General features: G+C 55.5%; 42 protein-coding genes (1 of these 42 running past the window's edge). 20 read left to right on the top strand and 22 right to left on the bottom strand.

Going from position 1 to position 57,671, the window contains the following annotated elements; all coding sequences use genetic code 11:
- Window positions 1-189 carry the 3' end of a TetR/AcrR family transcriptional regulator gene (locus tag AC1RKG_RS07885; protein WP_122079883.1) on the top strand. It extends 390 nt beyond the left edge of the window, so the window shows 189 of its 579 coding nt (coding positions 391-579); its start codon lies off the left edge, out of view; its stop codon occupies window positions 187-189.
- Here AC1RKG_RS07885 and AC1RKG_RS07880 read toward each other — a convergent pair.
- Together AC1RKG_RS07880 and ompC are read right to left on the bottom strand one after the other, a co-directional pair.
- On the bottom strand, window positions 183-599 hold the full coding sequence (locus tag AC1RKG_RS07880) for a VOC family protein (RefSeq protein ID WP_392455621.1): 417 nt from the start codon (window positions 597-599) through the stop codon (window positions 183-185). The two genes, AC1RKG_RS07885 and AC1RKG_RS07880, sit on opposite strands and share 7 nt — an antisense overlap.
- A gap of 153 nt (window positions 600-752) precedes the next feature.
- Window positions 753-1,883, bottom strand: a complete 1,131-nt coding sequence (ompC, locus tag AC1RKG_RS07875; RefSeq protein WP_201896192.1) for a porin OmpC — start codon at window positions 1,881-1,883, stop codon at window positions 753-755.
- 720 nt (window positions 1,884-2,603) lie between these two features.
- Here ompC and AC1RKG_RS07870 point away from each other — a divergent pair.
- From AC1RKG_RS07870 to rcsB, 4 genes are read left to right on the top strand one after another with little or no spacing between them, the layout of a single operon-like run.
- Window positions 2,604-3,008 (top strand): DUF4186 domain-containing protein, encoded by a 405-nt coding sequence (locus AC1RKG_RS07870; RefSeq protein WP_122079885.1) that lies wholly within the window; start codon window positions 2,604-2,606, stop codon window positions 3,006-3,008.
- Window positions 3,009-3,062: 54 nt separating this feature from the next.
- Window positions 3,063-4,217, top strand: coding sequence for an MFS transporter (locus AC1RKG_RS07865; RefSeq protein WP_493182601.1), 1,155 nt, complete (start codon window positions 3,063-3,065; stop codon window positions 4,215-4,217).
- A gap of 21 nt (window positions 4,218-4,238) precedes the next feature.
- On the top strand, window positions 4,239-6,941 hold the full coding sequence (gene rcsD, locus AC1RKG_RS07860) for a phosphotransferase RcsD (RefSeq protein WP_493182599.1): 2,703 nt from the start codon (window positions 4,239-4,241) through the stop codon (window positions 6,939-6,941).
- On the top strand, window positions 6,934-7,584 hold the full coding sequence (gene rcsB, locus AC1RKG_RS07855; RefSeq protein WP_004947156.1) for a response regulator transcription factor RcsB: 651 nt from the start codon (window positions 6,934-6,936) through the stop codon (window positions 7,582-7,584). The genes rcsD and rcsB overlap by 8 nt, the downstream gene beginning before the upstream one ends.
- Window positions 7,585-7,634: 50 nt before the next feature.
- Here the strand turns inward: rcsB and rcsC are convergent, their stop codons facing one another.
- Window positions 7,635-10,505 (bottom strand): two-component system sensor histidine kinase RcsC, encoded by a 2,871-nt coding sequence (gene rcsC, locus AC1RKG_RS07850; protein WP_142814770.1) that lies wholly within the window; start codon window positions 10,503-10,505, stop codon window positions 7,635-7,637.
- 164 nt (window positions 10,506-10,669) lie between these two features.
- Entirely contained in the window at window positions 10,670-13,321 is a 2,652-nt protein-coding gene (gyrA, locus tag AC1RKG_RS07845; RefSeq protein ID WP_122079889.1) for a DNA topoisomerase (ATP-hydrolyzing) subunit A, read from the bottom strand.
- 212 nt (window positions 13,322-13,533) lie between these two features.
- Here gyrA and ubiG point away from each other — a divergent pair, with 212 nt between their 5' ends.
- Window positions 13,534-14,259 carry a bifunctional 2-polyprenyl-6-hydroxyphenol methylase/3-demethylubiquinol 3-O-methyltransferase UbiG gene (ubiG, locus tag AC1RKG_RS07840; RefSeq protein ID WP_115058429.1) on the top strand — a complete coding sequence of 242 codons (726 nt, stop codon included), beginning with the start codon at window positions 13,534-13,536 and terminating at the stop codon, window positions 14,257-14,259.
- 60 nt (window positions 14,260-14,319) lie between these two features.
- Here the strand turns inward: ubiG and AC1RKG_RS07835 are convergent, their stop codons facing one another.
- Window positions 14,320-15,048 (bottom strand): FadR/GntR family transcriptional regulator, encoded by a 729-nt coding sequence (locus AC1RKG_RS07835; protein ID WP_122079890.1) that lies wholly within the window; start codon window positions 15,046-15,048, stop codon window positions 14,320-14,322.
- 287 nt (window positions 15,049-15,335) lie between these two features.
- On the opposite strand from AC1RKG_RS07835, the gene AC1RKG_RS07830 reads away from it, so the two are divergent.
- The 9 genes from AC1RKG_RS07830 to yfaE all read left to right on the top strand — a co-directional run bounded on the left by AC1RKG_RS07830 (window position 15,336) and on the right by yfaE (window position 25,182).
- On the top strand, window positions 15,336-16,022 hold the full coding sequence (locus tag AC1RKG_RS07830) for an RraA family protein (protein ID WP_046373070.1): 687 nt from the start codon (window positions 15,336-15,338) through the stop codon (window positions 16,020-16,022).
- A gap of 70 nt (window positions 16,023-16,092) precedes the next feature.
- Complete coding sequence (locus tag AC1RKG_RS07825; protein ID WP_493182597.1) at window positions 16,093-17,397, top strand: MFS transporter; 1,305 nt, start codon at window positions 16,093-16,095, stop codon at window positions 17,395-17,397.
- 2 nt (window positions 17,398-17,399) lie between these two features.
- Entirely contained in the window at window positions 17,400-18,413 is a 1,014-nt protein-coding gene (locus AC1RKG_RS07820) for a zinc-binding alcohol dehydrogenase family protein (protein ID WP_187961699.1), read from the top strand.
- 25 nt (window positions 18,414-18,438) lie between these two features.
- The gene (locus AC1RKG_RS07815; protein ID WP_048759279.1) at window positions 18,439-19,200 is read left to right on the top strand and encodes an SDR family NAD(P)-dependent oxidoreductase; all 762 of its coding nucleotides are present in this window, start codon (window positions 18,439-18,441) and stop codon (window positions 19,198-19,200) included.
- A 73-nt stretch (window positions 19,201-19,273) separates the two neighbouring features.
- Window positions 19,274-19,600 carry a UxaA family hydrolase gene (locus AC1RKG_RS07810; RefSeq protein ID WP_020827811.1) on the top strand — a complete coding sequence of 109 codons (327 nt, stop codon included), beginning with the start codon at window positions 19,274-19,276 and terminating at the stop codon, window positions 19,598-19,600.
- Entirely contained in the window at window positions 19,593-20,822 is a 1,230-nt protein-coding gene (locus AC1RKG_RS07805) for a UxaA family hydrolase (protein WP_128864604.1), read from the top strand. The genes AC1RKG_RS07810 and AC1RKG_RS07805 overlap by 8 nt, the downstream gene beginning before the upstream one ends.
- Window positions 20,823-21,430: 608 nt before the next feature.
- Window positions 21,431-23,719 carry a class 1a ribonucleoside-diphosphate reductase subunit alpha gene (gene nrdA, locus AC1RKG_RS07800; RefSeq protein ID WP_020827813.1) on the top strand — a complete coding sequence of 763 codons (2,289 nt, stop codon included), beginning with the start codon at window positions 21,431-21,433 and terminating at the stop codon, window positions 23,717-23,719.
- 68 nt (window positions 23,720-23,787) lie between these two features.
- Window positions 23,788-24,918 carry a class Ia ribonucleoside-diphosphate reductase subunit beta gene (gene nrdB, locus AC1RKG_RS07795; RefSeq protein WP_020827814.1) on the top strand — a complete coding sequence of 377 codons (1,131 nt, stop codon included), beginning with the start codon at window positions 23,788-23,790 and terminating at the stop codon, window positions 24,916-24,918.
- Between the two features lie 3 nt (window positions 24,919-24,921).
- Complete coding sequence (gene yfaE, locus AC1RKG_RS07790; protein ID WP_048759285.1) at window positions 24,922-25,182, top strand: class I ribonucleotide reductase maintenance protein YfaE; 261 nt, start codon at window positions 24,922-24,924, stop codon at window positions 25,180-25,182.
- Between the two features lie 294 nt (window positions 25,183-25,476).
- On the opposite strand, the gene AC1RKG_RS07785 is transcribed toward yfaE, so the two are convergent.
- Window positions 25,477-26,673: a nicotinamide mononucleotide deamidase-related protein YfaY gene (locus AC1RKG_RS07785; protein ID WP_130016467.1), complete on the bottom strand. Its 1,197-nt coding sequence runs from the start codon at window positions 26,671-26,673 to the stop codon at window positions 25,477-25,479.
- Between the two features lie 244 nt (window positions 26,674-26,917).
- Here AC1RKG_RS07785 and tyrP point away from each other — a divergent pair, with 244 nt between their 5' ends.
- Window positions 26,918-28,126 (top strand): tyrosine transporter TyrP, encoded by a 1,209-nt coding sequence (gene tyrP, locus AC1RKG_RS07780; protein WP_041414776.1) that lies wholly within the window; start codon window positions 26,918-26,920, stop codon window positions 28,124-28,126.
- Between the two features lie 50 nt (window positions 28,127-28,176).
- Here the strand turns inward: tyrP and AC1RKG_RS07775 are convergent, their stop codons facing one another.
- Window positions 28,177-28,719, bottom strand: a complete 543-nt coding sequence (locus AC1RKG_RS07775) for a YfaZ family outer membrane protein (protein WP_020827818.1) — start codon at window positions 28,717-28,719, stop codon at window positions 28,177-28,179.
- A 334-nt stretch (window positions 28,720-29,053) separates the two neighbouring features.
- Here AC1RKG_RS07775 and katA point away from each other — a divergent pair, with 334 nt between their 5' ends.
- On the top strand, window positions 29,054-30,490 hold the full coding sequence (gene katA, locus AC1RKG_RS07770) for a catalase KatA (RefSeq protein ID WP_020827819.1): 1,437 nt from the start codon (window positions 29,054-29,056) through the stop codon (window positions 30,488-30,490).
- Between the two features lie 179 nt (window positions 30,491-30,669).
- Here the strand turns inward: katA and menE are convergent, their stop codons facing one another.
- The 6 genes from menE to menF all read right to left on the bottom strand — a co-directional run bounded on the left by menE (window position 30,670) and on the right by menF (window position 37,879).
- Window positions 30,670-32,055, bottom strand: a complete 1,386-nt coding sequence (gene menE / locus AC1RKG_RS07765; RefSeq protein WP_493182594.1) for an o-succinylbenzoate--CoA ligase — start codon at window positions 32,053-32,055, stop codon at window positions 30,670-30,672.
- Window positions 32,043-33,014 carry an o-succinylbenzoate synthase gene (gene menC, locus AC1RKG_RS07760; protein ID WP_493183012.1) on the bottom strand — a complete coding sequence of 324 codons (972 nt, stop codon included), beginning with the start codon at window positions 33,012-33,014 and terminating at the stop codon, window positions 32,043-32,045. Before menC ends, menE begins: the two co-directional genes overlap by 13 nt.
- A gap of 11 nt (window positions 33,015-33,025) precedes the next feature.
- Window positions 33,026-33,883, bottom strand: coding sequence for a 1,4-dihydroxy-2-naphthoyl-CoA synthase (gene menB / locus AC1RKG_RS07755; protein ID WP_020827822.1), 858 nt, complete (start codon window positions 33,881-33,883; stop codon window positions 33,026-33,028).
- A gap of 11 nt (window positions 33,884-33,894) precedes the next feature.
- Complete coding sequence (gene menH / locus AC1RKG_RS07750; protein ID WP_128864607.1) at window positions 33,895-34,662, bottom strand: 2-succinyl-6-hydroxy-2,4-cyclohexadiene-1-carboxylate synthase; 768 nt, start codon at window positions 34,660-34,662, stop codon at window positions 33,895-33,897.
- Entirely contained in the window at window positions 34,662-36,335 is a 1,674-nt protein-coding gene (gene menD, locus AC1RKG_RS07745; RefSeq protein ID WP_493182592.1) for a 2-succinyl-5-enolpyruvyl-6-hydroxy-3-cyclohexene-1-carboxylic-acid synthase, read from the bottom strand. The genes menH and menD overlap by 1 nt, the downstream gene beginning before the upstream one ends.
- Window positions 36,336-36,586: 251 nt before the next feature.
- Complete coding sequence (gene menF / locus AC1RKG_RS07740) at window positions 36,587-37,879, bottom strand: isochorismate synthase MenF (protein ID WP_493182590.1); 1,293 nt, start codon at window positions 37,877-37,879, stop codon at window positions 36,587-36,589.
- 287 nt (window positions 37,880-38,166) lie between these two features.
- Between menF and AC1RKG_RS07735 the strand changes: the two genes are divergently transcribed.
- Window positions 38,167-46,809, top strand: coding sequence for a glycoside hydrolase family 94 protein (locus AC1RKG_RS07735; protein ID WP_493182588.1), 8,643 nt, complete (start codon window positions 38,167-38,169; stop codon window positions 46,807-46,809).
- Between the two features lie 43 nt (window positions 46,810-46,852).
- Here the strand turns inward: AC1RKG_RS07735 and elaB are convergent, their stop codons facing one another.
- From elaB to idnO, 3 genes are all read right to left on the bottom strand, one after another.
- Window positions 46,853-47,164 carry a stress response protein ElaB gene (elaB, locus tag AC1RKG_RS07730; protein WP_020827827.1) on the bottom strand — a complete coding sequence of 104 codons (312 nt, stop codon included), beginning with the start codon at window positions 47,162-47,164 and terminating at the stop codon, window positions 46,853-46,855.
- A gap of 86 nt (window positions 47,165-47,250) precedes the next feature.
- Window positions 47,251-48,282, bottom strand: a complete 1,032-nt coding sequence (gene idnD, locus AC1RKG_RS07725; protein ID WP_493183011.1) for an L-idonate 5-dehydrogenase — start codon at window positions 48,280-48,282, stop codon at window positions 47,251-47,253.
- Window positions 48,283-48,306: 24 nt separating this feature from the next.
- Window positions 48,307-49,071 carry a gluconate 5-dehydrogenase gene (gene idnO / locus AC1RKG_RS07720; protein ID WP_020827829.1) on the bottom strand — a complete coding sequence of 255 codons (765 nt, stop codon included), beginning with the start codon at window positions 49,069-49,071 and terminating at the stop codon, window positions 48,307-48,309.
- Between the two features lie 269 nt (window positions 49,072-49,340).
- Here idnO and AC1RKG_RS07715 point away from each other — a divergent pair, with 269 nt between their 5' ends.
- A complete protein-coding gene (locus tag AC1RKG_RS07715) occupies window positions 49,341-50,324 on the top strand; it encodes a LacI family DNA-binding transcriptional regulator (protein ID WP_020827830.1) in 984 nt (327 codons plus the stop codon).
- 1 nt (window position 50,325) lies between these two features.
- Here the strand turns inward: AC1RKG_RS07715 and AC1RKG_RS07710 are convergent, their stop codons facing one another.
- The 5 genes from AC1RKG_RS07710 to AC1RKG_RS07690 all read right to left on the bottom strand — a co-directional run bounded on the left by AC1RKG_RS07710 (window position 50,326) and on the right by AC1RKG_RS07690 (window position 55,823).
- On the bottom strand, window positions 50,326-50,820 hold the full coding sequence (locus tag AC1RKG_RS07710) for a DUF1097 domain-containing protein (protein ID WP_493182586.1): 495 nt from the start codon (window positions 50,818-50,820) through the stop codon (window positions 50,326-50,328).
- A 266-nt stretch (window positions 50,821-51,086) separates the two neighbouring features.
- Window positions 51,087-52,331, bottom strand: a complete 1,245-nt coding sequence (locus AC1RKG_RS07705) for an MFS transporter (RefSeq protein WP_046373057.1) — start codon at window positions 52,329-52,331, stop codon at window positions 51,087-51,089.
- Window positions 52,332-52,501: 170 nt separating this feature from the next.
- Window positions 52,502-53,365: a DMT family transporter gene (locus tag AC1RKG_RS07700; RefSeq protein ID WP_115058415.1), complete on the bottom strand. Its 864-nt coding sequence runs from the start codon at window positions 53,363-53,365 to the stop codon at window positions 52,502-52,504.
- 112 nt (window positions 53,366-53,477) lie between these two features.
- Window positions 53,478-53,903 (bottom strand): cupin domain-containing protein, encoded by a 426-nt coding sequence (locus AC1RKG_RS07695; protein WP_046373055.1) that lies wholly within the window; start codon window positions 53,901-53,903, stop codon window positions 53,478-53,480.
- 90 nt (window positions 53,904-53,993) lie between these two features.
- Window positions 53,994-55,823: a thiamine pyrophosphate-binding protein gene (locus AC1RKG_RS07690; protein WP_122079904.1), complete on the bottom strand. Its 1,830-nt coding sequence runs from the start codon at window positions 55,821-55,823 to the stop codon at window positions 53,994-53,996.
- A 338-nt stretch (window positions 55,824-56,161) separates the two neighbouring features.
- On the opposite strand from AC1RKG_RS07690, the gene AC1RKG_RS07685 reads away from it, so the two are divergent.
- Window positions 56,162-57,037, top strand: coding sequence for a LysR family transcriptional regulator (locus tag AC1RKG_RS07685; RefSeq protein ID WP_128864613.1), 876 nt, complete (start codon window positions 56,162-56,164; stop codon window positions 57,035-57,037).
- A 111-nt stretch (window positions 57,038-57,148) separates the two neighbouring features.
- On the opposite strand, the gene AC1RKG_RS07680 is transcribed toward AC1RKG_RS07685, so the two are convergent.
- A complete protein-coding gene (locus AC1RKG_RS07680) occupies window positions 57,149-57,577 on the bottom strand; it encodes a PhoPQ-activated protein PqaA family protein (protein ID WP_493183009.1) in 429 nt (142 codons plus the stop codon).
- Window positions 57,578-57,671: the final 94 nt, after the last annotated feature.

Below are 57,671 nucleotides of genomic sequence, written 5' to 3'. Positions count from 1 at the left end.
CAGCAAATGGCCGAAGAGATCGCTCGCTATCTACCCCTTGGCCCGGAACGAGAACAACGGGCAGAGATGCTGGCGATGCTGATTGACGGGGCGATCGTCAAGGTGCAAATAGAGCAGCAACCGCAGAATGCCTTATTGCTGTTGAGGGAAACGCTGAAGGCCTTAGCCGAAGTTTGGCATCATCAGTAATTGGCCCAAATCCCCGGCGTCACCAGCTCCATCAGATGACCGTCGGGATCGCGGAAGTAGATGCTCTCACCGCCGTGATCCCAGCTCATCCGCCCTTCTATCTCGATCCCCTGAGTCGTCAGATGTTGCTCCCAATGCGGCAACTGTTCTTTCGCCACCGCTAACCCGATATGCAGTGGCCCGCTGCCGTCATGCGGGGGGATATACCCTTCTGGATAATGCGCGCCTTTCAGCGAGTCCCCTTCGATAAACAACAGCAACACGCTTTGTTCACCGACGTTGTAAGCGCGGAAACGCTCGTTCGCCACCATCACCGGCAGTTTTAAAACCTGCTGATAGAATGCAGCGGCGCGTTCGATATCTTTGACGTACAGTACGGTTTCAACCACCCGATTTATGCTGAGTTCCATGCTAACCTCCTGATTTATCTCTGTGTAGAAAGTTTAGGTAAGCCGCAGGATCTCAGAATGGCAATCCGTGCCTCATTCATGCCAATTCGTGCCAAACCGCAGGCAAAAAAAACGCGGCCCGAAGGCCGCGTGGTGACACTCACACTCTGTTGCTTAGAACTGGTAAACCAGGCCCACGGCAACCACGTTGTCGGTGTTGATCCCGGCAGACTTGGTGAAGTCGTTGTCGTCCAACAGGTTGATTTTGTAGTCAACGTAGGTGGACATGTTTTTGTTGAAGAAGTAGGTCGCACCCAGATCCACAAATTTGACCAGATCTTCGTCGCCGTAATCCTTGCCGTTAGCGGCCAGACCCAGGTTTTTACCTTTGGTTTGGTTATAACCAACGAATGGACGCAGACCGAAGTCAAACTGGTAGTGTGCGTAAGCTTCGATACTTTGCGCCTTGTTGGCATAACCGTAAGCATCACTGCTGGTAGAGCCAAAGCGTGCGGCATTGTAAGACTGGGTGAACATCACGGCCAGGTAAGCGTCGTTGGCGTCATATTTCAGACCGCCAGAATAACCTTCTGCACGGTCACCACGGCCCATGATGCCACTGTATGCGCCACCGCCGTTTTGCTCGCTGGTACGTTTGGAACTAAAGAAGGCACCTGCCGCGCTGATGCCATAGCCGATGTCGTAGTTCACCGACATGCCGTAGCCGTCGCCGTTCTGATTGAGAACTTCACGGCCGTTGTTAGACTCTTCGCCGTTGCCGTTTTTACCCTGGTACTGCAGAGCAAAGTTCAGGCCGTCAACCAGACCGAAGAAGTCGGTGTTACGGTAAGTTGCCAAACCGCTGGAACGTTGGAACATGAATTGGTCGGCACCGTAAGTGGAGCCGTCGAACTCAGGCTGCAAGTCGGTATAAGCCGCAACGTCATACAGCACGCCGGTGTTACGGCCGTAGTCAAATGAACCGTAATCGCCAAACTTCAGGCCGGCAAAGCCGTAACGGGTAAAGTTCTTGTTGTCTTGGCTTTCAGCATGGTTGAGGTTTGCCTGATATTCCCATTGACCAAAACCGGTCAACTGGTCGCTGATTTGTGTTTCGCCACGCAGGCCGAAACGCATATAAGACATGTCGCCATCGGAGCCATTGTTGTCAGAGAAATAGTGAAGACCATTGATCTTGCCGTACAGATCCAGTTTATTGCCGTCTTTGTTGTAGATTTCCGCCGCACCTGCGGTGCCTGCAACCAGCAGTGCGGGGACGATCAGAGAAAGAACTCGAAGTTTCATTGTTATTATCCTCGTTTATTATGTCGAGCTATGGCCACTGCCCTTTTGAGCATTATTAGCACGACTGTGCATTACCATTCTGGTAACAAGGGTAATATTAATCCAGAAAGAAAATGATACCAAGTATCCGATAGTGTTTCAGTGTGATTATTAAAGGTTTCCAAATGTAAAATTGAGCGAACTTCCACAAAACATTACAGACATAAAAAATAAGGCACGCAATGACAAAAAACACACTTATAGATATAAAATCATGTAGTTATACAAAAACTTAAGAAAAAAAAGATAGCCATACAAAAGTCACTATCAATAAGCACATTGTGCCAAAAGAATCCCATAACGCTGACGTTATAATAATCCCGCTATCATCATTATTTTCATTATTACCTTCATTATCTGTAAGATAATTTTTTGTACATTCTGTACACTTCAACCGGCTTATGGCCGGTTTTTTATTTCCTCATACTTAGCTCACATTTCATCTTAATTCGCACTTTATGCCAAAAAATAATCACTTGAAGATATTATCCCCCCAATTAACTTCCGCACTAATAGCTAATCTTTTCTTCTGTTTTAGACTACTTATTAAGCGCACTAATTTGGAAAGCATTTTATTGCTTAAATAACTTTCGCTTCGTGCTGCAGGGTTTTGAACCAACACATTGGTCGCACGGTTGCTATTTTGATAACCTGCACAAAATGCCCCGAAGAAGATGAACCATGCTATTTCAACCCGAAGCGCTATGGCGTCGGCTACAAAGCTCCCCTTTCCGCGCCAAATTTCGTCTGAATCCCAAAGACCAGCTTTATTTTGAAACCAAAGGCTTGCCGCTGATCCTCAGCCATGCACGAGATTTTATCGATCAACGGTTGGCTGCGCCTTTTCCGAACAATGACGGCAAGCAGACCCCCATGCGCGGCCATCCGGTGTTTGTCGCCCAGCACGCCACCGCGACCTGTTGTCGTGGTTGCCTGGCCAAGTGGCATAACATTCCGCAAGGGCAAGCACTGAGCGAACAGCAAAAGCAGTATATTGTGCAGGTCATTGGCCTGTGGCTGGAACGTCGCGCAGCACCGAAGGCCAATGACGGCGCAATTCCTTTCGACCCGGATCGCGGATTGTGATAAAAACATTCCATAACTTTCAGTCCCTCTTCCACAATAGATCCCAAAGCCCACATGACATCCACCTTATGCAATGAACAGCAAAAACCCGGGGTACCGGCTCAGATCGCCACGCGGCTGGCCTTTTTTGTCGCCGGTTTCGGCATGGCCGCCTGGGCGCCCCTGGTTCCCTTCGCCAAAGCGCGCATCGGCATTGATGATGGCTCTCTCGGTCTGTTGCTGCTGTGCATTGGTGCTGGTTCGATGCTGGCGATGCCGCTCACCGGTTTTCTGACCGGCAGATTGGGCTGTCGGCCGGTGATCTTGCTTGCTGGTTTGGCGTTGTGCATCGATTTACCGCTGCTGGTGCTGATGAATACCACCTTGGGCATGGCGTTGGCACTGCTGCTGTTTGGCGCAGCAATTGGCATGATCGATGTGGCAATGAATATACAGGCCGTGGTGGTCGAGCGTGCCAGCGGCAAGGCAATGATGTCGGGCTTTCATGGTTTCTTCAGCGTTGGCGGCATTGCCGGTGCCGGGGGCGTTAGCATCATGCTGTGGCTGGGGCTCACACCTCTGTTGGCGACCTGTGTCACCGTATTGACCATCGCGGCATTGCTAACCGTAGCCAGCCGCAATTTGCTGCGCGAAAGCGGCGGTGAAGAAGGTGGACCGATGTTCGTCGTGCCACGCGGTTGGGTCATGTTTATCGGCATTCTGTGCTTTATCATGTTCCTGGCGGAAGGGTCGATGCTCGACTGGAGCGCCCTGTTCCTCACTACCCTGCGGGGGGTTGACCACAGCCAGGCCGGATTAGGCTATGCGCTGTTTTCCATTACCATGACCCTCGGCAGGTTGAACGGTGACCGCATCGTCAACGCCCTGGGCAGGTATAAGGTCTTGCTGCTCGGCAGCCTGTGTGCCGCTATCGGTCTGAGCATGGCGATTGTGTTCGATAATGCCATGGTCTCGTTGATCGGGTTTATGCTGGTAGGGTTGGGTGCCTCTAACGTGGTGCCGATCCTGTTCAGTGCCGCAGGCAATCAACATGATATGCCGGCCAATCTGGCTATCGCCTCAGTGACTACCGTAGGCTATGCCGGTATTCTCGCCGGGCCGGCGTTAATCGGCTTTATCGCCCAGTTCTCCAGCCTGACGGTCGCCTTTGCCTGCGTTGCCGTCTTACTCCTGGCTGTTACCGCCAGCGCCCGGGCGATAACCCGTTGATTCAGGAATGCGCAGCCAACTATGCAAAACAAACAACTGACCATTAGCTCAAGCAATATTACCCGCTGCTTCCTGCTATTTGCCGTGCTGCTGACGATTGCCATTGGCCTGTACGGCTACAACTATACCAACGCCTGGCTGGCGGAGAAAAAATATGCGCTGAACAGCATCGCCAATGGGCTGCAAAAGCGCATCGACAACTATCGCTACGTCACCTATCAGATCTACGATAAATTCGGCAATGCGGCCTCCCTGAACGTCGATCCCAGCCTGCAGGAAACCCGACTGCGGCCGGACGTTTACTACCTGGAAAAACCGCATAAGAAAACCGACGCGGTCATTTTTGGCAGCCATGAAGAAGGGACATTGGCGATGATCGCCAATATTTCAGACTATCTGGATGCCCGCTGGGGTGCCAAGACCGAAAATTACGCCATGTATTACCTTAATGGTCAGGACAACAGCCTGAGTCTGATCACCACTCAGCCGTTAAAAGAGTTGGCCTCTCGCTTCAAGGAAAACTACCTGACGACGTCGGCGGAAGATCGTCGCGCCGAAATGCTGCAACAGGCGAACATGCTCGACGAGCGCGAAAGCTTTTCCGCCTTACGCAAGCAACGTTTCCAAAACGCCTATTCGTTTTCAATCCGTACGACCTTTAATCAACCGGGGCATCTGGCCACGGTGATCGCCTTCGATTTGCCGATTAACGATATCATCCCGATTAATATGGCACGTGCCAACTTTATGCTGCTGCCCGATAACAGCAATCTGGACGATGGAACTCTGCCGATTGAAGGCACCCCCAACGCCGGTATAACGATGAGCGGCAACTGGGTCGACTTCACGGCCTCCTTGCCTAACGCACCGCTGAAAGTGGTTTATCGGGTTTCCGCCATCAGCCTGGCGATCGACCTGCTGCGTAACAATATCTGGTTAATCGCCATCAATCTGTTGCTGTTGGCGCTGTCGCTGGCAGGCATTTACTTTATTCGTCGACAATACATTCGCCCTAGCGAGAACATGGCGGTTGAACTGGAGGCCGAACGCGCGCTGAATCAAGAGATTATCGCCAGCCTGCCTTCCGGCCTGCTGGTGTACAACTTTGCCAGCAATACGGTGATCGCCAGCAATAAGATTGCCCAACATCTGCTGCCTCACCTCAGCCTACAAAAAATCGCTCATATGGCCGAACAGCACCACGGGGTGATTCAAGCGACGGTCAACAATGAGGTGTATGAAATTCGCATTTTCCGCAGCCAGCTCTCAGCGGAAACTTACCTGTTCCTGTTAAACGATCAGGACAAGGAAGTCATGGTCAACAAGCGGTTGCAGCAGGCACAGCGCGAGTACGACAAAAATGTACAGGCACGCAAACTGATGCTGCACAATCTGGGGATCGAACTGAACCAACCGGTGCGCCAAATGCACGATCTGGCCGATCGCCTGCGTACGCAACCGGATGAAGAACAACAGCAAGCGCTGCTAACAGAGTTGACCACACAGTCATCCTCGGTGCTGGGCTTGATTGAAAACATCACCCTGCTCACCCGGCTGGAAACTCAGGACTGGCAACCTTCGCGCCACCCGTTCAGCCCTTTGGCCCTGATAGATGAATTACTGCGTGAAGCCCTGCCTTCCATCAATCAAAAAGGACTGTCGCTGTTCAATCATTTCCAGCTTGATGTCGAGCAGCAATATATCGGTGACGCTAACGCGCTACGCAAGGTGATCTCGCTGCTGGTGCATTACGCGATTATCACTACCGCCTGCGGCAAGATTTCGCTGGTGGTTGATCATGAACCCGAGCACCCCGATCGCCTGGTGTTCCACATCAATGATACCGGCTCGGGTATTTCCAACGAGGAAATCAGTAACCTCAACTATCCGTTCCTCAGCCAGACGCTGGTGGATCGTTTTAATCATGGTTCCGGCCTGACCTTCTTCTTGTGCAACCAGCTATGCAAAAAACTCAACGGCCAGTTGGATATTCGCAGCAAGGTCGACATCGGCACCCGCTACACCATTCGCGTACCGATGGAAATGGAGAAAAAGGAGACGGAAGCGCAGGAAAAACTGCTCGACGGCGTGACCGCGCTGTTGGACATCACTTCTGAAGAGGTGCGCGGCATTGTGACCCATCTGCTGCACGCCTATGGCGCGAGCTGCATCATTGCCGATGAACGCCAGGTTAACCGCGACTACGACGTTCTACTGACCGACAACCCGCAAAGGGCTGACGATTATACCCTGCTGCTGACCAGCGATGAGGCCGGATGGCAACAGCTTGAAAAACGGTATATTCGGGTAAACTATAACCTGAGTGGCGCAATGATAGACGCCGTGCTGATGCTGATTGAGCAGCAAATGGCCGCGTTGGAACAGCCGGAAAGTCCGCTTTCGCTGACCGCCGATGATATCCAACTCTATGAAAAACAATTGAAATCAAGTGATTACTATGGCCTGTTTGTTGATACAGTACCCGACGATATCAAAAAACTGTATACTGAGGCGGGCAGCAGTGATTTCAATGCTCTGTCACAGACAGCACACCGCCTGAAAGGCGTGTTTGCCATGTTAAATCTGCTTCCCGGCAAGCAACTGTGTGAATCGTTAGAACAGCACATCGCAGACGGTGATGCGCTCAAGATCGAGAATAACATCAGTCAGATTGATTTTTTCGTCAGCAGACTGCTGGAGCAAGGTAGCCAACAACATGAATAACCTGAACGTAATTATTGCTGATGACCATCCTATCGTACTGTTTGGCATCCGGAAGTCACTTGAGCAAATTGAATGGGTGAATGTCGTTGGGGAGTTTGAAGACTCAACAGCACTGATCAACAATCTGTCCAAGCTGGACGCCAACGTACTGATCACCGACCTTTCAATGCCGGGCGATAAATATGGCGACGGCATTACGCTGATCAAATACATCAAGCGCCATTATCCGCAGTTGTCGATCATCGTTCTGACCATGAACAACAACCCGGCCATTCTGAGCGCCGTGTTGGATCTGGATATCGAAGGTATCGTACTGAAACAGGGTGCGCCTACCGACCTGCCGAAAGCGCTGGCCGCACTGCAAAAAGGCAAGAAGTTCACGCCGGAAAGCGTCTCCAAGCTGTTGGAGAGGATCAGCGCCAGCGGCTACGGTGACAAACGCCTGTCGCCAAAAGAGAGCGAAGTACTGCGTCTGTTCGCCGAAGGTTTCCTGGTGACCGAAATCGCCAAGAAACTCAACCGCAGCATCAAAACCATCAGCAGCCAGAAGAAATCGGCGATGATGAAGCTGGGTGTCGAGAACGATATTGCGCTGCTCAACTACCTCTCTTCCGTCAGCATGGCACCGCTGGACAAAGAATAAATAACTCGGTAGTTAACAAGGGCGCGGCATTTTGCTGCGCCCTTTTGCTTTTAGGCCTCTTCAGACTCGGCGCGCACATAGCGCACCTGCTGGCTGTAAAACGCCAATGTTTGTTCCAGCGTTTCCAGCGTCACCGGTTTCGACAGGCAATTATCCATGCCGGCCTCAATACAGCGCTGCTTCTCTTCAGCCAGGGCATTCGCCGTGACGCCGATCACCGGGGAAGTAAACTGCATTTCACGCAGGCGCTGAGTCAGATGATAGCCATCCATGTTCGGCATATTGACGTCGGTCAGTACGATGTCGACGGTGTTACGACTGAGTACATCCAACGCATCGACCCCATCATTGGCCGTCACCACCTGGTAGCCCAGCGAGCTAAGCTGATCGGACAGCAACCGACGGTTGATCGGATGGTCGTCCACCACCAGTAAATGAATATCACCGTTGTCGATCAAGCTGGCCTTGGCCGGCAACGGCAATTGTGCCAGGGTATTGCCGCTTTCAGCTTGAGTGCCAAACAGCCGGTTAAGCAGCACCAGGGTTTCACGCGGCGTAGAGGTGCTGTGCATCCAGTAACCCGGGCGCGTTTCCTGCGACGGGCCGATGTGTTCAATGGAAAATTGGATCTGCGCCAGCAGCGGCGTGCTAATCATCAACGGGTGATCGCTGAGCATCACTTCGCCTTCGGCGGTGTCCTGCCCCTGATGGCGTAATACCGTCGCACCATAACCGCCCAGGATTTCCATCAGATAACTTTCCAGCCGCTGGTTGCGAATATCCAGCCACAGCGTTTTGCCCTGCCAGGTATCGCTCGGCTGCGGGATCGGGAACTGGGCGCTAAACAGAGGAATACGGATGGTGAACAGGCTGCCTAATCCCGGTTCGGATTCAACGGCAATGTCGCCATCCATCATGTTGATCAGCTTCTCGCAAATCGCCAGCCCCAGCCCGGTACCCTGGAAATGGCGCTGCACACCGCTGCCCACCTGGAAGAACGGGTCAAACAGGCGGGTAATTTCTTTCTCCGGGATACCAACGCCGGTGTCACGAACGCTGAATTCCAGATAATTGCCGCGGGTGCAGACCTGCAGGATGATGCAGCCGGTATCGGTGAACTTAATGGCGTTGTTCAACAAGTTGGACAACACCTGCTGCAACCGTACCGGATCGCCGGAAATGCGCTCAGGCACGTTTTGCTCGATAAAGCAGTACAGCCCCAACCGCTTCTTCACCACCAGCGGTAAGTAGTTGCCGGCGATGTGGGTAATCACCTCCAGACAGGAGAACTCCCGCGGCTCAATCTTCAACTGCTCGGATTCAATTTTCGAGAAGTCCAGAATATCGCTGATGATCTTCAGCAGCAGCCCGGAAGAGTTGTTCATCGCATTGACCAGTCGATCAACGCCCTGCGGTAACGCCTTGGTCTGCAGCAAATCGAGGTTGCCGATAATGCCGTACAGCGGCGTACGCAGCTCATGGCTAACGGTCGCCAGGAACATCGATTTCGATTGGCTGGCCTGTTCCGCGGCGGCGGCCATCTCTTGCAGCGATTCTTCCATTTTCACGCGGGCGCTGACATCCACCAGCACACAAATCGCCACATCCTCATTACGATAGCGAGAATGAACGAAGCTGATCTGCAGGTTATTGTTATTGCTGGTCATCACATCGACAAAATTCACCTGCTGTTCGCAGATGATGCGCGTAATGCGGTCACGGTCTTCGTGGGTCAGTAAGTTGATGTAATTGTGCGCCAGTTCGTTACTGAGGATATTGGTGCCGTCGCTGATGCGCAGAATACAGATGCCCACCGGCGCCGAGGCGACAATTTTACGGTTAAACTGCTCATGTTCTTCCAGCCGGAAGGCGTTATCCTCTGCCGGCAGGAACATTTTGCGTTCAAACAGCCAGGCCAGGGTGAACAGCACGATGGCGGACAGCAGATTCAGCAGCACCGCATTGAGGATCAGCATTTTGAAGCGCTCAACCACCGTCTTCACCGGCACCGCATACACGATGCTGAGCGAGGATGGCGGCAACGCCTTTTTCATGATCAGGTCGCGGTAATTATCGACGTAACCAAAGTAGGCTTGTTCCAGCGGATAACTGTCGGGCGCTTGCGCATTGCGCTCACCATCCGCCAGCTGCAGTATCGGTTCGTTGTTCTCATCCAGCAGAGTGACGGCGATCGGCAGGTTGCCGGTAGTCACGAAGTCTTCCAGACGTATAGTCTGCTCAATGCCCAGCAACGCTTCCAGCTTGGAGCCAATATAGATTGGCGTCAGTACATACAGATAGCCGACATCCGGCCGCTGCTGGCTTGGGCTGATCCAGTACAGGTTATTGTCTTTATCCTGGTTCTTGGCGTTGCGATATTTAAGGATGCGCTCATGCAGCGTTTTCAGCGCATCTGAGCGGTTGGCTACGCCGCTGCTGCCGCCGAACTCCGCCATGCACAGGCTATCCCCGCCGATAAAAAACACCCGGTTGAGATCGTAGGCCGCGACAAAATTCTCTTTCCAATACTGGATCAACCCGCTCAGCGAATTGAGCGAGCTGCGGTAAGTGCTATTAAGCGAACAGTTGGACTCCGGATAGAGCGGGAAAAACTCTGGCGGGCTGCTCTTGCCGGGAAAGATGCCGCTGAACATGTCCAGGCTGCTGACCGAGCCATTGAGGCGGTTTTCTGCCATATATTTGATATCACGAATGATATCGGCCGAATGGCGGATGTAGCCCTGCGCCTGATCAAAATTCAGATTGTAGTCCTGCCGAATGTCAGACTCTTTCTGATGCAGGATATTCAGGATATAGAAAGTGGTGAGCAACGCCCCCAACGACCACAGCATTATCGCCAGCACCCGGAACAGATAGCGGGAAATCTTTAACGTGGTGCGAAAAGAGGCTAAATATTTCAATCGGATACCATACAAATGTGAGTGGTGACCAGCGCGTTCATAGCAGAGCCGGGAGCTGTTGGCTTGAGTTCGCTAATTAAACCATATAACTGAAAAAGGGCCTAGCATCGCTGCCAGGCCCTGTATTTCTCAGTGCAATAGTGGCGTTAGTCGCCCATTATGGCTTAGGCGTTGTCATCTTCCGCGTCGTCTACCGCTTCAGAATCGTCGTCGCCTTCGTCCAGCGGCGTAGCGTCTTCTTCTACGGCTTCTGCGCCGGCTTCCAGACTATCCAGTTCTTCGTCTTCTACCGGTTCGGCAACGCGCTGCAGGCCGACGACATTCTCGTCTTCCGCAGTACGGATCAGCGTAACACCTTGGGTATTACGGCCAACCACGCTGACTTCCGAAACGCGAGTACGCACCAGCGTACCGGCATCGGTGATCATCATGATCTGATCGGTGGTATCCACCTGCACCGCACCCACTACCTGACCATTACGCTCGCTCACCTTGATGGAGATAACCCCTTGGGTGGCACGTGACTTGGTCGGGTATTCGGTGACCGCAGTACGCTTACCGTAGCCGTTCTGGGTAACGGTCAGAATATCGCCTTCACCGCGAGGCACAATCAGGGAGATAACGCTGTCGCCTTCACCCAGGTTGATACCGCGCACGCCGGTAGCCGTACGGCCCATTGAACGCACCTGCGTTTCCGGGAAGCGAACCACTTTACCGTTGGCGGAGAACAGCATGACTTCGTTACTGCCGTCGGTCAGGTCAACACCAATCAGCTCGTCACCCTCATTGAGGTTAACGGCGATGATGCCGGCGCTGCGTGGACGGCTAAAGTCGGTCAACGCGGTTTTCTTCACGGTGCCGCTGGCGGTTGCCATGAACACATGACGCCCTTCTTCATACTCGCGCACCGGCAGAATGGCGGTGATACGCTCATTGGCTTCCAGTGGCAGCAAGTTGACGATTGGACGACCACGTGCGCCACGGCTGGCTTCAGGCAGTTGATACACCTTCATCCAGTACAGGCGGCCACGGCTGGAGAAGCACAGGATCGTATCGTGGGTGTTAGCCACCAACAGACGATCGATAAAGTCTTCTTCTTTGATACGTGCAGCAGACTTGCCCTTACCGCCGCGGCGTTGCGCTTCATAGTCGCTCAATGGCTGATACTTCACATAGCCCTGGTGCGACAGCGTAACTACCACGTCTTCCTGGTTGATCAGGTCTTCGATATTGATATCGGACGTGTTGGCGGTGATCTCGGTACGGCGGCCGTCGTTGTACTGCTCTTTAATTGCGACCAGCTCTTCGCGGATCACTTCCATCAGGCGGTCTGGGTTTTCCAGAATAAAGATCAGCTCAGCAATGGCGGTCAGCAGCTCTTTATACTCGTCCAGCAGCTTTTCATGCTCCAGGCCGGTCAGTTTCTGCAGGCGCAGATCCAAAATTGCCTGAGCTTGCTGCTCGGTCAGGTAATATTTGCCGTCACGGATGCCGAACTCCGGCTCCAGCCACTCAGGGCGAGCCGCGTCATCACCCGCACGTTCCAGCATGGCGCCTACATTACCCAGATCCCACGCCTGAGCGACCAAACCGGCTTTCGCTTCCGCAGGGGTTGGCGCACGACGGATCAGTTCGATGATCGGATCGATGTTGGCCAGAGCGATAGCTAAGGCTTCCAGAATGTGGGCGCGATCGCGAGCTTTACGCAGTTCAAAGATGGTACGACGGGTGACCACTTCACGACGGTGACGAACAAACGCCTGCAAAATGTCTTTCAGGTTCAGCAACTTCGGCTGGCCCTGGTGCAATGCCACCATGTTGATGCCGAAGGTGACCTGCAATTGCGTCAGTGAGTACAGGTTGTTCAGTACCACTTCGCCAACCGCATCGCGTTTGATCTCAACCACGATACGCATGCCGTCTTTGTCGGACTCGTCGCGCAGTGCGCTGATGCCTTCCACGCGCTTTTCTTTCACCAGCTCGGCGATCTTCTCGATCAGACGCGCCTTGTTCACCTGATACGGGATCTCGTGAACAATAATGGTTTCGCGACCGGTCTTGGCATCGGCTTCCACTTCAGCGCGTGCGCGCAGATAGATCTTGCCGCGCCCGGTGCGGTAGGCCTCTTCGATACCGCGGCGACCGTTGATGATCGCCGCAGTCGGGAAGTCCGGCCCCGGGATGTGTTCCATCAGGCCTTCGATGCTGATGTTTTCATCATCGATATAGGCCAGACAGCCGTTGATAACCTCTGACAGGTTATGCGGCGGAATGTTGGTGGCCATACCCACGGCAATACCCGACGAGCCGTTAACCAGCAGGTTCGGGATCTTGGTTGGCATGACGGCTGGGATCTGCTCGGTGCCATCGTAGTTAGGCACGAAGTCGACGGTTTCTTTTTCCAGATCCGCCAGCAGTTCGTGAGCAATTTTTGACATGCGCACTTCGGTATAACGCATTGCCGCGGCGGAGTCGCCGTCGACGGAACCGAAGTTACCCTGACCGTCCACCAGCATATAGCGCAGTGAGAAAGGTTGAGCCATACGCACGATGGTGTCGTAAACCGCGCTGTCACCGTGTGGGTGATATTTACCGATGACGTCCCCGACGACACGGGCCGATTTCTTGTATGGTTTATTCCAGTCGTTACCCAGTACGTTCATCGCGTACAAAACGCGGCGGTGTACCGGCTTCAGTCCATCACGAACATCTGGCAGCGCACGTCCGACAATTACGGACATCGCGTAGTCCAGATACGAGTTTTTCAACTCGTCTTCGATGTTTACCGGTGTGATTTCTCTGGCAAGGTCGCTCATGGAGCTGCTATCCCTCTACTAATGATTCATCTGCCCGCTGCCATAGTGGCAAAGGTGTAAAACTATATCACAAAGCACGCTTTACGGGAAAATAACCGCCGCCGATTCACTGAAATTGTGCATATATGTGCGCTAAAAATGCATCGGCGCAGACGGCGCTGCGCCGGAACATGTATAATCCGCGCAACGAGAACCAGGAGCCAAATACGCCCATGAATGCAGAATCATCCAGCCAAGCGCAAAACGTAGACCATCAGGAAATCGCCAAGTTCGAGGCCGTGGCCTCTCGCTGGTGGGATTTGGAAGGTGAGTTCAAACCGCTGCACCGTATCAACCCGCTGCGTCTGAATTATATCCTGCAACGTTCAGGCGGCATTTTTGATAAAACCGTCCTCGACGTGGGCTGCGGTGGCGGCATTCTGGCGGAAAGCATGGCGCGTGAAGGTGCCAAAGTGACCGGTTTGGACATGGGCGCCGAGCCATTGCAAGTGGCCCGATTACACGCGCTGGAAACCGGCATGAATGTGAATTACGTGCAGGAAACGGTAGAGAGCCACGCCCAGGCCAACCCACAAAAATACGACGTCGTGACCTGCATGGAAATGCTGGAGCACGTTCCCGATCCGGCTTCGGTGGTGCGCGCCTGCGCTCACCTGGTCAAACCGGGTGGTCATGTGTTCTTCTCCACCATCAACCGCAACACCAAGGCCTGGCTGATGGCGGTCATAGGTGCGGAATATATTCTGAAGATGGTCCCTCAGGGTACCCACGACCATAAGAAGTTCATCCGCCCTTCTGAACTGATCGGCTGGATCGACCACACGCCGCTGCGCGAAAAACACATGATTGGCCTGCATTACAACCCGATCACCGACCACTTCAAGCTGGGCGGCAACGTTGATGTGAACTACATGGTACATACTCAACACGAAGGCTGATGCTGCCCTCAAACGCGGTGAGTGTTTAAGCGCTCGCCGCACAAAAATAAATGCCCTTCTTCAGGCCCCGTCATTGGCCTTCTCGCCCTTTTCAATCAAAGAGTTGACCGCCGTATTAAAATGGTTCGTCATCGCTTTCATCGCTCCTTCCGCGTCCTTGGCGCAAACGCAATCGCAAATATCCTGATGCAAAGAGACAATCTGTTTTCTTTCGGCGTCGGTTCCACTTTGCGCTTCGAGACCGGCATGGATAGAACGTCTGAGTTGTTCATGCAGGGATTGCAATAAAATAGCGGACAGAGGATTGCGAGATGCCCTGGCAATAATGAGATGGAAGTTAATGTCATGCTGAATAAATTTTTCAGCGTCAAAGATGCACGCCTCAATCTGCTTCATCTCATCTTGCAGTTGGCGAAAATCCTCCTCATTGCCGTTGGTCGCCGCCATGCCGGCACTGCCGATTTCAAGCCACTGGCGCACGCTCAAAATCTGGGAGACCGACACCTGGTTTGAAGCGATGGCAAAGCCAAAAATAAGCTCAAGCACGCTGCTGTCGAACGCTTTCACCCGCGGGACTTTACCGCTTTTTATCTCCAGAATACCCAGAGCGGATAGCGAACGGTATGCCTCACGGATCACCCCTCGACTGACACCCAGTTCCTCAATTAATTTTACTTCGCTTGGAACCGCCATCCCCGGTGTCAGCTGTTGCTGGCTTATCATATCCAGCACGTAATGCTTGATTTGCGAGGACAATGTGTGGCTCTGAATCGGCATCTTTGTATCCATTTTAAACGACTCCAAAATTTACAACTTCAAATGAACTAGATGAAAGCAAAGCAGAAAACATCACGATATTTTCTTCTCTCAGACCACCACCACAATTCAACACCATCAACGGCCCCTTCCGGGCGGTTCTCGCCGCCATTTTACTAAAAATGTGAGCTTAATATCATATATAAAATCATCCCTATCAACCTGTTTGACAGGTTGATAGGTTGCGCGTAATTTTTCCTGTGCAAACACCCGAGCCTGCTCTTAAGGCCAAATAGAAATTGTCTTTTCAGGAGAAAAAAATGTGGTCGAATGATAAAGAGCTGTTCCAACTGATGCGCACCAAGCTGTTCCCCGCCGTTGTGGGGGATATTCTTGATACTATGGGATTTTTACATCAGTTTTTTGCCCCCTCCATTAAACCGCTTCAGATGAATATGGTGGTTGCCGGCAGAGCGATGCCGGTGCTCGAAGCCGATGTCTACGAGCTCAAATCCAGCTCTGGGCATAACGAAATCACCCAACAGCCTTTTGGGTTAATGTTTGAAGCACTGGACTCGTTGAAAGAAGACGAGGTGTACATCGCCACGGGAAGTTCTCTGCGTTACGCGCTTTGGGGCGGCCTGATGTCAACCCGGGCTCGTCATCTGAAAGCGGCTGGCGCCGTGCTTGATGGTTATGTACGCGACAGCAATGAAATTCTGGAATTAAATTTCCCCACTTTCTCGCACGGCACTTATGCACAAGATCAAGGCCCCAGAGGAAAGGTGATCGATTATCGCGTTCCTATTGAATTTAACGGAATAAGGGTACACCCAGGCGATATCGTTTATGGCGACCGCGATGGTGTATTAATCATCCCGCAAGAAGTTGAACGTGACGCCATTAGTTTGGCATTAGAAAAAGTCTCCACAGAGAATCGCGTCAGGACGGCCATCAGCAATGGCATGAGCACGGTAGAGGCATTCGAAACCTTTGGCGTAATGTGATTTCACCAAGCCCATAATATTGATTGGCAAGGTGGGTTTATATTTAGTCATACAATATGAGTATGCAATCATGAAACAGAGAAATAAAATAATAACACTCTTGTTTATAGCCAGCATTATTAACTACCTGGATCGGGCTGCATTTTCTGTTGCCATGCCCTATATAAAAGATTATCTACAACTCTCTCCTGCTGAAATTGGTGTAATGCTGAGCAGCTTCTTTTTCGGCTATGCCTTATTTAACTTCGTCGGGGGGTACCTGTCTGACATTTACGGCCCGCGCAAAGTGATGGCCATTGCCATGCTTACCTGGTCGTTATTCTGTGGTCTGACAGGGGTCGCTTTCAGCTACATCATCCTATTTATTATTAGAGTCATTTTTGGGATGAGCGAAGGCCCGGTCAGCACCAACATCAATAAGGTCATCACCCACTGGATCCCGATTCACCAGCGCGCACGCGCCATTGGTATTGCCAATGCAGGCAACCCACTTGGAGGGGCTATCGCGGGCCCCATCGTTGGATTCCTGATCATTATGTGGAACTGGCGAGTGGCCTTTATCATCCTCATGTCACTTGGCTTTGTGTGGACCTTCTTCTGGCTGAAAAACTTTACTGACCACCCTAAAGATCACCCGAAAACCCAACCTATTGAAATTGAAGAGTTTGAAACGGCTCTGCACAATGCGCCGGTAAACCATGATACCCAGACCAAGCTGCCGTTTCGCTTTTATCTGACACAGCCACTGGTTTTGGCGACCGGCATGGCGTTCTTTGCCATCAACTATATTCTTTATTTCTTCCTGACCTGGTTTCCCAGCTACCTCTCAATGGCAAAAGGGCTGAACATTGCTGAAATGAGCATTGCCTCCTCGATTCCGTGGTTACTCGGCAGTGTGGGCATGGTCATGGGAGGCGCTGTCTCCGATTATATTTACAAGAAAAGCGGAAGATTACTTTTTTCCAGAAAGCTGCTTATTGTTGTCGGTTTAATTGCCTCGTCTGTATGCATCTGTATTGCCGGGATCGTCGACTCCGTGACCTTTGCCGTCATTATGATGTCATTCGGCATATTCTTTATGTATCTGGCAGCATCATCGCCCTGGTCTATTATTTCCGACAGTATTTCCGCAGATAAAGTGGGTGGCGTGGGCGGCTTTGTTCACCTGCTGGCGAATACTTCAGGCATGATCGCCCCTATTCTGACCGGTTTTATTGTTCAATACAGCGGTGGCAGTTTTATTTCAGCCTTCGTATTAGCCGGTGTCGTAGGTATTTTCGGCGCATTAAGCGTAGCGTTATTTGTCAAACCCATTAATTCAAATAAAAAAACACAACCTCTCACGGACACCTTAACAAACCTGAGGAAACAATAATAATGAAAGCATTAACCATTGATAAAAATTCCCATACCGAGTTCGTCGATATCCCTGAGGCCGTATGCGGTGATAATGATGTTCTTATTGATGTCCAGCGCGTCGGCCTCTGCGGCTCCGATTTAAATACCTACCGTGGGTTTAACCCCCTGGTTGTCTACCCTTGCATCCCCGGCCATGAAATTAGCGGCGAAGTTATCCGCACAGGGTGCAATGTCACGACGGCCAAACCGGGCGATCGTGTGGTGGTCTTGCCTTGCACAGAATGCGGGGTTTGCAGCAGTTGCCTTGCTGGCAGGCCGAACGCTTGTAAGCACAATCAAACGCTCGGCGTCCAGCGTCAGGGGGGTATGGCGCAAAGGCTGGTTATCCCAGCGAATAAAATTCTTGTTTGCAATGCCCTGAGCTTTGATGAACTGGCTCTGGTTGAACCTCTGGCCGTTGGGCTGCACGCCGCCCGTCGTGGTGCCATTCAGGTTGGAGAATGGGTGGCCGTGATAGGTTGCGGTGTCATTGGTCTGGGGGCCATAGCCGCCGCCGCAGCAATGGGAGCACGAGTGATCGCCATAGACATAGACGATCGCAAACAGGCCGTGGCTCTGGCCTGCGGCGCTTGCTCATTCCTCAATGGGGCAAAGGTCGACCTCGCCGACGAGCTGGGCAGGATCGACGAAGGCCGTGGCCCGGCATTGGTCATTGAGGCCGCCGGGCAAACCTCTTCAATCGAGCAATCTCTCGAACTGGTCGCCTTTTCTGGCCGCATCGTTTACGTCGGCTACGCAAAAAAACCGGTTAACTACAACAGCGCGCTTTTTTTGCTGAAAGAGGTGGATATCCGCGGCTCACGAAACGCCACGGTGGCAGATTTTCGCGCCGTACTGGCCTTGATGGAACAACAGCGCTATCCCCTGCATTCAATTATCACCACTCATTACCCGCTCGACCAGGCAGGTGAAGCCTTTATGGCGTGGGCAGCCGATCCTGGTGCCGTGACTAAAATACTTATCGCCTTTTAACCGCAATTAATCAGAGATTATAACTATGTTAAAAAATGCATTTTCACTCGAAGGTAAAACGGCATTAATTACTGGCGCGGCCAGCGGCTTGGGTTACGCAATGGCTGAATGCATGGTGGCCAGTGGCGCAAAAGTCATCATAGCCGACCTCAATGGCCCACTCGCTCAGCAGGCTGCTGAAAACCTCGGTCCTATGGCAACCTACAGTCAATTTAACGTCAGTGAAACCACCAAAACCCAGGCATGGGTGAACGGTTTGCTCGACCAGGTTGGGCAGATCGACATCCTGGTCAACAACGCGGGCAACCATTGCAAAAAGCCCATCGAGGAGATGAGCGTTGAGGATTTTGAATCCGTTCTTGATGTTCACGTTGTCGCAGCGTTTGCCTTGACCAAAGCGTTAGTCCCGCACATGAAGCGGCATGGCAATGCCAGCGTTCTGTTTACCGCCTCCATGACGTCATTTCTCGGGCAGCCCTATGTCGCCGGCTATGCGGCGGCGAAATCGGCCTACCTGGGGCTTATCCGTGCGCTGACCACCGAACTGGCTGGAGCAGGCATACGCGTCAACGGCATCGCCCCGGGCTGGATCGACACGCCCATGCTGCGGAAGGCCATTGAAGGAGATGATGAGCGCCGCAATAAAATTCTCGGACGAACCCCGATGAAGAAATTCGGCAAGCCAGAAGACATTGGCTGGGCCGCTACTTATTTGGCTTCAGAGGCAGCCGCCTTTATCAGCGGTCAGGTTCTGGTGGTTGATGGTGGCGCTCTGATTGGTTTCTGATTGATTAGCCAGTGCTATTGCTTGGTGATAGCACTGAATATCCAGTCTAAATAATAAGATCAGGAGGGCTATTATGGAGCAAGTCGCATACAAGATTAATGACGTTGATAATGTCGCTACGGCGCTAACGCCCATACAAACGGGCAAAGTCTCGGTTCGCGGCTGTGGGAATGACACCGTCATCGCCAATGAGAATATCAATATCGGCCATAAAATAGCGTTATGCCCCATTTCCATGGGCGACCCCATCATTAAATACGGCATCAACATAGGCAGTGCGACCCAAGCGATAAAAACCGGCGATTGGGTTCACCTGCACGTTATGCATAGCAACTATGACGAACGCTCATCCCATCTGGATCTGGTGACCGGTGCCCCTAAGGATGTCAAATATGAATAAGTTAGAAAGCCTGAAATCGGTGACGTGGTCAGGTTACCAGCGCCAGAACGGCACCAAGGGGATCCGCAATAAAATATTGGTTATTTACACCGTGGAATGCGCTCATTTTGTGGCCGATAAGATAACCGAAAAAGTGAATGACGCCGAAGTTGAAGCGGTTGGGTTTTCCGGTTGTACCGACAATGAGTACGCCGTAAGAATGCTGATCTCATTAATTCGCCATCCTAATGTCGGTGGTGTCCTTGCCGTAGGGTTAGGGTGTGAGTACATCCAGCCAGAGTGGCTTAGCAATATCGCAAAAGAAGAAGGAAAGCCGACGGCCTGGTTCTATATTCAGCAAACCGGCGGCACAAAAGGCAGCGTGGAGTTAGGCGTTGAGCATGTCAGGAGAATGCAGACAGAATTAACGCGCACCAGCCGAGTGCCTATGGGCTTTGCAGACTTGATTATCGGCAGTGAGTGTGGGGGCAGCGACTATACCAGCGGGCTGGCGGGCAATGTGGCGGTGGGCAACTTTTTTGATTGGTTGGTCGATGCGGGCGGGACGGCAATTTTTGAAGAGATCGTGGAAGCCATAGGCTTGATTGATATTTTGTCCCAGCGCGCGGCAACCGAAAGCGCTAAGGATGAAATCGTTGCTACCTACAATAAGGCGCTCGATTACTGCAAATCGGTGAGGCAATACTCGGTCAGTCCAGGAAACTTTGCCGGTGGACTATCCACAATCGAAGAAAAAAGCATGGGCGCCGTAATAAAGAGCGGCTCTCGCCCCATCCAAGGCGTGCTTAAAGTCAGCGGTTGTCCCCAGCGAAAAGGCCTATGGTTACTTGATAGCACGCCAGATCCTCACTGGATGCAATTTGGCATCACTAACCCTAATGATAATGAAGGGCTGATGGATCTTATCTCCTGCGGTAGCCATATTATCTTTTTTGTCACCGGTCGCGGCAGCGTCGTGGGCTCCGTGGTTGCCCCCGTGATAAAAATCACCGGCAACAGCCAAACGTTTGAAAACATGATTGATGATATGGATGTGGATGCCGGCCGGCTGCTAAGCGGGGCCATATCGCAACAACAGCTTTCTCTGGAAATCGCTCAATTGATGGTGGCGATTGCAGCCGGGCAAAAAAGCAAAAGTGAGGAACAGGGCCATAAAGAATATTTTATTCCTTATAAATATCAAAGCAAAGAGGTGCTGATCCCCACGCGATGCGAAAGCTAGCCGTATCAACCGCCGTCAGTCGATGTCTAAAAATGATCAATTTACGGGAGTGAGGCGACATGAAAGCTCCCGTAAACCTATTGTGGCGCAAACGCTCTATTGCGAAAGCAAAGGCTGGAACCCGCAATCTCTGGTCTGATATCCATCGCCCCCATCGCACGGACGAGAAACCGTGGTTAATGGCAGTCCTCATTTTGGGGTAACGTAGCTGCGTGGAATCACACAGGCAGACATTGGACAAAAGATTGCGCCAGCCCAGTGTTCTTCTTGTTTATGAATTTTTAGAACTTTGATGGCTAACAATATGCCGTTTTTTTCTAACGTTTAATAAAGCGGCAAACGATCACGTTTTTCTGATTATAGGGAAAATCTTATCCCGCTTATTGACAAGCTTGTCGCACCAGTCACAGCGCGCACTGCGAAAGACAAGTCACATTTCACCCCCAAGTTATCCACAAATTAGGCCACTTTTGTTCACTTGCAAACGCCCTGTTTTCTCACTATCTTGTTACCTCACCGACATACACCCCCTATATATAGTGTTTACATACTGAGCAGAGCTACTACACTTCTGCTTAGGGGCACCATACGGACAGGTAAAACACCACATGAACCAAAGTCTGCTTGTTACTAAACGCGATGGGCGTAAAGAGCGCATCAACCTCGACAAAATCCACCGTGTCATCGACTGGGCCGCGGAAGGGTTAAACAACGTCTCCGTTTCTCAAGTAGAGTTGCGTTCCCATATTCAGTTTTATGACGGCATCAAAACTGCTGATATTCATGAAACCATTATCAAAGCAGCAGCCGATCTGATCTCGCGCGACGCGCCGGATTACCAGTATCTGGCCGCGCGCCTGGCCATCTTCCATCTGCGTAAAAAAGCTTACGGTCAGTTCGAGCCGCCAAAGCTGCTCGCTCACGTGACGCGCATGGTAGAAATGGGCAAGTACGATAAGCATCTGCTGGAAGACTACAGCACTGAAGAGTTCGAGCAGATGGACTCCTTTATCGATCACTGGCGTGATATGAACTTCTCCTACGCGGCCGTTAAGCAGCTGGAAGGGAAGTATCTGGTGCAGAACCGCGTCAGCGGCGAGATCTACGAGAGCGCGCAGTTCTTGTATATCCTGGTGGCCGCGTGCCTGTTCTCCAACTACCCGCGTGAGACCCGTCTGGACTACATTAAACGTTTCTACGACGCGATCTCCACCTTCAAAATCTCACTGCCTACGCCAATCATGTCCGGCGTGCGCACCCCTACCCGCCAGTTCAGCTCTTGCGTGCTGATCGAGTGCGGCGACAGCCTGGATTCCATCAACGCCACTTCCAGCGCCATTGTGAAATACGTTTCGCAACGCGCCGGCATCGGTATCAACGCCGGTCGTATCCGTGCGCTGGGCAGCCCGATCCGTGGTGGTGAAGCCTTCCATACTGGCTGCATCCCGTTCTACAAACACTTCCAGACCGCGGTGAAGTCCTGTTCTCAGGGCGGCGTACGCGGTGGTGCAGCGACGCTGTTCTACCCGATGTGGCATCTGGAAGTTGAAAGCCTGCTGGTGCTGAAAAACAACCGTGGTGTTGAAGGCAACCGCGTTCGTCACATGGACTACGGCGTGCAGTTGAACCGCCTGATGTACCAGCGCCTGATCAAGGGCCAGGACATCACCCTGTTCAGTCCTTCTGACGTCCCGGGCCTGTATGACGCATTCTTCGCCGACCAGGACGAGTTCGAACGTCTGTATACCAAGTACGAGCAAGACGACAGCATTCGCCAGAAACGCGTGAAAGCGGTCGAACTGTTCTCGCTGATGATGCAGGAACGCGCCTCTACCGGCCGTATCTACATCCAGAACGTTGACCACTGCAACACCCATAGCCCGTTTGATCCGCAGATCGCGCCGGTGCGCCAGTCTAACCTGTGCCTGGAAATTGCCCTGCCGACCAAACCGCTGGACGACGTCAACGACGAAAACGGCGAAATCGCCCTGTGTACGCTGTCCGCCTTTAACCTGGGCGCCATCGAAAGCCTGGACGATTTGGAAGAGCTGGCTACCCTGGCAGTGCGCGCATTGGACGCCCTGCTGGATTACCAGGACTACCCAATCAAAGCCGCACACCGTGGCGCCATGGGTCGTCGCACCTTGGGTATCGGCGTGATTAACTACGCTTACTATCTGGCGAAAAACGGCGTGCGTTATTCCGATGGCAGCGCCAACAACCTGACTCACAAGACATTCGAAGCTATCCAGTATTACCTGCTGAAGGCCTCAAACCGTCTGGCTCAGGAACAAGGGGCTTGCCCGTGGTTCAATGAAACCACCTATTCGCAGGGGATCCTGCCGATCGACACCTACAAGAAAGATCTGGATGTCATCTGCCAGGAGCCGCTGCACTACGACTGGGAAACCCTGCGTAAAGAGATCAAGGAAACCGGTCTGCGCAACTCGACCCTGTCGGCGCTGATGCCTTCGGAAACCTCTTCGCAGATTTCCAACGCCACCAACGGCATTGAGCCGCCACGTGGTCACATCAGCATCAAAGCGTCGAAAGACGGCATCCTGCGCCAGGTGGTGCCGGAGTACGAACGTCTGAAAAACGACTACGAGCTGCTGTGGGAAATGCCGAACAACGACGGCTACCTGCAACTGGTCGGTCTGATGCAGAAGTTTATCGACCAGTCGATCTCTGCCAACACCAACTATGACCCAACCCGTTTCCCGGGCGGCAAGGTGCCAATGAAGCAGCTGTTGAAAGACCTGCTCACCACCTACAAGTTTGGTGTCAAGACGCTGTACTACCAGAACACCCGCGACGGCGCGGAAGACGTCCAGGAAGATTTGTTGCCGGCCAAGGGCGGCGATGATGACTGCGAAAGCGGCGCCTGCAAGATCTAAAGTTTGAAACAGCGGGCCGGAACTCTTCCGGCCCCTTCATTTAGCCACGATACGATGGACTCAGGCTTATGGCTTACACCACATTTTCTCAGAATAAAAACAACCAGTTGCTGGAACCGATGTTTTTCGGCCAGTCGGTTAACGTTGCGCGTTTCGATCAGCAAAAACATGAAATTTTCGAAAAACTGATTGAGAAACAACTGTCCTTCTTCTGGCGCCCGGAAGAGGTTGACGTTTCCCGCGACCGTATCGACTATCAGGCGTTGCCGGAACATGAAAAACACATTTTCATCAGCAACCTGAAATACCAGACGCTGCTGGATTCGATTCAGGGCCGCAGCCCGAACGTGGCGCTGCTGCCGCTGATCTCGATCCCGGAATTGGAAACCTGGGTGGAAACCTGGTCATTCTCTGAGACCATCCACTCACGTTCTTACACCCATATCATCCGTAATATCGTTAACGATCCGGCGCTGGTGTTTGACGATATCGTCACCAACGAAGAGATCCTCAAGCGTGCGAAGGACATTTCCGGCTACTACGACGATCTGATCGAGATGACCGGCTATTACCATCTGCTGGGTGAAGGCACGCATCAGGTCAACGGCAACACCGTTACCGTTAGCCTGCGCGCGCTGAAAAAACAGCTGTATCTGTGCCTGATGAGCGTTAACGCGCTGGAAGCCATCCGCTTCTACGTTAGCTTCGCCTGTTCATTTGCCTTTGCGGAACGCGAACTGATGGAAGGCAACGCCAAAATCATTAAGCTGATCGCCCGTGACGAAGCGCTGCATCTGACCGGTACCCAGCACATGCTGAACCTGATGCGCTCCGGTGCCGATGACCCGGAAATGGCAGAAATCGCCGTTGAGTGTCAGCAACAGTGCTACGATCTGTTCGTGTTGGCGGCCGAGCAGGAAAAAGAGTGGGCGGAATACCTGTTCCGTGACGGCTCGATGATCGGCCTGAACAAAGACATTCTGTGCCAGTACGTGGAATACATCACCAATATCCGCATGCAGGCAGTGGGCCTTGGCCTGCCGTTCGCCACCCGCTCTAACCCAATCCCATGGATTAACGCCTGGTTGGTCTCCGACAACGTGCAGGTTGCACCACAGGAAGTGGAAGTCAGCTCCTACCTGGTAGGGCAGATCGACTCGGAAGTCCATGCCGACGACCTGAGCGACTTCGAACTCTAAGCGATGGCATCATCAATCGTGACGCTGCGTACCACGGGTACGCAGCTTGCCTGCCCCAAAAGTGAAAATTGCCTGCTCGACGTGCTCGAATTGCACGACGTTGAGGTGGAGTATCAGTGCCGTTCCGGCTACTGCGGCGCCTGCCGCCTGAAGCTGGTAAAAGGTGAAGTGACCTACCGCCAACAGCCATTGGCGTTTATCAACCAGGGTGAAATCCTGCCTTGCTGTTGCATGCCGCTGACGGATATCGAGTTGGAAATCTGATTTTCAAGAACATCCTTCCATCACCTGAATATACCCTATGACTTTCGAGTTACAGCCAACAACGCTGCAGCTTGAAAGACGACGGGTATAAATACCAAAATCGTAATAGATACAACGGCTAACGAGTGAAACACCTGCTTTAACTGCATGCTTGCCTCCTTGCTGTGAAGAGGCTAGCGTAACGGTGTCTAGGCGGTATGTGCAGCCCCATTCTGATTGAGAGTCAATACAGTTTGGGGCTTTCATCTATCCGCCTTGCCACACAATGCCCAAGACCAACAGTCTCAAGCCTCCCTATTCGATAATCTCCAGCGTCTCCAGCCAGGCATTCCTGCCGCATACCGGCCCACCGTTCAGCCACCGCCGCAGCATGTCTAGCGCCAGCATCGCCACCGACTCTTGCCTTAACCGCAGGCTATGCCGCGCAGCCCGATAACGTACCGTCTGCCCGATGCTGCCTTTTGGCGTATGCAGCCCAATGCTCACCCGATCGCCGCTCATGGCGCTGACCGCCAATGCCAGCTGCGCTCCGGTCAGTTCCGCCAACGAACGAGCGCGCGCCAACGTGGTTTCCAGCGTTTCCACGCAGTGCGACGGCAACAATTCACCACCGGCCAACGGCGCCCCTTCGCTTTGCAGTTGCAGATTGATCAGCCCGGCGCTGAACTGTTCGCTCAGCGCCAACTTCAACCCTTGCTGATTCAACCGCTGTGCCAGTACTGCCGGCAGGCCAAGGGTTCCTTCAAACAGGGTGTTATCACCCGCAACCTGACGAACCCGCTCCCACGCCTGCTCCATCGCCGCACGCTGGGCAACCGGGCCGGTCAGCTTCAGTTCAATGATCGGGCTGGAGGAACGATAACCCAGAACCACATCCGGCGGCAGCGGCATGCCGTCCAGCTCAGCAGCCAGATCGCTTTCCGAAGTACCAAAAGTGGTTAACCGCAGGCACAGCGGTGGTGCCGGTAAGGTAAAACGCTGACGCAGGCGCGGCACAATTTGCTGTTCGACCATCACTTTGAATTCAGATGGCACGCCGGGCGTGAAAAACATCATGCATCGGTTCAGTTGCAAAGCAAAACCGCAGGCGGTGCCAACCGGATTGTCGAGCATCTCTGCGTTAGCGGGGATCTGCGCCTGCTTGCGGTTTGAGGCCGCCATCGGCCTGCCGCGTTCAGCAAAATACGCCTCGATACGCGCCATCCATTCAGCATGTTCAACCAGCTCGACGCCGCAGGCGGTCGCGGCCGCCTGAGCACTGAGATCGTCACTGGTCGGCCCCAGACCGCCGTTAACAATCAGCACGTCGGCGATATGACTGCGTTCCTGTAATGTTTCGATCAGAGAGGAGAGACTGTCCCCCACCGTTTCACGGCCGCTCATCGGCATGCCCTGCTGGAACAGATAGTCTGCCAGCCAGGCGGCGTTGGTATCTATAATTTGCCCGTGTAGCACCTCATCACCGGTGCTGAGCATCTCCACCCTTAACATTGATCTCTCCCACATTTTCCGATCTTTCCACTATAGAAGCCTGTAAATAAGTTTTCACTAGGCACCACCAGTTAATTTCGGTTAAAGGCATTTTTTTGCGAGATAGCGCAGCCTGCAATATCGTAAAGATAAGTTAACAGCACCCGTAACGCCCGTTTGACACGAAATATTCCATCAACTATCCTGCCGCACTTAGAATCAGTTACCTATAATTTTCCAAAATCTTTGGTTGATAGAGAAAAACGTGAAAAATCGCACGCTTGGCAGTGTATTTATCGTAGCAGGAACCACCATCGGCGCCGGGATGCTGGCAATGCCGTTGGCGGCGGCCGGTGTAGGCTTCGGCGTCACCCTGGCTCTGTTAGTCGGCCTGTGGCTGTTGATGTGTTATACCGCGCTGCTGCTGGTCGAAGTCTATCAACATGAACAGGCCGATACCGGCCTCGGTACCCTGGCAAAGCGCTACCTCGGCGGCGGCGGTCAATGGCTGACCAGCTTCAGCATGATGTTTTTGATGTATGCCCTGACTGCCGCCTATATCAGCGGCGCCGGTGAATTGCTGGCGGCCAGCATCAGCCAGTGGACGTCGCAGGACTTCCCCACCACGCTTGGCGTATTGCTGTTTACTCTGGTGGCCGGCGGCGTAGTCTGCATCGGTACCCACTCGGTCGATCTGTTTAACCGTATTCTGTTCAGCGCCAAAGTGGTGTTTCTGATTGTCATGCTGGGCCTGATGCTGCCCAATATCCACCAGACCAACCTGATGACGCTCCCGCTGGAGCAAGGGCTGGCGCTGTCGGCCATTCCGGTGATCTTCACGTCGTTCGGCTTTCACGGCAGCGTGCCAAGCATCGTGAACTACATGGGCGGCAACATCCGCAAGCTGCGTTGGGTGTTTATTATCGGCAGCGCCATTCCGCTGATAGCCTATATTTTCTGGCAGTTGGCCACGCTTGGCAGCATCAGCTCCACCACTTTCGTCGGTATCCTGGCACAGCAAGCCGGTCTGAACGGCCTGTTGCAGGCGGTGCGCGACGTCGTGGCTTCCCCACATGTCGAACTGGCGGTGCATTTGTTTGCCGATCTGGCGCTGGCCACTTCCTTCCTGGGGGTAGCGCTCGGGCTGTTTGATTTCCTGGCCGACTTGTTCAAGCGCCAGGATAACGTACGAGGCCGTCTGCAGACCGGTGCCATCACCTTCTTGCCGCCGCTGGCTTTCGCGTTGTTCTATCCACGTGGCTTTGTGCTGGCGCTGGGCTTCGCCGCCATCGCGCTGGCAGTGCTGGCGTTGCTGCTACCGTCAATGCTGGTGTGGAAAACGCGTCAACAGCATCAGGCGAAATACCGCGTCTGGGGGGGAACTCCGGCGCTGGCGGTGGTGTTTGTCTGCGGGGTGACGGTGATTGCCATTCAGGTGGGTATCGCCAGCGGTATCCTGCCGGCCGTAGGCTAATAGATTTTTCGATAAAACGAAGGGGCCAATTGGCCCCTTCGCTGTTTGTATCAGAAGCTCAGACCCACGCCAACATAAGGGCCATCGGCCAAGGTGTTGTCACGACGCCCGTCCTTCCCTTGCATCTGAATATAGCGGTAACCCACATCTACGCTAAGCGGGCGGAAAACCGTCCAACGCAGGCCGCCGCTGGCTTCGTTGTAAGCCTTAACGCCACTGGTCAGTGATTCCGGAGCGAAATAGCCTTCGCCATGCAGGCTGAGAGAACGCGTGATTGCCCAGTCAAGACCGCCGCCCAGTGCCAAAGCCCCACCGCTCTTACCGTCCTTCGGGCTCAGATACAGCGCCTTGCCCCCTAACGTCGCAGTCAACGGTCCCAGTGGCAGGCCGAAGTTCAGCCCCAGGCTGCCAACGTTGCCGTTATGATCGCTACGGGCCCAGTTACCCGTTAAACCCAAACCGCTGGTGCCTGTGTCCTGACCGAAGCCGAGGTTGGTGTAATGCTTGCCGGCTTCGCCAGACAGGCTGAGCGCGTTCGCCGCACCGGTCATAAACAGCATGCTTGCCGCGCAGGCGACCAAAGTCTTTTTCATCGTCTATCCCTCTTGCTACTTCATCCATTAAGAATGATATGAGTTAACCCGTAATAATACCGTCACGAGTCTATACCAAACCACAACCAGTTCTTAAGGGATAAAAGCGAAAAAATTCTTCTGTAATCAAATGAATGTAAAGTTTTGCAAGGAAAAGCGTCCTCCCGGGTGGCAATAGCAACGATAACCCAGACCTATTTGCCGAGTGCGTTCAATAGGTCTACAACTAGTAGTGGCATTGATTAGGGTCAGGGTGAGAACGCCCTGGCGGATTATGATGAAAGCTTGAGTCGCCCAAGTCTTCACTCAATTGCAATACGATAAGGAGCAAGTGATGAGCAAGAAAGGACTGACCACCGCAGCCGGAGCCCCGGTTGTCGATAATAATAACGTGATCACCGCAGGTAAACGCGGCCCGATGCTGCTGCAGGACGTTTGGTTCCTGGAAAAGCTGGCTCACTTCGACCGTGAAGTGATCCCCGAGCGCCGCATGCACGCCAAAGGATCCGGCGCCTACGGCACTTTTACCGTCACCCACGATATTACCCAGTACACCCGCGCAAAAATCTTCTCTGAAATCGGCAAGCAAACTGACATGTTTATCCGCTTCTCCACCGTAGCCGGTGAGCGCGGGGCCGCCGACGCCGAACGCGACATTCGCGGTTTCGCGATGAAGTTTTATACCGAGGAGGGTAATTGGGACCTGGTGGGTAACGACACCCCGGTGTTTTACCTGCGCGACCCGCTGAAATTCCCCGATCTTAACCACGTGGTCAAACGCGATCCGCGTACCAATCTGCGCAACCCAACTTATAAATGGGATTTCTTCTCGCTGTCGCCGGAAAGCCTGCACCAATTGACCATAGACTTCAGCGACCGCGGCATCCCGAAATCCTACCGCCATATGCACGGCTTCGGCAGCCACACCTTCAGCTTTATCAATGCCAACAACGAGCGCTTCTGGGTTAAATTCCACTTCCGCTGCGAACAAGGCATTGAAAACCTGATGGATGACGAAGCCGAGGCGATCATTGCCAAAGACCGTGAAAGCTCACAGCGCGATTTGTATGAAGCCATCGAACGGGGTGATTACCCGCGCTGGAAACTGCAGATTCAGATCATGCCGGAACACGAAGCCTCGCAGACACCTTACAACCCCTTCGATCTGACCAAGGTATGGCCGCACGGCGATTACCCGTTAATCGACGTTGGCTTCTTCGAGCTGCACCGCAACCCGGAAAACTACTTCGCGGAAGTGGAACAAGTGGCGTTGAACCCAGCCAACGTAGTGCCTGGGGTCAGCTTCTCGCCGGATAAAATGCTGCAGGGTCGCCTGTTCTCTTACGGGGATGCCCACCGCTACCGTCTGGGCGTTAACCATCATCAAATCCCGGTTAACGGCGCAAAATGCCCGTTCCACAACTACCACCGCGACGGCGCGATGCGCGTGGACGGCAACAGCGGTAACGGCGCCACCTACGAGCCAAACAGCTTTGGCCTGTTCCAGGAGCAACCGGACTTTAGAGAGCCACCGTTGAGCATTGAAGGAGCCGCCGACCACTGGAATCACCGTGAAGACGGGGATTACTTCAGCCAGCCGCGCGCGCTGTTCAACCTGTTGAGCGCGGAAGAACATCAGCGTATGTTCACCCGTATCGCCGGTGAGCTGTCGCAGGTGCCGGAACAGATCCAGCGCCGTCAGGTCGATTTGTTCACCCAAGTGCATCCGGATTACGGCGCTGGCGTAGCCAAAGCGCTGGGCCTGAAATAACCGTCGGCAGTCACCGAAGCCGTTGACAAAGAGCTCTGTTGTTTAATGGTAGGGGCGCTGCATGCTGCGCTCAATAGCATAATCAATGGGTTAAATCGGGTCGAACATGTTCGACCCCTACCGGTTTAGCCGTTTCGCAGGTTTGTCAGCAGTCTGAGGCCACCTTTGGGCGGCCTTTTTTATCGATGGGATAGCTGTTCAGCCACCCATTGCTGCAGTTGACGGCGGGAGACCTTGATCCCCCCGCTTTTCAACTCGGCGGGCATCGCCAACAAAGCAACCGGCCGTTGGAAATTCACCAGACGATCCTGCGACCACGCCAGCAGATCTTCCAGCAAAAGCGGTACCTCACTGTCGATCACTGCCACCGGTCGTTGGCCAAACTCGGCGTCATCCACCGGCACCACCACCACCTGCAAGATCTGCGAGTGAGCCGCCAGCACGCGTTCGATATCCTCCGGCTGAATGCCTTCCCCACCGCTGAAAAACAGGTTATCCAACCGGCCAATGATCCGCAGTTCACCCTGTTCCATGACGCCGCGATCGCGAGTATGAAACCAGCCTTGATCATCGACGAGCGGCAGCAACGCACCGCGTTGCCAATATCCCAACGCCAGACTCAGCGCACGGATCCACACTTCCTCATTCACCAGCTTAACTTCCCGATCGGCCAATGGCAGCCCAACGCCTGGCAGCCCGTCAGCGCGCTTGGCACACACCGTGGAAGCCAGTTCGGTCAGGCCGTAGCCGCACCAACAGCGAATGCCTGCCGCCTCCGCCTGCGCGGTCAGCTCTGGCGGGATCATCGCGCCCCCGAGCAGCACTTTCTTCAACGTCAGCGCCGCCAGCGGCTGCGCCAGCAAACGCCAAAGCTGTGTCGGCACCAGCGAGGCATGGGTACACCCTGCCAATGCGTCAGCCAGAGGATGCATATCACGCACCACCAGCCCAGCCCCCGCCGCCAGCCAGCGCCAGACAATGCCCTGGCCGGAAACGTGAAACAGCGGTAAAGACAGTAGCCAGCGGTCCTGAGGTTGGAAGTCCATCAGCCGCAGTACCCCTTCGGCGCTGGCCAGATGCGCGGCATAGCTGTGCGCAGCGGCCTTTGGTCTGCCACTGGAGCCCGAGGTCAAGGTCAGCGTCGCCAGCCGTTGCGCATCCCAACGCGGTGGATTCAGCCAGCGAGCTTCAGTAGAGGGAGGGGTTAAAGGGATGATCGTTGCCGGTAAGGTCGGTAACAGGTCCGGACTGAAAGCAAAATCAATATCCAGATCAGGCAGCAACGTCGCCAACTGGGCCGCGGGCAGCGCCGGATTCAACGGCAGCAGCCGCGCACCGCACTGCAACAGCGCCAAATAAGCCAACAGCAACGGGTAGCTGTTCTTGCCGCATAACGCCACGCCACAGCCGGGCTCGACGCCCTGATGCTGAAAATCTGCCGCCAGCCTATCCACCTGACGGCGCAACACCAGCCAACTCACCGGCTGGTGCCCCACCGTCACCGCCGTCGCCTGTGGCCGTCGCTGCGCCCACTGCCGCCACGGCCAGTCTTTTAGCTGCGCCATAAACACTCCAGCGCTGATGTATCCAATAGCGGCAGTTCGCTGTCCGGCCAAGGGCGTAGCAGCTGCGCCTGCATCAGATCCAGCGTGTCCAGTCCAGGTACGGTATTCGGCGTCAGCCAGTGCGCGATGCGTGCCAGTTGCGTCAACCCCAGGCTCGATTCGATGCTGGAACTGATCACCGCCGTTAACCCCGCCGCATGGGCCTGCTCCACCAGGGTACGGCAACGAACCAGACTGCCGGTCAAGGTTGGTTTAATGACGATCGCCGCCACGCCCGGTTCGGCCTGCACCACAAAATCTGCCTCGCGCACGCTTTCGTCCCAGGCGATAGCAATGCCGGTCGCCAGCGCGAAATCCCGCGATTCATCACGGGTTTTGCAAGGCTCTTCAAGGAAAGCAATGCGTTCACGCAGCGCCGGTGCCACGTATTTAGCGAACCCGTCCGCCTTGGCACGAGTCCAACTGCGGTTGGCGTCCAGCCGCAGACGCAAATCGGGCAGGGCTTCCAGCAAGACGTTGACTATCATGCCGTCGCGCACCGCCTCATATAGCCCAACCTTCACCTTGGCAACTTTCTCTCCCGGCAGCGCGGTCAATACCGCGAACAGCTCGTCAGGATCGCCGGTACACAGCGGCGCTTTGCGGTAATCTGCCTGCAGCGGCAACCGCTGTTCCAATTCCGCCAACGCGCAGCTGGTGCCGAACGCTACCGAAGGCAACGGGCTGTCTGACGGCAAGGTCCCGCCTTGCCAGTCCTGTACCCAGCGTAGCGCAGCCTGCTCGGCCTGCGCCAGCGTTTCCTGGCTGAACTCTAGCAGCGGCGCTATCTCACCCCAACCTTCCTGCCCGCCCTGCTGCAGATGGACCAGCAAACCATCGCGGGTTTTCAGCCGCTGGTTGCGCAGCACCACGCCAGCCTCCATCGGCAGGCTGTAACGGTAAACGGCGGCGTTACGGATCGGAGCATTCATTACGGATTACGCTTGAATTTGCTGAAGTCCGGCTGGCGTTTTTCGTTGAACGCGTTGCGCCCTTCCTGACCTTCGTCAGTCATGTAGAACAGCATGGTGGCGTTACCCGCCAGCTCCTGCAGACCGGCCTGACCGTCGCAGTCGGCATTCAGGGCCGCTTTCAGGCAGCGCAGCGCCATCGGGCTGTTTTGCAGCATTTCACGACACCAGCGTACGGTTTCTTTTTCCAGGCTCGCCAAGGGCACCACGGTGTTGACCAGGCCCATGTCCAGCGCGGCGGCAGCATCATACTGACGGCACAGGAACCAGATCTCGCGCGCTTTCTTCTGGCCGACGATTCGTGCCATGTAAGAAGCGCCCCAACCGCCGTCGAACGACCCCACTTTCGGCCCGGTCTGGCCGAAGATGGCGTTATCCGCCGCGATGGTCAGGTCGCACATCATATGCAATACGTGACCGCCGCCGATCGAATAACCGGCAACCATCGCCACCACGGGTTTCGGGCAGGTGCGGATCTGCCGCTGGAAGTCGAGCACGTTCAGATGGTGTACGCCGCTTTCATCCTGATAACCGCCGTAGTCGCCGCGCACTTTCTGATCGCCGCCGGAGCAGAAGGCTTTGTCGCCGGCGCCGGTGAGAATAATGGTGCCGATGCCGTCGTCGTAGCGGGCATTGGACAGCGCTTCGATCATCTCTTTCACCGTGTGCGGCCGGAAGGCATTACGCACCTGCGGACGGTTAATGGTGATTTTAGCGATGCCGTCGCTGGACTTGTGGTAGAGGATATCTTCGAAATCGCCTGAGCAATCCTGCCACTCGATGGCGGCGTACAGCTGTTCTTCATTCGGATAGAGCATGTTCTGTTCCTTTAACCAGGGTTAACGAGAAAAGTGCGCAGTTCGGCGACGAAATCCTGCGGGTTGGCCAGGTGCGAGTTATGCCCGGCCTGCGGCACGATGCGTAACGGCAACCCGGCGTCACGCGCCAACTGCTGAAATTTGTGATCGTCGGCACCGCACAACACCACCAGCGGTATCGCCAGCTGTTGCAATTGCGGCACCAGACAGGGCTGCTTGCCCAGCGAAGTGGCTTCCAGCATGTCCGCCACTGCCGCGCCGGAATTGTCCTTGCGGGCACCGATCAGCGCATCGCGGTGCACCGCGCTGAGATTGGCGAAGACCGGCTGCTGGTACCAGTCCGCCAGCACCTGTTCAATGGGTTCGTGGCGGAAACGTTCCGCCCAGGCCGCATCGTGCGTCAGACGTTGAGCACGCAGGGCCGGATCGGCCAGTCCGGGATTTCCGCCTTCAATAATTACCCCTTGCAGGCCGGTAGTGTCGCCGCAGCAGGCGTGGTACATGGCTATGCGCCCCCCCAATGAATAGCCCACCAGCCAATAGCGTTCGATGCCGTGCATCTGCAAGGTGCTGCTGATTTGCGCGCTGATATCGTCAAAGCTGCTGCAGGTCACCGCAACGGAATCGCCGTGGCCCGGCAGGTCGATCGCCAGCGACGGCCACTCCGGGCAGCGGGAAGCGATCACCCGCCATTCATTGTTGTTGCCCAACAGGCCATGCAGCCAGATTAACCAGGGCCGATCGGCTTCGCCCTGTTGCAAGACTTTTGTCGCCAGCATTATTGCTCCGCCATCTGTTGCACCAGATGCTGCAACGTCTGTGCACCATCGCTCGGCGGCACCTGCAGCTCAATCAGCGTGGCACCGCTGTGGCGCCACCCCTGTTCCACCGCCTGCAGCAACTGTCCCCAGTTTTCCGGGCGGGCGTAAGCGAGTTGGAACATCGCTGCGGCATGGCTGAACTCCACGTCCTGCGGCATGCAGTAGAAGCGCTGCCGGTCTTCTTCCGGCGTTGGCAGCAATGAAAAAATCTGGCCGCCATTATTATTGACCACGATCAGCACCGTTGGCGCAGAGCATTGACGCAGCAGCGCCAGCGCGTTCAGGTCATACAGGGCGGAAAGATCTCCCACCACCGCCAGCGTTGGTTTGGCGGTGGCCCGCTGCACGCCTGCGGCGGTAGAGATCAGGCCGTCGATGCCGCTGGCACCGCGATTGCTGAACACCGGATAACCCGCCGGGAAGCGGGTCAAGGCATCAATCAAGCGTACGATCAGGCTGTTGCCCAGAAACAGCTGGCCGTTTTCCGGTAGCAGCTCCGGCAGGCGGTGCGCCAACTGCGCCTCGCCAAAGCGGTTGACCAGGTGGCCCGAGACTGCGTCCAGCGCGTTATCCGCCAGCTGCGTCAGTTCATCCGCCCAAGGGGTGCGAGGCTGGGCCGGATGCAACTCAAGCCACTGCGCCACGCTGGAACGAATGCGCCGCCCCCGGTGGTGCGCCGGGTCGAGTCGCCCCGGTAAATCGTCGATCAACCAATATTCCTGCGGCTGGCACTGCTCCTGCCACTGCAGCAGGCGTTTACCGGTCAGGCTGCTGCCGAACTGCACCACCAGTTGCGCATCCGCCAGCCGTTTTTGCGCCTGCGGCTGAGCCAACCATAAATCGGCACAGGGCAGCGGTTGCCCGGTCTGAGACAAGACGTCGCCTATCAATGGCCAGCCGAGCATGGCGGCCCATTGCGCCACCAGCTCGCCCTCCTCCGCACTCATGCGGCCCGCCACTACCACACCCCGTTTTTGCCGCCAGAAGAACCAGTCTGGCTGTTTGAGCACCACGTGTGGATCCATTTCACGCAGCCAGGGCTGGCTGCCTTGCCACCAGTCGCCAAGCGTCGCGGACCAATCGTCGTACTGCTGCTCATCGCCGCCGTACAGCGGTTCGGCAAAGGGGCAGTTAATATGCAGCGCGCCGTGATGCAAACGTGCCATGGCGCTGTCGAGGGTGGAAACCAGCCAACTGGCGGAAATATCCGGCGTCGGGCGCGGCAGATCGAGACTCAAAGATGGATGGCTGGCATACAGGCCGTTTTGGCGGATGGCCTGATTGGCACCGCAGTTGATCAGCTCAGGTGGACGATCGGCCGTGAGAAACACCAGCCGTTCGCCGGTCAGCCCGGCTTCGATCAAGGAAGGGTACAGGTTGGCGGCCGCGGTGCCGGAAGTGACGATGACCGCCACCGGCTCCCGCGACGCCTTCGCCAGGCCAAGCGCCAAATGGCCCAGCCCGCGCTCGTCAAAATGGGTATGGCAGATAAAAGACTTGTTGGCCGCCGCAGCCAGCGTCAAAGGCGTAGAGCGCGATCCCGGAGCGATACAAACATGCCGCACTCCATGGCGAGCCAGCGCTTCCAACAGCAACGCCGCCCACCGGCGATTAAAAACACTTGTCGACATAGTTCGCTCACAAGTCGGTTAACAGAATCTGCCTCTGGCACCCGCCGATCGGCGGCATGCCAAAATGATGTTCTGCATTATATGAGTAGTTATCTTTACGACTTTTGCGCCAGCGCAAAAACGCCGTACATCCCGGTGACTTTATGGTAGACAATTAATTGATTTAGAACAAAAAATAAACATAAAAATCACACGCAGTTTACACTCACCGCGCCGTTCTCTCAATAAATCCGTAACCCAAGCAGGGAAATTCAGGGCAAAGCGTCTGGCTGTAACAACGTCAGTAACCCGGCAGCCTTGTTTTCGATCTCCAGCCACTCTTCGGCGGCGTCGGAACCGCTCACGATACCGGCCCCGGCGTACAGCCGTAATCGGTCGCCGTCTAACTGCGCGCAGCGTAGCGATACGCAAAACTCGCTGCGGGACGCGGACAAATAGCCGGCAGAACCGGCATACCAGCCGCGGGAGAAGGGTTCATGCTGCAGGATAAATTCGCGTGCTGCCTGACGCGGCAAGCCGGCGACCGCCGCCGTAGGCTGTAACCGATGCAAACAATCGGCATCGTCCTCACGTTTCAGCTGGCCTTCAATACGGCGCCGCAGGTGCTGCACCTTACGCAAACGCACCACTTCCGGCGGCAACACATCCACGGCATTAGCTCCCCCTTGCAGGCGCTGGCAGATGTCGTCCACCACCAGCAGATTTTCACGCCGGTTCTTGCCATCCTGCAGCAACCATTGCGCCAGGGCCTGAGCCTGTTGGTGTTCGGGGTGATTAGCCACGGTGCCCGCCAGAGCTTCCGTCAGCAGTTGACGCCCCTTGCGTAGATACAGCCTTTCCGGGCTGGAACCGAGAAAGGCGGAATCTGCATCAAATCGCAGCATATAGTGGTAACATCGGTGGTTCACTCTGCGGCTGGCTTCCATCATCGCCGGCGCAAACAGCGGGCCATCCAGCGTCAGTAGCGTACTGCGCGCCAACACCACCTTCTCCATCTGTTGCCGATCTATCGCCTTCAGCGCTTCGTGCAACATGGTTTCCCACCCGGCACGTTCCGGTTGATGCTGCACCTTTCTCACTTTCGCCTTTAATGGCGTCATAGGCCGTGCAGCCACGCTATTTTCCAGCCAGCACTCGGCGACGAGCGCATCGTCGCGTAGCGAACTTTCAGAAAACAGATTCAGCATTAATTGTGTTTCGCCCTCGCGGGTCAAAATTTCCAGGCGTGGCAAAAATAAATGCGCCGTGCCATCGAAGGCGTTCAGCCCCCACACCCGCGCACCTTCATGCGCCTTGAGAAATGCCTGTGCTTGTTCCGGTTGGGTAAACAGGCGCAGTGCACCGCAGGCCGCGGCCTCTTCATGCCCGTCGCGATGATGCCAGTAAAACTGAGGGAATGTCGGCTGTGCCGCTAACCATGCCAGCAAGGGGTTGGTCAGCGGCGCGGGAACGGGAAGTGCAAGCTGGCGGAAGCCGCCCGCCACGGGAAAATGTTGTTCAAACTGCCGGCGTAATAGCCGCAGCAATGCCGAAAGTTGTTCCACGGCCACCTCAATAACCAAACTTAATGTAGGGAATTATACGGTAAATCAAGGATCAACGGCGGAAAAATAGCGTCATAACGCCAACGGCAGGGCCTGCAAATTGTTTATTAAAATTAAACAATCAGCTCAAAAAGCGGCCAAGAATGCATTGTACGACTATACTGAGAAAGCATGTTCCTGCCTGCTGTGAACCCACGCCAGATCTTACTGGTGCTAAAAACAGGATGTTCACGCTCTCCCAGCGGTTTCACCGGCTGTCCTTTGGGTCAGATGTAAGGAGCTTTTGTGTGAAAGAAATACTAATCAATTGGTTAAAAAAACAACGTAAAAATTCGAAAATTAAATCATTGCCGCTGCGGCGTCAAAAAGACGCTCCTGACAACAGCGGCGGTGCCATTAAGGCAGAACTGTTTTCTGTCGATCAAATGGAGCGTTACGGGCAACGCCTGGCGCGTTCCCATAAGCTGGCAACGCGCAAAACGCCCTACTACCTGCTGAAGCGTTTGGACGACAACGAACGCATTTTGGCGGAAAGCTGCCACCAGCTCAGCAACGGCAAGAAAGCCAGCATGACTCCCGCCGGCGAATGGCTGCTGGACAATTACTATCTGATTGAAGAACAAATCCGCGTTGTGCGCCACCACTTGCCGAAAACCTTCGGTCGCGGTCTGCCGCAGCTGGCGCCGCCACATAACTGTCCGCGGATCTATGACGTGGCTGCCGAAGCCATCGCGCACGGTGACGGCCACTGGGACGCCGAAAGCCTCACGCGGTATATCGCCGCCTATCAAAAAGAAGTCAATCTGACGCTCGGCGAACTCTGGGCGCTGCCCGGCATGCTGCGCCTGGCGTTGATCGAAAACCTGCGCCGCGTCAGCGTGGAAGTCGCGCAGGCCCAACAGGAACGCAATCTGGCCGACAGCTGGGTGACGAAAATGCTGGAGTCGGCGGAAAACGATCCCGCCAACCTGATCGTGGTGATCGCCGATATGGCGCGATCCAATCCCCCACGCACCAGCGCCTTTGTTGCCGAGCTGGTGCGCCGTCTGCAGGGGCACGGTACCATGCTGGCGCTACCACTCACCTGGGTAGAGCAGCGTCTGGCGGAAGTCAGCCTGACCTCAGATGAATTGATCCACCGCTTTAACCAGCAACTGGCCGTCAGCCAGCTGTCGGTCAGCAATAGCATCTCCGGCCTGCGCCAGCTAAGCGAAATGGATTGGGCAGAATTTGTCGAAACCATGAGCCAGGTCGAACAGACCCTGCGTGAAGATCCCGCCGGTGTTTACCCTTTGATGCATTTCACAACCCGCGACAACTACCGCCACGTGATCGAAATGCTGGCGCGCCACTGTCCGCACAATGAAGTGCAGGTCGCTCAACACGTGCTTAATATGGCGCGCGTAGCGGCTGAAGACCCGTCGAGCGATCCACGCCGCAATCACATCGGTTACTACCTGGTTGACGATGGTCGCCCCGAGCTGGAACAGCAATTAGAGGTAAAACTCGGACGCATTACCCAATTGCGCCATGCGCTCAGTCAGGCGCCGCTGCTTTCCTGGCTCGGCAGCCTGAGCCTGATCACTACCGCCATCTGCGCGGAACTGCTGCGTCACGCTTACAGCACCGGCATCAGTTGGGGACTGGTACTGCTGTTCTTCCCCATGGCTATCGTGGTCAGTCAGTTCGTGCTCAATTTACTCAGCGAGGTCACTACCCGCAGCCGCACGCCGCAACCCTTGCCGCGGTTGGATTTCTCCTGCGGTATTCCCGCTGAATTCCGCACCCTGGTGGCGATCCCGACGTTAATCGACAGCAAAAGCGGCGTCGATAAACTGATCAATGCGCTTGAGGTTTGTTATCTGGGCAACGCGATGAAACATTTGCACTTTGCCCTGCTCACCGACTTCAACGATGCGCCCCAACAACGGCATGCGGACGACGCAGCCTTGCTGGATTACGCCTGCCGACAGATGGAAGCATTGAACGGACGCTATCCCTGCGAAGGGCCCAGCCACTTTTTCCTGTTTCACCGCGACCGCGAATGGAATGAAAAACAGGGAGTATGGATGGGGTTGGAACGAAAACGCGGCAAACTGAATGCGCTGAACGACTGGCTGCGCAACCGAGGTAACGCCTTCTGCACGCAGATTGGCGATGGGCTGGAGGTGCTGAAAAACGTCAAGTATGTCATTACGCTCGACAGCGATACCGTCCTGCCGCGCGAAAGCGCCCATCAGCTGATCGCCGCGATGGCGCACCCGCTCAATCAACCTCAATACGATGCGCGCCAGCAACGGGTGGTTGAAGGTTATGCCATCCTGCAACCACGCATGGCCGAAGAAATCCCCAGCTACGGCCAGGGCCGTTATGCCGCCCTGTGCAGCAGCACGCCGGGTAATGACCCCTATACGCTGATGGCCTCGGATATCTATCAGGATCTGTTTGGCGAAGGCTCGTTTATCGGCAAAGGCATTTACGACGTGGACGTGTTCTCCCACAGCCTGAAAGGCACCTGCCCGGCGAACCTGGTACTGAGCCACGATCTGCTGGAGGGCTGTTACGCCCGCTCCGGCCTGCTGAGCGACGTGCTGCTGTACGAGCAATATCCCAGCAACTACCTGGTGGACGTCGCGCGCCGCACGCGCTGGATCCGCGGCGACTGGCAATTGCTCAACTGGCTTCTGCCACGGGTGAAAACCGAGGACGGTACCCGCACCGCCAATCCGCTGAGCACCCTGTCGCGCTGGAAGTTGTTCGATAACCTGCGCCGCAGCCTGGCTGCCCCCAGCCTGTTGCTGTTACTGTTTTGCGGTTTTGTCTGGCTGCCAAACACACGTTACTGGCTCGGGGTGTTCGCCCTTATCCTGCTGCTACCGACCCTGTTGGCGTTGGTGCAGGACATCCTGCGTAAACCGCCGCGCAGGCCCGTCTTGCAACATCTGCTGTTGGCGTTAAACGGTTCGCTGCATCGCCTGGCACAAATCGGACTGCGGCTGGCGACCTTGCCGCATGAAGCGCTGTACAGCCTGAAAGCGATTGCCGTGACACTGTGGCGGCTGTTGATTAGCAAGCGAAATCTGCAAGAGTGGACCAGCTACGATCAATCCAAGGCTCGCCAGCAGGTCACGCTGGAAAACTTCTATCGCGCGATGTGGATCAACCCGGTCGCCGGTGCCGCGCTGCTGTTGTTCAGTTTTCTGCATAATCCAATGGCGCTGATTATCACATTGCCGTTCGCCACTCTGTGGATCCTGTCACCGTTCCTGCTGTACTACCTCAGCCAGGAGCCACAGCGCAGCAAAACCGCCATCAACAATGAACAACGGCGCTTTCTGCGCCAAACCAGCCGCCAAACCTGGGACTTCTTCAATACCTTCGTCAACCAGCAGGAAAACTGGCTGCCGCCGGATAACTACCAGGAAATACCGGAGCCGGTGGTGGCGCACCGTACCTCACCGACCAATATCGGGCTGTCGTTATTGGCCAACCTCACCGCCTATGACTTCGGCTATCTGACGCTCAGCGACGCGCTGCGGCGCATCGAACTGACGCTCAACACTCTGGATCGGCTGGAACACTATCGTGGCCATTTGTACAACTGGTACGACACCCGCACCCTGGAGCCGCTGAACCCGCGTTATATCTCCAGCGTCGACAGCGGTAACCTGGCCGGTCACCTGCTGACACTCAGCGCCGGCTTGCCGGCACTGGCCCACCAGCCGGCCATAGATCCGCTGCGGGTGCTGACCGGTCTTGGTGACAGCCTGCAACTGCTGGAACAGCACTGGGGCGACGCCGCACCGAAAAACCTGTCGAAGCTGCGCAACCATTGGGAGCAGGCCCACCACAGCCATCCGGCAGCCCTGCTGGCGGAACTGAATGCCATGCGCAACTACAGCAACGGGCTGCAGGAACCGGCGCTAAATCATGATGAGGAAACCAAACGCTGGGCCGGAGCCTTGCACCAGCAGCTTAACGAACTGTGTGCCGAATGGGCGCAGTGGTTCGGCTGGCTGAGTGACGGCATGCCCGAACTGGAGCAGGTGCCCAGCCTGCACTGGCTGGCTAACCCGCCTGGCCAGTTGACGCTGTCACCGGAACAGCAAAATCAGCTGAGCGCGGCGGGTGCGCTGGCGCAGGAACGTCTGACGCAGTTGCAAAGCCTGCAGCAGCGGTTGGAAAAAATGGCGCAAATGGATTTCAACTTCCTGTATGACGAATCAACCCATTTGCTGACCGTTGGCTTTAACTGCGATCAAAACAAGATGGACAGCAGTAAATACGACCTGCTGGCCTCCGAGATTCGTTTAACCAACTACGTCGCCATCGCCACCAATCAGGTGCCGCAGCGCAGCTGGTTTGCACTTGGCCGCCTGTTCACCGTGATCGACCACGAACCCGCGCTGATGTCGTGGAGTGGGTCGATGTTTGAGTACCTGATGCCACAGTTGGTGATGCCTGCCTACCCTGATTCACTGCTGGTGCAGATGTGCCATGCGGCGGTGGAGCGGCAGATTGCCTGGGGTAAGGAGCGCGGCGTTCCCTGGGGCATTTCCGAATCCGGCTATTTCGGTTTCGACGCCGACCAAAACTATCAGTATCACGCCTTTGGCGTTCCGGGTCTGGGCCTGAGACGCGGGCTGGGTGACGATATGGTGGTGGCGCCTTATGCCACGGTGATGGCGCTGATTGTCGATCCGGACGCCGCTTGCAATAACCTGGTTACGTTGGAGAAAAATGGGGCCAAAGGCCGCTACGGTTTCTACGAAGCGCTGGATTACACCACCGCTCGCCTAAGCCGGGGGCAACTGTATGTCATCATCCGTTCCTATATGGCGCACCACCAGGGCATGAGCTTCCTTGCCCTGTCGCATCTGTTGCTGGATGCGCCTATGGTAGCGCGCTTCGCTGAGTATCCGGCGTTCCAGTCAGCGCGGCTGTTGCTGCAGGAACGGGTGCCGGATGCGGTCGAGCTGTACAGCACCCGTCGCCATTTCGAAACCCACGAGGGGACTATCACCCCGGCCAGCTTCGCCGCACGCGAGTTCAACCGTGTGGACTCCCCGATCCCCGAAGTGCAGTTGCTGTCCAACGCCAACTATCACCTGATGCTCACCCAGGCCGGCGGCAGCTACAGCCGCTGGCAGAATCTGGCCTTGACCCGCTGGCGCGAAGACGCCACCTGCGATAACTGGGGCGCTTTCTGTTACCTGCGCGACCCGCAAACCGGTGAGGTCTGGAGCAATACCTGGCAGCCGATCGGTGGTGCCGCCAAGGGGTACAGTGCCGTGTTCAACGACGCCGGGGCCGAGTTCCAGCGTCAGCAAGGGTCGCTGTCGGTGAAAACGCAGGTGGTGGTATCGCCGGAAGATGATATTGAGCTGCGCCGCGTAACGTTGGTCAACCGCAGCAAGCAACCGCGCACCATCGAAATCACCAGCTATGCAGAAGTGGTGCTGGCACCGGCCGGCAATGATCTGGCCCACCCGGCGTTCAGCAACCTGTTCGTACAAACCGAACTGTTGCCGGATCAAGACGCCATTTTGTGCCACCGCCGCCCGCGCGAACCGAAAGAAAAATGCCCGTGGTTACTGCACATGATGACGGTGCAAGGCCGCACCAGCCAGACATCGTTCGAAACCGACCGCGCCAAATTTATCGGCCGCGGCCGCACCCCAGCCAATCCGCAGGCGCTGTATCAAAATACCCCGTTAAGCAACAGCGCCGGACCGGTCATTGATCCGATCATCGCTATCCGTCAGCGCGTGGTGCTGGAACCAAATGTACCGCTCACACTGGATATCTTCTATGGCGTCAGTGAAGACCGCGCCAGCAGCCTGGCGATGCTGGAAAAATACCGCGATCGCCATTTGGCAGACCGGGTGTTTGAACTGGCCTGGTCGCACAGCCAGGTGGTACTGCGTCAACTGAACGCCAATGAGGATGACGCCAACCTGTTCAATCGTCTGGCCAGCGCGGTGGTCTTCCCGGCGCAGGAAATGCGCGCCGCCAGCAGCGAAATCATTAACAACCGCCGTGGCCAGTCTGGGCTGTGGGGATATTCAATCTCCGGCGATCTGCCGATTGTGCTGCTGACCGTGACCGACGGCGAAAACATCGAGCTGGTTCGGCAACTGATCCAGGCGCACAACTACTGGCGTCTGAAAGGGTTGCAGGTGGATCTGGTGATCCTCAACGAAGACATCGGCGGCTACCGTCAGGATCTGCAAAACCAGATCATGGGCCTGATCGCCGCCGGCATGGAGTCGACCCAAACCGATAAGCCGGGCGGCATCTTCGTACGCACCAGCGAACATATGTCACCGGAAGATCATCGTCTGCTGCTCAGCGTCGCGCGTATTTATCTCGACGATCGACGCGGCGGTTTAACCGAGCAGCTCAACCAGCGCCTGCAGTTGCCACAGATCCTGCAGCAACCGCTGTCGCCGGTGACCGCCTCGTCGAAACTGGCGACGGTGGATAATTTGCCGCGCAACCTGCATTCGCCGCAGTTGCCCGACATTGCCGCGCTGCAGTTCTATAACGGCCTCGGCGGCTTCTCGGAGAATGGCCGCGAATATGTGATTGCGATGAACGAAAGCAAGATCACCCCGGCGCCCTGGTCGAACGTGATGGCCAACCCGATGTTCGGCTCGGTGGTTTCGGAAAGCGGCCAAGCCTACACCTGGTACGAAAACGCCCACGAATACCGTCTCACGCCTTGGGACAACGATCCCATCTGTGACCGCAGCGGCGAAGCTTTCTACCTGCGCGACGAAGAGAACGGCCATTTCTGGTCGCCAACCCCGCTGCCCGCCCGGGGCCGGGGCCATTACCTGACCCGTCACGGTTTCGGCTACAGCGTTTTCGATCACCGCGAAAGCGGCATCGACAGCCAGTTCACCCTGCTGGTGGCCAAAGATGCCCCGGTAAAACTGTTCCTGCTGACGCTGACCAACACCTCAGGACGCACCCGCAAGCTCTCGGCTACCGGTTATGTGGAGTTTATCCTCGGCGATCTGCGGCAAAAGTCGGCCATGCATATCGTCACCCAGGCGGCTTCGTCTGAAAACGGCTGCGGTATCCTGGCGACCAACCACTATGGGGGCAACGGATCGGATCGCACCGCGTTCTTCGGCGTCTCGGGGGCGCATTGTTCGCTCACTGGCGACCGGCGTGAATTTATCGGTCGTAATGGTTCGCTGACCAATCCGGCGGTGCTAAAACTGCGGCGCCTGTCTGACAAAGTCGGCGCCGGTATGGATCCGTGCGGCGCGGTGCAGTCGGCCATCAGCCTGATCGACGGCGATCAACGCAGCTTTGTGTTCGCCCTCGGGTTGGGGCAAAACGCCGAAGAAGCCGAAGCGCTGCTGCACAAATACCTCCAGGAGGACAACCTGCAGGATGAGTTGCAACAGGTGTCTGCGCACTGGGACGGTATTCTCAACAAAGTGCAGATAGGGACGCCGCAACCGGCCGTCGATTTACTGGCCAATGGCTGGCTGCTGTACCAGACCCTTGCCTGCCGTATTCAGGCGCGCAGCGGTTACTACCAATCCGGCGGTGCCTTTGGCTTCCGCGATCAACTGCAGGATACTTTGGCACTGACTCACGCCGCCCCGGAACGGCTGCGGGAACAGATCCTGCTGTGCGCTTCGCGCCAGTTCGTCGAAGGCGACGTGCAACACTGGTGGCATCCGCCGCAGGGCAACGGCGTGCGCACCCGCTGTTCGGATGACTATTTGTGGTTGCCGCTGGCCATTTGCCACTATCTGGACGCCACCGACGATCGGAGCATCCTGGATGAACAGGTGGGCTATCTGGAGGCGCGCAAACTGGCACCCGGCGAGGAGTCTTCCTATGAACAACCGGCGCAGAGCGTAACGCAAGAAACCTTGTATCAGCATGGCGTCCGGGCGTTAAAACACGGATTGAACTTCGGCGAACACGGTCTGCCGCTGATGGGAGCCGGTGACTGGAACGACGGCATGAATATGGTGGGCCTGGAGGGGCGTGGCGAGAGCGTCTGGCTTGGCTTCTTCCTGTTCCATATCCTGCAGCGTTACGGCAAGTTGGCAACCACGCGTCATGACGACGAACTGGCGACGCTGTGCCGCCAACAGGCCGAGACGCTGCGCAATAATCTGCGTGACCATGCCTGGGACGGCGAATGGTACCGTCGGGGCTATTTCGACAGCGGGGAACCGCTGGGCTCTCATCAGTCGGCGGAGTGCCGTATCGACGCCATTGCCCAAAGTTGGTCAGTGCTGTCCGGTGCCGGTGATGCGCCGCGCAGCCTGCAAGCCATGCAGTCGCTGGATAAACACCTGGTCGACAACCAGGCCGGCCTGATCAAACTGCTGACGCCGCCTTTTGACGGCAACGGCCCGAATCCGGGCTATATCCGCGGCTATCTGCCTGGCGTGCGGGAAAACGGCGGACAATATACCCATGGCGCGGTGTGGGCGGTGATGGCCTTCGCCGAAATGGGCAATATCGAGCGCGCCTGGGAACTGATGGCGCTGATCAACCCGATCAATCACAGCCTGGACAGTACCGCGGCGGAACGCTACAAGGTCGAGCCGTATGTGGTTACCGCCGATATTTACGCGGTGGCGCCGCACGTCGGTCGCGGCGGCTGGAGCTGGTATACCGGCTCTGCCGGTTGGATGTATCGGCTGATCCTCGAGTCACTGCTGGGTCTGAAACGCCATGGCGATCGGCTGAGCGTCAATACCCGCCTGCCGGCGGACTGGCCACAGGTGACGCTTAACTACCGGGAGGGTAGCAGCGAATATCGGTTGGTTGTTCGTCAGGGGCAAGGCGCGGCGCAGGTCAGCGTCGACGGTGAAAAACAGTCGGAAGCCGTGATAACACTGGTAGACGATGGCAAAATCCATCAGGTGGAAGTGACATTGGGGCAGTAAATATCGGGGCGCGGCGGGTGCCGCGCCCAACGTCTACAAGCCGTTATTTACGCGCCAGCAACAAGCCCAGTACCAGGCCAACCGTGGCACCGATCCCTACGCTGCACCAGGGGTTTTCACGCACGTATCCGTCGGTTCGGCAAACGGCGTCCTTGGCACGCGCATAGTAGGACTCGGTGGTGTCAGCCAACCGCGACTTGACCTCACTCAATGCCTCTTCGGCATGAGCTTTGATATCGATATAGGCCTGATCGGCCCGATCGCCGGAGTACTTCAACACTTCTTCCAGCGTGTCGCTCAGCATTCTCAGATCGTCATCGAGCGTGGTTTGATCCGCATCCGTATTTCTCGCCATGGTAAGTTCTCCGTGTTTAAAAAATGAAACGGCCCTTAACTATAGACAAGGATCGTCGATCCCCGCCATCAGACTGATGGCTAAAATCAGAACACCAGTTGGACTTTGGCGGCCCGGCTCTTGTCGCCGGCAAACGTCAGCGCCTCAGCCAGTTGACGATTGTCAAACTCGGCGGACAGCAGCGGCAGCGGATTGACTGTTCCCTCGGCCAACCACGTCACCGCCAGGGCGAACTCTTCAACAAACCGGAAGGATCCCAGCAGATTCAGCTCTTTGGCGATCAACAGCATCAGCGGGAAATCCGGGAAGCTGCTTCCCATACCGACTTGCACCACCGTCCCCTTGGCGCGGGTGACCTCCAGACAACGCTGCAACGACAGTGGATGGCCGGAGACTTCAAAAGCGATATCAAAGTACCCTTTTTCCTGCTGATAGCTGCTGAAATCGTCATTGCCGGCGTGCAGACAGCGGGATGCCCCCATCTCTCCGGCGATATCCAGGCAACGCGGGCTGAGATCGGCGCAGACAATTTCGTCGGCGCCCAACGCCTTCAGCGCCGCCACCAGCAGGCAGCCTATCGGGCCGACGCCGGACACAAATACCTTTTTCCCTTTCACTTCACCGGGCTGGCTGGCGGCATGTATCGCCACCGCCAGCGGCTCGGCAAAAACCATCACCTTCTCGTCGCAGTTGGCGTCGAACGCAATGCACTGCGCGCTATCAACCACCTTGTACTGGGTAAAAGCGCCGTCAACATGTGGGAAGTACATCGCGCTGCCGAAAAAGCGCATTTGAGTACATTGGTTTTGTTGATCCGCCCGGCAATACTTACACTGCCCGCAGGGCTTGCTGGGGTTTAACGCCACTTTCTGGCCCACGGGCAGGCGAGCCGTGTCGCTGGCGACCACTTCACCGATCACCTCATGGCCCAGCACCATCGGCTGACGCACCTGAAAACTGCCGACTTTACCCTCCTGATAATAATGCAGGTCTGATCCGCAGATGCCACCACGGGTGATTTTCACCAGCGTGCCGTGGCCCTGGTACTCAACCTCCTGCTCCACTACCGCCACGTCATATTTGCCGTTGACCACGCAGGATTGGGTTTGAATTTTCATCATCATATTCTCATAAGCAGGCGGCTATACCGCGGCCGACATTCCGCCATCGACAAACAGCAGGTGACCATTGACAAAATCAGAGGCTTTGGACGACAGGAACACCGCCGCGCCAATCAACTCCTGCGGATCGCCCCAACGGGCAGCCGGGGTACGCTTGGTCAGCCAGGCGGTAAACTCTTGGTTGTCCGCCAGTGCCTGAGTCATTTCGGTTTTGAAGTAGCCCGGGGCAATACCATTGACCTGAATGTTGTAGCGCGCCAGCTCTACGCACATGCCGCGCGTGAGCATTTTCACCGCCCCTTTGGAAGCGGCATAGGGGGTGATGGTGTCGCGGCCCAGTTCGCTCTGCATCGAGCCGATATTGATGATTTTACCGCTTTGACGCTGCACCATATGGCGGGCTACGGCTTGTGACACCATAAATACCGCCTTCTGGTTGACGGCAATAATGTCGTCCCAGTCTTTTTCCGGGAATTCGGTAAACGGGTGGCGACGCTGTATGCCCGCGTTGTTAATCAACACATCGATCCCACCGCTTTGCGCCTCAATTTTCTCAATAGCGGCATGAATGGCCTGGGAGTTAGTGACATCAAAGGCCGCGGCATCGGCGCGGAAGCCCTCACGGCGCAGTGCTTCAACGGCTCGCTGGGCGTTTTCTTCGGTGGTCGCATTGACCAATATGTGAGCGCCGTACTCCGCCAGCCCACGCGCCAGCAGAAAACCAATGCCCCGAGAAGCGCCGGTAATCAGTACTTTTTTATTATCCAGTGAAAATAAGTTGTTCATAACGTCCCCGGCAGAGTCATTCAGATAAGACAGGTGCCTATCTCAGCGGATCGCCGCCGGCAAAAACGTGATGACGATCACTTAAAACAGTGTTACTAAAACCTGTTACCTTTAACGTGAAGCCACGCAATCTCGCGGGAAATAAACTCAACACATTTCATTGAAAAATAAGATTTTTATACTTTATGTCGTCGATTGTTATCACTAAATCGATTTGTTAACATGGCGTTATTCGCGATTTCGCCGCCCCACCCTGTTAAGGCCTCAGAATGAAGAACCAACGCGTCACGCTGCAAGATATTGCGCTGCTCGCCGGCGTGACCAAAATGACCGTCAGCCGCTATCTGCGAACGCCGGAAAAGGTGGCGGCCGAAACCGCCGAGAAAATTGCCCAGGTGATGAAGGAAGTTAACTTTACCGACGGCGATGAAGCACGCTCAACGCAAAAGCCGCGCATTGGCGTTTTGATCCCCTCGTTCAACAACCAAATTTTCGCCGATCTGCTGGCCGGAATCGAATCCATCACTCTGGAACAGGGCTACCAAACGCTGGTAGTGAACTATGACTACAGTCGGCAGCGCGAAGAAGAGCATATCGTCCAACTGCTGGCTTACCCGATCGCCGGGCTGATCCTGACGGATTCGGAGCATACTCTGCGGGCGGAAAAGTACCTGACGGCCGCCAAAATCCCGGTGGCGCAGGTGATGGATCTGGAAGGTCCGGAAGGAAGGATCGCCGTGGGGTTCGATAACTTCCAGGCGGGTTACGACATGACCGAAGCGCTGCTCGCCAGCGGTAAACGTCAGGTGGTTTATTTTGGCGCCATGTCCGATGCGCGCGACACCAAACGTTTTCAGGGCTACTGCCGGGCGATGGAAAAACAGGGCCTGACACCGCGCCAAATCACACCGCACCGTGTTTCGTCGGTGACGGTCGGCTCCGACATGCTGGCCATGGCACGGCAGCTTTACCCGGATTTGGACGGTATCTTATGCACCAATGACGATCTGGCCGTTGGGGTCTTACAGGAGTGTCTGCGGCTGGGGCTGCGGGTTCCGCAGGATATCGCTTTGTCGGGATTTCACGGCCTGGATATCGGCAAAGCCACCACGCCGGGCATCGCCAGCGTTATTACACCCAGGTTTGATATCGGCAAGGTGGCCACAGAGATCTTGTTGAAACGCATTAAAGGGGTGCCGTGCATTGAGCGCGTTGATCTGCACTACCGCATCTCACTCGGCGGCACCATTTAACTCAGCGGTTAACATGTTCGGTAACAGCGGCCGCCTGTTTCGGTTTTTCGCTGCGCGCCGCCAGCCACAGGCCGCTGTTTTTCATCGCGTAGCCAAACACTAATCCCACCAACAGGGAAAGGGTCACCAGAGACCAATTGCCTCCTCCGGCGAAGGTGGCGCAAGCGCCGATAAAGGTGCCGGGCACAAAACCCAGCCACTGCTGCTTTGCCTGAATGCACATCAGAAAAGCCACCGCGCCGGTCAGCAGATAACCGAGCAGGCTCCAGCCGGGCGCCAGCTCACTGCCGTGAATGATCGCCATCGCCCAAAATACCCCGCTGCAGCAGGTCAGTGTGCTGATCAACAACCCTTTCAGCCCCCCCTGCGGGCAAGCAAAATAGGCCGTACAGCCCAGGAAACCGGCCCAACTGATCAGCCCCAGGCTAACAGCCACCCATCCCCACACGCCGGAGAGGATCCCGGTAGTCACAGCAATGGCAAAAAGAACGTTCATAAACTGACCCGCAGCAAAGAAAGCGCGCAGTTTACGCGAAAATCGGCAAATTCAAGTGATGTAAATCACAAAAATTTTGTAATGAGAAATACTGAAATTGCAGAATTGAGGAATTTGTCACAAAAAAAAACCAGCGTGACTAGCACGCTGGAAATGACACACAACAACACCAGGGAAATCGTTCGCCACCTTGCGTGGCTAAAATCGTTGTTCAGCTACCCTGCGAATTTCACGTTGCCGACGGACAACCTGAAACTCGGCGGGTATCAGCGCGGGAAACCCGCGCGGGTCACCATGAAGCTCAAAGATAAGCAAACCACGGCACTGACCAGAAATAACAGATTGACCGCCAGATGCAGGCTGGCATGGTCGATAACCGCCCCCAGCAGGATCGGAACCCAGTTGGCGATATAGGCGATTACGTAAAACAGTGAAATCAGTCTCGCATGGCTGGCCTTCGGTGAAATCAGGTTCACCAAGGTGGCACTGCCGACAAAAATCGCCCCGTAGGCGTAACCGGCAATCACCATACCGGCACTGGCCAGAGCCAGCGAGTGGATCTGAATCGCCTCGGCGAACACCACCACTGACAGCGCCTGCGCCAGACAGCCAAACATCAGCGAATGGCGCGCATTAACGCGACGGCTCAGGATCTGGCTAATACCGGCAATCACCAGATAAACCGCAATCACATAGCCGTAAACGCCCCGGCTGTGCATGCCCAATAGCTTTTCCGATACGCTTGGCCCTATCGCCAGAATACTGGCAGCCACTGCCCAGCAGATGAACAACGCGCCAGCACACAGGAAGAACTTGCCTCCGGTAGCGCGCAGGCCATCCGCCAACGAACTTTTTTCTGCCGCGGCTTCTGCTGCCGGTGCCCCACTGAGGGGTACCGCAACGGCTTCAACCGGCCATTTCAGCATCACGCCCAGTGCGGCAACTGCCGCCACCGCCATGATGATAATGAACGGCAGCGAAGTCGTGTGGAACCCGGTTTGCAGCGCCACGCCGCTGAAAATCGGCCCCAAAGCCAGACCGGTGGTGAATGACAGCGTGGCAATCAGCGCCGCATTTTTACCGCCGTCCTTCGGCCCAAAACGCACCAGCGCAATGTTAGCCGCACCGGTCAAAGCCCCGGTGCCGATCCCGGCCAGCAGACGCGCCATAAACATCATCAAAAACGAATCGGCCATCGAAAACAGCAAGGCCCCGGCCAACACCACCAGCAGCGCCGGTACAATCATGCTGCGCAGATCTTTGACCTTGCCGGCCATGTTGCCCACGCCGAACAGCGAAATCAGCACGCCGGCGGCATAGGCGCCATAAATGACGGTCAGGCTGACCGAGCTTAGCGCCAACTCATGTTGATAAAGCGGGTAAAGCGGTGTCGGCGCACTGCTGTTCAGCAATGCTGACATTAATGCCAGGGCTAAAAACAGCAGGATGGCAAAATGCGACTCACCCAACTTCGCTTTAGCGGCTTCATCAACAGCCACACCTTCAGACATTTTTCTCTCCCGAAACAATCTGGATAAACACCTAACCCTGAAAACCAAACTCCTCAGGAAACGCGTTTATCATACCTTTCGGGTATAACGGTCAAAATAGCCAAGAATGCATCATAGTGATTCATTAATGCATTTGCGCTGACGCCCGCCAGCGCTTAATGCCGTGCTCTTTACACCGCCGCCGCCTTCGAGGTTTTTGCCGGAGCGCGCTTCACTATCGCCAACGCACCGGAGAGAATAATCAGCGCCATGCCGCCCGCAGCAATGTAGGACAGCTTCTCGCCAAACAACAGATAGCCGAGCAGCGTGGAGAAAATGATGGTGCTATAGGAAAGAATGCTGACAATCACCGCATTGCCGCTGCCGTAGGCGCGGGTCATGGTGATTTGCCCCAGGCTGCCGAACACGCCGATGGCGCAAACGCACAGCATCATGGCGCTGTCCAACGCGGTAAACCCCACCACTGAGGTCATCATGCCGCCCACCAGGGTGCCCACCAACGAGAAGTAAAACACCACTCGCAGTTCGGGTTCGCCACTGCGCACCAGCTTACCGACGTTAAAATAGGCCAGCGCGGTCAGCAGGCCGGAAAGCAGGCCAATCAGGGTCGCGGCATACTCGCCGTTCGGCGTATCGGGGCGCAGCAGCACCAGAATGCCGATAAAACCCAGCAATACCGAGAACAGCAGCTTGCCGGTCAGTTGGCCTTTGCTAGTGACAAAGGCAATCGCCGACTGAAAGATAGGATTGGTGTAGCCCAACGTGGTGGCCGTAGCGATCGGCAGATGGATTAGTGAGTAGAAACCGCAGTACATCGCCGCATTGCCAATGGCGGCGCGTTTCATGTGCAACCCCAAATGCTGGGTGCGGAAACCGAGATTTTTCACATGGATCAGCGCGGCAACGATCAGGACGTTAATCACAGAGCGGTAAAAAATGATGTCGAAAAAACCGACCTTGGCCGAAGCCAGTTTGATGCTGGCCCCCATCAACGCAAAGAACCCGCTGGCGACGACCATCCACAAAGCAACCATGATTTCCTCGGTATATCACCCCAACGGGCGACAAAATAAAACGGGGCGAATTGATTCGCCCCCTACGGCTAATGCAGTCAACATCGCCGCAGCTTGAAAAACGGCGGGGATATTATTCGGCAGCTTTCACCGTCAGCGGTTTATTATCAGCGCAGGCGAAGAATACCAGCATCTCAGCGCCTTTATCACCAGAAACCCCTTGGTGAACGATATCTACCGTGTCGGTAAAGGAGTCGCCCTGCTTAAAGGTATGTTTCACGCCGGTTTTCTTGACCGTCAGCGAAACGCTGCCCCCAGTCATATACACCGCGCTGATGCACGGGTGAGTATGCCAGGCGAGCACCTTGTTCGGTTCCACCGTGACCTTCAACATGGTGATCTGCGGAGCGCCTGCCGGATAATGCTGGTACGGCGTCCCCTCCCATGAGGTTTCGGTTTTCAGCAAGGTTTCTTTGTTTATGCCTTCGCCGTGATCCTCTGCGGCCTGTGCAGCGCCTTGAAATGCCATCATTAATGCCAGAAGTGTCAGTTTATACATTGTTATCGCTCCATGACTACGGTGAACAAAATAGAATGGCGTAATACAAAGGACAATGAATGACGACTCCTGGAATCTGGGGTTACGCCTTTACAAGCCTTTGATACGCTGCTCGTATTCTACGATGCTCTCGGCATAGTATCGATTAGGCGCCACATGATTTCCTACCAACACTTCTATCAGGAAAGGCCCCTCATGCTCAGCCGCGGCGGTCAGCGCTTCGTCCAGTTCCTCAAGCGTCGCCGCTTTGGCGGAGGCAACCCCCAGGCTGTTGGCGAAGGCCTTCCAGTCATGGTTCGGCAACGCGGTATAGTCCGCAGATACCCCACGGTTTTGCAGGGTGTCGATGTGCATCGCTCCGTGAGCGCAGTTGTTCATCACCACAAAGGTCATTTTGACCTGATAACGGGCGGCCGTCTGGATCTCGATGCCGTGCATCAGCATGCAGCCGTCGCCGGTAACCACCACGCAGTCGCGGTGCGGCGCTGCCAGTTTGATGCCAATGCCGGCACAAATCGCCCAGCCCATCGGCGCCAGAGAGCTTGAGGTATGGTAATCGCCCCGGCCGCTGGCCTGCCAGTGGTGCGCCATAAAGATACGGTGTGCGCCGGAATCGACCACCACGTTGGTGTCCTGATTCATACGGCTGCGGATGCGTTTGATGGCGTCGCCGGGGTACATGTTGGCCTCACCCTCGGCAAGACGCACCTGCAAATCGGGCCGTTGCTGCTCCAGCGGCAGTTGACCCACCTGCTCAAGCCAGCCGTTACGCAAGCGCTTAATGCTGTTCAGGTGCGCGTCATCGTCGCTGACCGCATCCAGCAGGTGGTGCAACGAGCCGGTCAGGCTGGAGAAAATCTGCATATCCGGTTGATAATGCGAGCTGACCTTATCGAAATCCTCGTCAATCACCACCAACGTTTTGGTGCCGTGCAGTCGCGGATTCCAGTTCAGGCTATCGCGTTGGCTCAGATCGCAACCCAGCACCAGCAACACATCCACTTCATCGCCATTGATGGTTTCCACCGCCCGGGTATGACCGGCAAAACCGTACAACCCCAGCGCCAGCTCGTGCCCTTCGGGAAACGCGCCCTTGCCGGACAGCGTAGTGGCAACCGGCAGACGGTATTTCTCCGCCAGGCGCAACAGCAGGGCCGCATCCAGCGGATTATTCATGCGGTTACCCACCAGGCAGGCGACGTTCAACCCGCGCAGCAGATAGTCATCCAGCACCTGATCCAATGCCTGTGGGTCGATCGCGGCCTCTCGGCACTGCGGCGTGCGTGGCGGGCTAACTTCATGACCGCCGGCCACCTCTTTCTTTTGCATATCGACCGGCACGCTGAGATAGGTGCGACCTTTTCGCTGAGTGTTCAGGCAGGACAGACTGCGCCGCAGCTCGTGCTGCAACGTGAGATTATTTTTCACTTCTATCGCAGCGGAAAGCAGCGGTTTGACGATAGTCAGCTCATCGATGCCACTATTGCTGCCGTCCTGGAAGGCACCCTGCGCCTCATGATAAGTGGCAATGCCGCCGGCCAGATACAACACCGGAATTTTGTCGGCCTGTGCCGCCGCCATCGCCGGCAGGAAATTCATGGTGCCGGGACCGGAGATGCCCAGACAAACGCCAAACTTGCGGCTGGCGCGGGCATAACCGTCCGCCATAAAGCCGCAGGCGGTTTCATGGGCGCCGACGATGCCGGCAATGCCTGAATGTTCAATGGATTTTATCAATGGGTACACCAGCTTGCCGGGTACCAGGAATATGTGCTGAATGCCGCGAGCTTCGAGACTCTGGATAATCGCATCAGCGTTGCTTTGCGTTGCCGCTTTCGCACCGGGGGTTGCAATAACTCTGACACCGTCCGCAGTTGCCAGTGCTACGGGGGTGTATAACTTCTCTGCGTGAGACTCCATTTTCAATGTCCAGTCGTGGTGGGCCAACCTAGATTCAGAGTCGATCCCACCAGGCGATTAGCCCACAGAGACAGGCTCTCATGCGCGTCTGCTTACGCGTTCAGGGTAACATTGGCACAAAATGTGCGCCAGATCACAGCATAAACGTTGATAAGCATAAAGATTGTCGGGTAAAAATAAAGATGCAAAACTGCTTCACGTTGATGCATTTATTCATATCCTGAAACATAATTAATAATTATGATACGTGGGCCTCATTTGCAGCCAAAACCAGAGCCGGTACGGTTGCGCAATAATGAACACAGACAAGACCGATAAGCCTGCACAAAGGAAATGGCATGATGAATTGGGATGATGCACGCTTCTTCCTGGCGGTCGCACGCTGCGGCACTTTACGAAAAGCCGCCAATGAACTACACGTCGACCAAGCCACCGTCGGGCGGCGTATTACCGCTTTTGAAGAGAGCCTGGGATCCAAACTGTTTATCCGTACGCCAAAATCGTTCTCCCTCAGTCCGTTGGGAGAAGAAATGCTGGCGGACGTGATGAACATGGAGAACTCGGTGCAGGCGATTGGCCGCAAAGCCACCAGTGGCGACGACAGCCTGTGCGGCAACGTACGCATCGCCACCACCGATACCATGGCCGAGGCTTTTGTCATCCCGGCGCTGAAGGCGCTGCGAGAGCAATACCCGTTAATCACCGTCACCATGCTGACGGCGGTCAATATCTCTGATATTTCGTATCGTGGCGCAGATCTGGCGATCCGCGGCGCCCGTCCCGAATCCGATGAGCTGATTATCAAACGCATGGCCACCATCGAAATGGGGCTGTATGCGACACAGGACTATCTCGACAAACACGGCATGCCGACCAAGGGCGACCATCTGCGGGGTCATGACCTGCTGATGTTCCCGCGAGAACTGGTGCCCCGTCACTGGAACAACTTCTGTGGCGAAACGCTGATCGATCCTAACGTGGTGCTGCAGTGCAATTCGCAGTTGCTGCTGCGTTCGGCAACGCGCAATGGGTTGGGGATTGGCCTGCTGTCCTCGTTCCTGGCGGATAAGGACCCGGACCTGGTGCGAATTTTCCCGGAAAACAAAGACTGGGTAGATATCTGGCTGGTGCTGCATCCTGACCTGCAGCGTGCCGCCAGGGTGCGTGCCGTAGTCCAGGCGCTGGAAACCTCATTTAAAAACAATCCCGGCTGATCCCCCCTACTCGACCCAGTGGGAGCGAAGCTACAAAATACGACATTTGCATGAAGACATACCCGGCAGTTTTTGCCACCGGGTTTAAAAACAAGGATTGTGGTTGCAACATTACTGTTTCACTGGTGTGGGAGTCAGTCCCCGCCCCGGGAGAGTTTTACAGGCTGCTCCTGCAGACGGAGGGGCTGTTTCCGGATATTTCTCGTCAGGCGTAATATACACCTGTGTTGTGGCTACATACCCGTCACTGAAGGTGGCCTCAATGTAAGTGGCCTGCCATTCGCTGTCGGGGGATATCAGCGGAATGCTGAGTGTATCACCGCCGCCAGTCAGACTGACGGGAACTGAGTTGTATTTAACATCGCAGGCATAACGAAAATCCCTTGCTGCCGGGTTCCTGGCTGTCCACTGCAAAACGGTTGCCGGCTTTTCTGAGAAACTGACCGTCAGATCTTTTTTTCCGTCCACGCTGTTCTGTACTTTTTCCGTAATTTCAGGGAGTTTTTGCCCATTCTGAAAGCGGTTAACAAAGGTAGTCAGCGACCGCTCTGTAACAGTGTAGTGGTCAAGTAATATTGGCCACGGTTTTACAGTAAAAACGGTATCTGTTCTCTGATTCTTCCGGCGTCAGTCC

This window comes from Serratia sp. GW822-FHT06D09, assembly GCF_058799515.1.
This window is presented reverse-complemented; position numbering and strand designations above follow the sequence as displayed.

What these genes read in the sequence shown, in the direction of transcription:
- AC1RKG_RS07865 (WP_493182601.1), top strand. Translation starts at nt 3,063, where the DNA reads ATGACATCCACCTTATGCAATGAACAGCAAAAACCCGGGGTACCGGCT.
- AC1RKG_RS07825 (WP_493182597.1), top strand. Translation starts at nt 16,093, where the DNA reads ATGAAACAGAGAAATAAAATAATAACACTCTTGTTTATAGCCAGCATT.
- menH (WP_128864607.1), bottom strand. Translation starts at nt 34,662, where the DNA reads ATGCTGGCGACAAAAGTCTTGCAACAGGGCGAAGCCGATCGGCCCTGG.
- nrdB (WP_020827814.1), top strand. Translation starts at nt 23,788, where the DNA reads ATGGCTTACACCACATTTTCTCAGAATAAAAACAACCAGTTGCTGGAA.
- gyrA (WP_122079889.1), bottom strand. Translation starts at nt 13,321, where the DNA reads ATGAGCGACCTTGCCAGAGAAATCACACCGGTAAACATCGAAGACGAG.
- AC1RKG_RS07775 (WP_020827818.1), bottom strand. Translation starts at nt 28,719, where the DNA reads ATGAAAAAGACTTTGGTCGCCTGCGCGGCAAGCATGCTGTTTATGACC.
- AC1RKG_RS07715 (WP_020827830.1), top strand. Translation starts at nt 49,341, where the DNA reads ATGAAGAACCAACGCGTCACGCTGCAAGATATTGCGCTGCTCGCCGGC.
- AC1RKG_RS07805 (WP_128864604.1), top strand. Translation starts at nt 19,593, where the DNA reads ATGAATAAGTTAGAAAGCCTGAAATCGGTGACGTGGTCAGGTTACCAG.
- ubiG (WP_115058429.1), top strand. Translation starts at nt 13,534, where the DNA reads ATGAATGCAGAATCATCCAGCCAAGCGCAAAACGTAGACCATCAGGAA.
- ompC (WP_201896192.1), bottom strand. Translation starts at nt 1,883, where the DNA reads ATGAAACTTCGAGTTCTTTCTCTGATCGTCCCCGCACTGCTGGTTGCA.
- AC1RKG_RS07880 (WP_392455621.1), bottom strand. Translation starts at nt 599, where the DNA reads ATGGAACTCAGCATAAATCGGGTGGTTGAAACCGTACTGTACGTCAAA.
- nrdA (WP_020827813.1), top strand. Translation starts at nt 21,431, where the DNA reads ATGAACCAAAGTCTGCTTGTTACTAAACGCGATGGGCGTAAAGAGCGC.
- katA (WP_020827819.1), top strand. Translation starts at nt 29,054, where the DNA reads ATGAGCAAGAAAGGACTGACCACCGCAGCCGGAGCCCCGGTTGTCGAT.
- rcsB (WP_004947156.1), top strand. Translation starts at nt 6,934, where the DNA reads ATGAATAACCTGAACGTAATTATTGCTGATGACCATCCTATCGTACTG.
- AC1RKG_RS07710 (WP_493182586.1), bottom strand. Translation starts at nt 50,820, where the DNA reads ATGAACGTTCTTTTTGCCATTGCTGTGACTACCGGGATCCTCTCCGGC.
- AC1RKG_RS07785 (WP_130016467.1), bottom strand. Translation starts at nt 26,673, where the DNA reads ATGTTAAGGGTGGAGATGCTCAGCACCGGTGATGAGGTGCTACACGGG.
- idnD (WP_493183011.1), bottom strand. Translation starts at nt 48,282, where the DNA reads ATGAAAATTCAAACCCAATCCTGCGTGGTCAACGGCAAATATGACGTG.
- menD (WP_493182592.1), bottom strand. Translation starts at nt 36,335, where the DNA reads ATGTCGACAAGTGTTTTTAATCGCCGGTGGGCGGCGTTGCTGTTGGAA.
- AC1RKG_RS07870 (WP_122079885.1), top strand. Translation starts at nt 2,604, where the DNA reads ATGCTATTTCAACCCGAAGCGCTATGGCGTCGGCTACAAAGCTCCCCT.
- elaB (WP_020827827.1), bottom strand. Translation starts at nt 47,164, where the DNA reads ATGGCGAGAAATACGGATGCGGATCAAACCACGCTCGATGACGATCTG.
- yfaE (WP_048759285.1), top strand. Translation starts at nt 24,922, where the DNA reads ATGGCATCATCAATCGTGACGCTGCGTACCACGGGTACGCAGCTTGCC.
- AC1RKG_RS07815 (WP_048759279.1), top strand. Translation starts at nt 18,439, where the DNA reads ATGTTAAAAAATGCATTTTCACTCGAAGGTAAAACGGCATTAATTACT.
- AC1RKG_RS07695 (WP_046373055.1), bottom strand. Translation starts at nt 53,903, where the DNA reads ATGTATAAACTGACACTTCTGGCATTAATGATGGCATTTCAAGGCGCT.
- idnO (WP_020827829.1), bottom strand. Translation starts at nt 49,071, where the DNA reads ATGAACAACTTATTTTCACTGGATAATAAAAAAGTACTGATTACCGGC.
- AC1RKG_RS07830 (WP_046373070.1), top strand. Translation starts at nt 15,336, where the DNA reads ATGTGGTCGAATGATAAAGAGCTGTTCCAACTGATGCGCACCAAGCTG.
- menE (WP_493182594.1), bottom strand. Translation starts at nt 32,055, where the DNA reads ATGGCGCAGCTAAAAGACTGGCCGTGGCGGCAGTGGGCGCAGCGACGG.
- AC1RKG_RS07820 (WP_187961699.1), top strand. Translation starts at nt 17,400, where the DNA reads ATGAAAGCATTAACCATTGATAAAAATTCCCATACCGAGTTCGTCGAT.
- AC1RKG_RS07810 (WP_020827811.1), top strand. Translation starts at nt 19,274, where the DNA reads ATGGAGCAAGTCGCATACAAGATTAATGACGTTGATAATGTCGCTACG.
- AC1RKG_RS07835 (WP_122079890.1), bottom strand. Translation starts at nt 15,048, where the DNA reads ATGGATACAAAGATGCCGATTCAGAGCCACACATTGTCCTCGCAAATC.
- AC1RKG_RS07690 (WP_122079904.1), bottom strand. Translation starts at nt 55,823, where the DNA reads ATGGAGTCTCACGCAGAGAAGTTATACACCCCCGTAGCACTGGCAACT.
- AC1RKG_RS07705 (WP_046373057.1), bottom strand. Translation starts at nt 52,331, where the DNA reads ATGTCTGAAGGTGTGGCTGTTGATGAAGCCGCTAAAGCGAAGTTGGGT.
- AC1RKG_RS07700 (WP_115058415.1), bottom strand. Translation starts at nt 53,365, where the DNA reads ATGGTTGCTTTGTGGATGGTCGTCGCCAGCGGGTTCTTTGCGTTGATG.
- rcsD (WP_493182599.1), top strand. Translation starts at nt 4,239, where the DNA reads ATGCAAAACAAACAACTGACCATTAGCTCAAGCAATATTACCCGCTGC.
- menB (WP_020827822.1), bottom strand. Translation starts at nt 33,883, where the DNA reads ATGCTCTATCCGAATGAAGAACAGCTGTACGCCGCCATCGAGTGGCAG.
- AC1RKG_RS07685 (WP_128864613.1), top strand. Translation starts at nt 56,162, where the DNA reads ATGATGAATTGGGATGATGCACGCTTCTTCCTGGCGGTCGCACGCTGC.